Raw genomic sequence first — 48423 nt, 5'->3', positions numbered from 1 at the left:
CGATACGTACCGAAATGCCAAACATAAGCGCTCGCGAGCGCGTTACCGGCCATATCGCGGGCATCGGTGGTGACTGTGGCCTGGTAGATCACGTTGGTGTCCAGCGGTTCGGAGGGGCTCAGGGTGAGGATTTCGTTCGAGTAATTCAATGAACCGGCAACAGGCGGGTTCAGCACCAGCACCGTGCCGGTGAGCACCTCGCCGTCCATTTCCTCGGAGAAAGTGACGCTGATAGTCGTGTTGACCGACACCGTGGAATCGTTGTCCGCCGGAATCGTGCTCACGACGGTCGGGCGGGTGGTGTCTTTCTGCCCGCCGTTGTCAACTGGGTTTTCGCCACAGGAGGCGATTATGAAAGCCCAGGCTGTGCCGAGGGCTATGGCGGGAAAAGCGGCGATGTGTCTGTTGGAGGGCAATATTCTCATGCAGTCGTACGGCCTCGAACCATTAAACAGAGCAAAACTTGGGCCGGTTCAAAAGGTGTCACTGTCTACGGGGAGACCAAAACCGTGCGATTGCCGCCCACCGCGATTACTTTCCCGCCCCCGACTACGATATCCGTCAGATGCTGCGTGGTTCCGGACCCTGCTACCTGCCAGGAATCAGCATCGGTCGAGCTCAATAGCGTGCCTTCCCGCCCACAGATAACCAGTCGCGTCCGGGTCCAGGCGATGTCGTTAAGCTGCTCTACCTGACCCAAAGCGTGCATCTGCCAGGTAACCGCGTTGGGAGACGTGTACACGAAGCCTCGAAGATCGTTGGGGCCGACCTCGCTATTGCCGACCGTTGCATACTGTGATCCCGTCCAGACGATCCGGCTGATTACGGGGGCCACGGCGATCGGGTCAATGGTCGGTTTGGTCCAGGACACGCCATCGTCGGAGGTATAGACTATGTCCGACGCGGCCGCCAAATAACGGCGGCCGTCCCAGATTACCGCCCGAAGAGTCACGCTGTCGCCGACAAACTGCCGACCCCACGCTTGGCCGTCGTCCGAAACGAACACGGCTCCATCCTGGCCGCAGGCCAGAAAGAGGCCACCTCCGAAGACAATATCTTTGAGGACCACTTCCTGAAATTCCAGAACGCGGGACCAGTTGGTCCCGTCGGTGGATTGATAGATTTCGGTGGGTGCGCCCAGGCCGCCCAGCGCGGCATAGACTCCCTCGCCATAGGCCAGTCGGTCAAAGCTCACCGAGGCCCGGCTGTGACGCTCCGACCAGGTGATGCCATCGGCCGATTGCATAACCGTTCCGCGATCAGTCACCGCTACGAACTTACTGCCCGTCCAGACCGCTCCGGTTATCCCTGCGCCGGAAGTCACGATTTCGACGTCATCGGCGGACGATCCGGCTAACACGTATCCGCTCGAGCCTCCAACTATGAGGTTGCCGGCCAGGGACCCGGCGCAAGTGAGGGCGAAAGGCGCCGCGGTGGTTTGCGGAGTCCAGGTGAGGCCGTCCGGGGAGGAAAACAACAGACCATCGGGAAAGCCGAGATGGTATTCAGTCCCCTCGCCGACTGCAACAAGCTCGTAACCGGTCCAGAAAATGTCGTGAAGATACCAGGCGTCGAGGTTCGCCTTGACGAACCAGACATAGTCGTCATCGGAGCTGAGAACCTGGCACCGTGACGAGGGATCGGCGTTGGGGTCCACCGATATGGCAAAAAATGTCGAGTCAGCGACGGTCACCGCCGGGAACATGATAGCCGGGTCGAAGGTGGTGATCGCAGGTTCCCAGGAGAGGGCGTCGGTGCTGGCCAGTATAGTGCCCGACTCGCCGCAAACCACCCAGGTGCTGTCACGGCGAGCGACGTCGCGGAAGTCCGTTGGGGGATCCTGATGGTTCAGGACCCATTCGACACCATCATCAGACGTATAGATCGAACCGCCGGCGCCAACCGCTACTGCCAGCGTATCGCCGACAGCGATACCATACATGTGGGCCTGGTCTTCGATCCCCACATAGGTCCAATCCCTGGCGTTAGGCGATGTAATCAGCGTGCCGTTCATGCCGACAGCGACGTAAAGCGAGTCGAACCGGACAATGTCCTGGAGGCCGTCGTTGGGGCCGGATCCCCTCTGCTGCTGCCAGTGTCGGGCATCATCGCTCGTATAGATTAAGCCGCCGTCGCCCACTATCACCGCGAGACTATCCGTGGTTGCGATTCCCCGGATCGTGTTACCGATACCGAATTCGACCGTCCGCCACTCTGCCCCGATATCGGGCGGCCCCGGTGGGGTGGGACGGTCCTGGCAGCCCGCACTGAGAACAGCAAAGATCAGTGCTCCATTCAGAAACGCAACACGATTTGTCGAAACCATCGAAGACATCTCCAATTCCTCCAGCGAGAATATAACCCCCAAGACCGGAATCGCCAACCGGGCGATCCGTGTTTTTCTTTGCATCGGGCAGGCAATGCCATTAGTTATGGCCGTAGCCAGGCGTGACTTATGAAACCACATTCACGTTCGACATCGGCGCGCACCCACCGCCATACCGATTTTACAGTCGAGCCGACCGCCCGCGACGAGTCTTTTCTGTTTGAGCTGATCAAAAGTCCGGAGTTGCCCCCATTTCTTTTGATTTTGGATAACATCCAGGACCCGCACAATCTCGGGGCGTGTCTTCGCACCGCCGACGGCGCCGGCGTGCACGCCGTAATCATCCCCAAAGATCGTTCGGTGCACCTCACGTCCACGGTGCGAACTGTCGCGTGCGGGGCGGCCGAGCATGTGCCGGTGGTAGAGGTCACGAATCTTGCGCGGGTGATGGATCAGTTGAAGGAGGCGGGGATATGGCTGGTGGGGACATCGGACAAAGCCGCCCAATCACTGTATCAGATCGATCTGAAGGGTCCGCTGGCCCTGGTAATGGGTTCGGAGGGGAAAGGATTGCGGCGGCTCACGTCTGAGAAGTGCGACTTCCTCGTTTCCCTCCCCATGCACGGGACTGTGAGCAGCCTGAACGTATCGGTTGCCACCGGAATCTGCTTGTACGAGGCTGTTCGCCAGCGATCCGGACGGTCGACTTGAGCCGCGCGCAGCTCTGTCAGGCGTATTAGGAACGAATCCGCTCAAATGGCGTTTAGTGGGGCAATCGTTTTGAATTGGATGAGGACGACACATTGACACCCATGCTAATCGCCGGCACCGCCATTGTAAATCCGGCTCTGGTTTTCTATACGGTGGGGATAATAATCGAACAGCGCCGACACCGGGTGACGACACCGGTTCTGACTTTTTTGACACTTGGCGTGCTGTTTGACATAACCGCCACCGCCTGCATGATAATCGGTTCGACCAAGTCACCGTTCTCACTTCACGGGATTCTGGGGTATTCGTCGCTCATCGCGATGGCGGTCGAAACCGCCCTGGTGTGGCGGCACAGGCGCGGGCGGAGAGAGGCAGAAGTGCCGCGCGGACTGCATCTGTATACGCGGCTTGCTTACACTTGGTGGATATTCGCGTACATTACCGGCGCGATTCTGGTTATGGGACGGCGATAACAGGAGCGCGGAACCAACCGCCCGGTCTGGTGTTGAATGCGACAGATGTACCGCCGGCAGCGTGATTTTGAGCCGGTAGTGTGGCAAGGTGTCTTTCAGCAGAGTGTAGAAACAAGGCGGATAGCCTCAACAAATCACCGAATACAGAGGTTTTATGATGTTCAAGAATGTGTTGATGGTGGTGGCGCTGGTCGCTGTAGCAGCGGCGCCAAGTCAGGCCGAGCAATGGAAGGTAGACCCGGTGCACTCGGGAGTGCACTTCAAGGTCTCGCACATGGTCATCGCCAAGGTCAATGGCGAGTTTAAGGAGTTTGACGCCACGCTCGATTTCGACGGTGAAGACGTAAGCACCGCGTCTGTGCAGGCGACCGCCAAGACTGCATCGATTAGCACCGACAACGAACGACGCGACGGACATCTCAAGTCGCCCGATTTCTTTGATGCCGAGAAATACCCCGAGATCACCTTCAAGTCCAAAAAGGTAATCAAGGGCGAGGGAAACAAGTTTCAGTTGGTCGGCGATTTGACTATGCGCGGCGTGACCAAGGAAGTGACCTTCAATTGCGAATTCAACGGGACAGTGGATTTTGGGCAAGGGATCAAGGCCGGTTTCACGGCTACGACCACGATCAACCGCCAGGATTTCGGCGTCGCATGGAGCAAAACGCTGGACAGCGGCGGCCTGGTAGCGGGGAACGACGTAGAGATTACGCTCGAATTCGAGTTTGACAAAGTGGCGTAAACGCCGACTTAACGGGCCGACACGATCGGCCCGTTTTTGCATCCGGCAACAGGATTCTCAATTCCGTTTGACAGCCTGGGCGCATTGGCATATAATGGCGGTCTTGGCCGCGCGGCCCCAAGGTAGGTCCGCGCTGAGGTACGAACTGGTATTTATCCGGATTTGGAGGTCCGCCGGTGAAGGAATTCACTACTGATAACATTCGCAATCTTTGTCTGACCGGCCAGCGCGGCTGCGGTAAGACCAGCCTGGCCGATGCCCTCGCGTTTCATACCGGCGCTAACAACCGGATCGGCCGGGTAGACGACGGCAGTTCCTATTTCGACTACACCGAGTCCGAGGTTTCCCGAAAGTCGACAATCTCCGCCAAACTGATGGCGACCACATGGAAGAATCGCAAAGTCAATTTGCTTGACTGTCCGGGGCACGCCGATTTCGTGGGGGATTTGCTTTCAAGTGTGGCGGTGGCCGATGCCGCCGGAGTTCTCGTCGACGCTGTTGCCGGAGCCGAGGTCGGCACACAGCTGCAGTGGCGGATGATGCCGACCGGCCTGGCTCGGTTCTTTTTCGTCAACAAGATGGACAAGGAAAACGTGAAGTGGCTAGCCGCCGTTCAGTCTCTCCAGTCCGCTTTTGGCAATCGCGCGGTGCCGGTGCAGGTGCCGATTGGCGAGGCGGATTCCTTCAAGGGGATCATCGACCTGGTCCACATGAAAGCCTACACTTATTCAGGCGGCAAGCAGGCCGAAACCGAGATACCTGCCAATCTCAAGGGAGAGGCGGAGTCGCTGCGAGAAAAGTTGGTGGAGATGGCCGCTGAATCCGACGATGCGCTCCTCGAGAAGTTTTTTGAGGAGGGGACACTCGACGCCGCCCAAACCATCCAGGGGCTGCGTACAGGGGTGTTCAAGGGGACACTATTCCCGATCTTGTTCGGCTCAGCCGCCAAAGATATCGGTGTGGAAGCATTGCTGGATTTTGCGGTCGAATTCCTGCCTGCGCCCAATCAAGGTCGAAAGCCGGCCGCCTCGGCTCCGGGCTCCGGGCAAGCAGTCGATTTAAAAATCGACCCGGCCGGATCGTCTATCGCCTATGTGTTCAAAACAGTCACTGAGGGGCATCTCGGCGAGATGACCTGGTTCAAAATGTACTCCGGGACGATCAAGCCCGGATTGGAACTGCATAACCTGCATACAGGCGTTACCGAGCGGCTGGCGCAGCTCTACACTCTGCAGGGGAAGAACCGGATCGACGTTACCTCGCTGGCCGCGGGAGATATCGGCGTGGCGGTCAAGCTGCGGGACACGCGCAACGGCGATACGCTCTCGCTCAAGGACGGCCGCGTGAGCATCACGCCCGTGAGATACCCCAAGCCGGTAATGGACGTGGCCATGCGGCCCAGGAAGAAGGGGGACGAGGAGAAGATTGCATCCGGTCTGGCCAAGTTGCGAAGCGAAGATCCCACCTTTGAGCTGAAGGCCGATCCGGCTCTCAAGCAACAGGTGCTCTATGCGCAGGGATCGACCCACATAGAAGTTCTCATGGAAAAGCTCCAGAAGCGCTTTGGGGTAGAGGTCGAACTGACCAAGCCGAAGGTCCCATACCGGGAAACAGTCACCGCGAAAGCTGAAACGCAATACCGCCACAAGAAGCAGAGCGGCGGACGGGGGCAGTTCGGCGACGTGCATATTCGCATCGAACCGAATCTGCGCGGCGGCGGCTTTGAGTTTATCGACGAGATCAAGGGTGGCGTAATCCCGGGCAAGTTCATTCCCGCTGTCGAAAAGGGGATTGTCGAGGCGATGCAGGACGGGAATTTATGCGGGGCGCCGGTGGTTGACATCAAGGTGGCTCTGTTTTTCGGTTCGTATCATGAGGTTGATTCCTCGGATATGGCTTTTAAGATCGCCGGCCTGATGGCCTTCCGCGACGGGTTCATGAAAGCCAAACCGGTTATTCTCGAACCGATCTGCAATATCGAGGTGCTCGTACCGGATGAGTTTACCGGCGATGTGATGGGCGACCTCTCCTCGCGCCGCGGGAAGATTTCCGGCATGGAGCGCGAGGGCGCGTCACAGCGGATTCGTGCGTCGGTGCCCCAGGCGGAATTGTACCAGTACTCGGTCGACCTTCGTTCCATGACCCAGGGCCAGGGGTTCTACTCGATGGAGTTTGACCGGTATGAGCAGGTTCCCCACGAGATTGCTCAGAAGATTATCGCTGAGGCCCAGGCCGCCAGGCAGGCTGAGTCTTAGTCGGTACTCCGGATTATCCAGGCTAACTGGTTCCCTAAACGTGCTATCGGGTGACCCTACCTGACAGCTGTACTCCTGCAATTGCTGGTCAGTCGGCCATGGCAGGCCGGATAGCACCTGGCCGGTCCTTCACCAGTCCCCGTTCTCAAAGAAGAGCGATTTCGGCCGAAACTTGTTATTGACAGATGCTCAAATGAGCAGTAGTGTCAATCAGGCAGGCAAGGACTGGCTGAAAGGGCGCAGGATGACCAGAGCAGAACTTACACTGAAGCAGCGGCGGATTCTCGATTTTATCGAGCGGCTCATTACCGAGAAGGGGCATTCACCGACTATACGCGAGATCGGGGAGCGATTTGGGATTAGCTCCACCAACGGTGTTCGCACCCACCTCGCGGCCTTGATCCGAAAGGGGTATCTCAAGAAATCGGATTTCATCTCTCGAGGGCTTGAGCTGACTCGAAGTCTGGCGGCAGGCGCTGGGCGAGTGCCTCTGGTCGGTGCGGTGCCGGCGGGCCAGCCGATTGACGCGGCCGAAAATGTCGAGGGTGAGATCCTGCTGGATGTCTCATTTATGCCGAAAGGGGACACGTTCAGCCTGACAGTCAAGGGAGATTCGATGATCGACGCCGGTATTCACGATCGCGACGTGGTCATCGTGCGTAAACAGTCTGTCGCCCAGAAAGGGGACATTGTGGTGGCGGTAGTCAACGGCGAAGCTACGGTAAAGCGGTATTATCCCGAGGGCCAGCGAATCCGCCTTCAGCCGGAGAACGCCGCCTACGAGCCGATCTATGTCAGTCGCAAGTCGGGCGATTTCCGGATCGCCGGCAAGGTGGTGGGATTGCTGCGGAAAATGGCGTGAACCAAACATTGGTCAGGCCACGGTGGTGCTGAACTGGTGCTTGGCCGCGGAGCGCTCTTCGTGGATGACCCTGCGGTAGAACTCGCAGGTATGACAAGACGCGCCGGTGCAGACTTGTACTCGCGCCAGCCTGTTCGACTCCCTGACCATCCAGCAGGAGCGCCCGGCGGCGATGCCGCCGTTGGTGCCATCGAAAGCCATCGACGTAGACACCGGGCACTCACCCAGTGTGGCCGCCATCAGCCCGCCTCTTTCCCGTCCGCAGTTCTTGAACTCCCAGCAGTTTAGCTTGCGTTCCATGGCGGGCCTCAGAAGTCTCAGTTCTCGATTACTCGCAGCACCGGTGCGAACCGTGGATCCGTTTTGATCTGAGTGATCTGCGCTTCCGAAGCACACTTGAGGAACTTCTCGTAGTCCTTCTGGACTTCCTTGAATTCGCCCATTCCGAAGTGGCTGAGCATCAGGTACTGATGAATGACCGGGTTGTTCGGTTCGAGCGAACGCGCGTCTCGAAAGTGCTTCTCGGCCTTGTCGAAATTGCCCTGGTTGTAGCGGGCACGGCCCAAACCGATATACCCGTCCAGATTCCGTTTGTCGAGACGGGTCACCATGTCGAAATCGGCCAGGGCGGCGATGGCTTCATTACGGGCAAGATAGAGGCTGCCTCGCCCGAGGTAGGCCGGGACGCTCTTCGAGTTGGCCTTAAGAGCATCTTCATAAGCAGCCAGGGCCTGGCTGGGCTCATTATTCATCTGGAAGATCTCGGCTGCCCGCACGAAATCGTCATGGGCGGCGCCGTTGTTGCGAAGATGGCGATAGATCTCGCCGCGCTTGACATACGCCTTGCTATAGCTGGGATCAATAGCAATTGCCTGATTCAGGTCGTTAAGCCCGGAGCTCAAATCGCCCCGGTCAATGGCGCTTAGCGCCGACTGGTAATATTCCAGCTCAGCCCGCTGGCGCGGCTTGGTTTGGACCGACGAAGGTTCAAGTGTTACTTTAAGGGTATTGGTTTCGTCCGTCTTCAGGTCTATTATGCCGGTTGCGTCCTGGTAACCATCCCTGGAAACCGTGTATTTATGGATGCCGGGTTTGAGCTGCGAATAGGTGAGATTTCCGGCCCCGATTACGGATCCGTCAATGCTCAGCCGGGCATTATCCACGTTCGCGGCTAGTGTTAGCCTGGCGAAAGAAGCGGCGGGCGGCGGAGTCGGGCGAGAGACTGGGGCGCTGACTGCCGCCGGCCGAGGCGGCTGGTTTTCCACCGGTCTGGTCTCAGGCTCCGCTGTATGCGCCGTGAATCCGCCCCGAGGCGAGGCTTCAGAAGTTTGCTGTTCGGCCGGCACAATTGCCACGTGAGAGGTAGGCTTGAGCACGATGGTGGTTATGTTGTTGTCCGTGACGGTGGCGTAATCAGATGCGATTACCTGTTGCCCCACCACAAACTCAAGCTTGTAGCTGCCGGCATCCAGGCGGTCGGACTTAAACAGACCCTGGCCATTTATGTCGTATGAGTGACCTAGCTCGGGCAACTGTACCTTGCCGCCCGTCAGAATTGGCTGGCCGCTCTGGTCCAGTACGACCCCGACCAAACGTCCGGCGCCGATCTCTGCGCTCGAACTGAAAAGCATGCCAAGGGTGAAAACGACAATCGCTGCCAGGGAGCCGACCGTGACCATGATAGCCTTGTTTGAGAGCTTCTTCTTCCGCAACACGTACTCGCGGCCACTGATGACCAACTCGTCACCATCATGCAACTCCTGCTGCCCTGTGACCTGGATATACCCTTTAGCGAAATAGGCAATCCCGCGAGACCTCTTGGAGATCTTGGGAGAGTCTCCCATCAGTTCGAAGTCAGTCGTGATGGGGCGGCTGTCTTTGGCCCGTTTGGGAGGGATGATCGGCTCATTGTGGAAACCGGTGCCACGCGGACGGGCGGACGGATCGGCTTCCGAGCCATATCCCACAGTCGCCACACCGATCCCGCTTACGATTTTCTGTTTTTCTTCTTCCGACAGGTATCCTGACCGACTGGCCTCGGCGCGCATCCGACGGGAGATCTCCTGGACCTGTGCGTCGGACAGGCGCTCAAAGCCGCCGTTCGGCTCGCTGTTTCTGTCTCTGGCGGCTGGGACTTCCAGCGGACCGGTCTCGGCGAACATGTCGGCCTCATTCGGCCAGTCAGCCTGACCTGCCAGAACGTCGGTGTACTGGCGGTGCCGCGCTTTGGAATCCTGGACTGAAGAGGCCTCGGCATCCATCAGGTCCGCAGGCGTCTCTATGCCCAGGTTGTCGGCCCCGGAAGACTTGAATCCGCCCACGAGCTCGTGATCGTCGCCGTGTGCTTCCGTTACTACGAAGTCCAGGTTGTCATCTTCGACGTCGGCAGGCCGCTTCGAGTTGGCGGCCGGGTCTTGCCCGGTGGCGGAAGGGGCCTGGTCGGCGGGAGGGCTTGGTATCGTTTCCGGCGTGTCTTTTAGTGCCATAGATTTCTGCAAGTGTTAGGGTTTGGTACTTCAGTAGTATCGGAAAGGGTTGAGTGATTCTTGAATGGACAACAGGGGTTGTTCGTCAAATAGGATGACGGCCGGTCCGAGAGTAAGGCGTCCAAAATCTGGCTTGACAGCTACTCGTAGGGCCGTCTATATTGGCGCTCTGTAATGCTTAAGGAGATATGAGCTTCTTGTTTGCGTGCTCCCCGGAAGGAAGGGTCTGATGTTCAAGCTTGATAGTCGTCTGGCGTTTTTGGCCGCTGTCTTTGGCGCTCTGACCTTGATCATGAGTTGCAGCCAGACGGAAGACATTACCGCCTCCAAGTCCTTGACCAAAATCTGGTTAAGCCCCGAACGGCTGCCCGAGCCGCCACCGGGAATGATCTATGGAGTCTGGGTTTCGAAAGTTGCGTACCCGGAGATTAAGGAACGGGCGGAGGTGATCCCGCTCGGCCGGTTTTCGTATCTCACCAGCGACACGCTGGTTGCTTTTCTGGACGAGAATGGCAACGTTCGGGCCGACAGCAACCTGTTTCAGCTCGAAGGAGACCTCTTTGAGTTCGATTTCCTGTTTGTGACGGTTGAAGTCGACGGTTCCTATCCGTCGCTGCCCGGGCCGGTCATGTTGATGCAGTCCATCACGGGCAGAACGGATACTATCCGTATGTCCTTCCCTCAGCATGATTCCCTGTTTGAAGCCACCATCAGATGTAATTTCGAGACGCCGACTGATGACAATCGTGGCAACGACGGGTACGGCCTCTGGTTCTGCAACTACCAGCCGGTTCGCCTCGAAATCGAGGATACTCTCGACGTTTTGATAAAGTACGTGTGGGATACCATAGAGGTGGTTACCAACCAGGAGGGGCCGTCAGATCCGGAATACGAAACCCTGAACTTCGCCTCCCTGTATGCACCGTACGCGGATTCGGTCTGGTTTGAATTCGACACGATCCTTGTTGACTTCGGTCGTGACGTCTTGGCCCTGGGAATTGACTCTTTTATCCACTATGCAGCCAAGCAGAATGTGCATTATGATGTTGACTCGACTATCCCGAGGATTATCAAAGACTACGGGAACGACATAGATACTATATCTCCTGGCGACTACGATACGATCTCAGGAATCTTTCCGACGACGGTGAGGCGGTCGGTTTTCGTAGATGTGTTCGTCCAGGATTTGTACTCGATTCCTGACCTGAGCGACTATGGCTGGCGGTACAAGGGTTGGGTGGTAGCCGACCATATTCCCAAAGCCGCTGTTGGCGAGTTCACTCCACCCGCATGGGATTTCACCACCGGCGAGCTACTGATCCCCGGTTATCGGGGCGGCTTATTGACTACGGGCCCGTTTGTCGACGAGACCGACAATGATCTCTCCAATCCCTTTACGCTCGAAGTCAAATGGGTGGTGGATAGCGGCAGTTTCTATGACACCGTGCTAAAGCGGCCTCGATTCCCGGGCGAGGATTTCCTTGACGGTGCTGCCCTGAGCGCCGCTACCGGCGGAGTCATCACGACCCCGTACAACCTATTGCAGGATCTGAGTGCTAATACCGGTACGGTATTCGTAAGCATCGAGCCGATAAACCTGGTCCACGATTCGACCAACTTTCCGATTATCATTTTCGCGCGGAATCTGCCCAGTTCCTGGCCTGCATTTGAGCCGGTTTTTGGCACGTTCCTGAATGTTTGGTCGCTCCGGAGCCAGGCTGGATTGGCCACCGGCGCACAAGGGCTACCCAAGATTACAGCGAAGATCCAGAGACTTTAAGATCTGATATTCGCGAGCAAGAACCGGCCGGGGTTTCAGGAGAGACCCCCGCCTTTTGATTGATGTGCGGGAGTCGTTCCCCGTACACAACCACTTCCCCAACCTGCTTGTGATGCAACCGGTTGCGAACAGTATGGAATGCCGGGCCACGGGGTCCCGGACCGTTCCGGCTTCGGCATAGCACCGACAAGCCCCACGAAACATTCCGTTTGCCCCATAACCTGTTAGCCTCTATATTTGAAGTAGAATTTAAGGGTGCAGCTCCAGGGAGCCGGGCACCACAATTGCTCGTAACCTGGTCGCTTCCCTGGTTGTTGTAAAACTTAGGGAGTGGTGTGTGCTGGTACTCCAGCCACCTGACGTAAGAGTCGGGCATCCCCCCTCCACCACTCCCTATCTTTTTGTCTGGCCTTCAGAAAGTACTGCTCCAATAATTTTCTGGTGAATACTTCCGATATCTTTCGAGATGGAGTTTCTCAAAGGGCTTACCAGAACCGGTTCGAAACCCGGTATTATCGTACGCTTGAGCAATCTGATAATCCTCCAGGTGCTTTTCGTATTTGCGGCCCTGGCGCTGATCCTGTTCGTCCCTGACTCTGACCGCTCCGGCTCCGCTGAATTCCGACGCCGAGGACATGCTCTTTATGTTTCCGGGCAGGCAATCGCAGACGGAGTGAAGTACCAGAGCCTGTGGTCGGAAGGTTACTACACTGCGGGCGAACCGTACTCGATTTTGCACGATCGCCTGGCCGCGCACCCTGCCATCGAGCGCGCCGCTCTCGTCCGGGTCGGGGACTCGACCCGTCTGGACGTTCTCTACGTATATGCCGGTACGTCTGTCAGGGAGAGCAGCGATGACTCCGACGAGGACATTTCCGACTTTGTTGATCCGGTCGCACTGCGACACGTCGCCGAGCAAACCCAGTCGGGTCCGGCGCATCCGGCCGTCTCCACCAGTCATCTCGCGTATTATCATAAACTTCCTTCTGATTGGGAGTATGGCCCGTTAGTGTTGGTTGTAGCGGCCGAGCACGGCCTGGCGGTATCGTCGCGAGCTGGATTGCAGTACGCGGTGTTTGTTCTGTTTCTCTGCGCGGCGCTGATCTCGCTTCTGACTGTGAGCCTGCTGCTGCGAAAATTCAAGCGGCCGCTGGATCAGATAATCAGCGGACTCAGTGAAACCGCCGAAGGCAAAATGCACCATCTCGCCGAGCTTGAGAATGACCCCGAGCTGGGGAAGCTGGCCCGGGCCTACAATCAAATGACGCGTCGTCTCTGGGAAGATCGCCGCCAGTTGGACAGCTTTGTCAATCGCCTGGCCAGTACCAATGCCGACTTGAAGGAATCGCAGACGTTTCTATCTACCCTGGTGGACTGCTCCCCGCTGAGCGTGGTGGTAACGTCGCCCGACAGGAGAATTGTCCTCTTTAACAGAGCCGCAACAGCAGAGTTTGGCTACCGTGCGGAGGAGGTTATCGGACGGCCCTTCGATCTGCTGCTGGCTGAGAACTCCGACCACGCCGTGTTCTCACCCGAGGATCCAGGAAGTCGGGAGTTCGAGATAATCTGCCGTCGCAAGGACGGCGTGTTGTTCCCGGCCTTTGCCAATACGGGCGACGTGTGCACGGACGATGGCCGGCTCCTGGCCAGGCTGTACATCTGCCGTGATATCACGGACAGCCGTAATTTCCAGGAGATGATTATCCGCCTCGATAGGTACTACACCAAGGGCGAGATGGCCGGTGATATAGCCCACGAGATAAACAACTACCTGGCCGTTTTGCTGGGAAACGTGGAGTTGATGCCCATGTTGCTCAGCAGGGGAGACCACGAGAAGGTAAACAAGAAACTCGAGGTAATGAAGACCACACTCGAGAAGATCGCCCGCTTTGCCGACGGCCTTCTGGACAGCTCGCCTGATACGGTCAGGCTTGAACCTGCGTCGCTGAACCAGGCGGTTGAGAACGTCATTGCATTTCTTAAGCCGCAAAACAAGTTCGACGTGGTCGAAGTGGTCAAGGAACTTTCCACCGAGATCCCGATCATGCATATCGACACCGGGCAGGTCCAGCAGCTTCTGGTAAACCTGATCTACAATGCCGCCGAGGCGCTGGCCGAAACTGACGGGGAGAGGACCATCCGGGTCGCGACCGCTTTAGTCAGAAAAGACGGGGAGCAGGTGGCATCCATCACGGTTCGCGACAACGGCCCGGGTGTGGTGCCTAACAAAGTACCGCTGCTGTTCAAAACCAGATTCACGACCAAGAAACGGGGCCACGGAATTGGACTGATCACTTGTCGCAAGATTGTCGACAACCACGGCGGCAGTGTGGATTATCGATTCGATAATGGCGCTACTTTCACCGTCCATCTGCCTGTCAAAGTCAGGGCGGCGGGTGAATCGGAACTGACCGCTGACACCCTGACGGCGATATCGTAGCCAAGCTCGTTTTCGTTCCATCGCTCAAACATCGGTTTTAGTTGCCCATACGCGCAAGCGGCAGTACGTTTAGCGCACTATGTCGCCCACGGCCCAAGGCAGCACCGCACAGGACCAGCGTTATCTGACAACGCTGGCAGTGATTCTGGCGGTAGCGGTGTTCCTGATCACCTGGTTTTCCATTCGCAAGAGCCGCTCAGACAGCTTCGAGCTCCTGGCAGAACAGGGGCGGGCATTCACCGAATCACTTGCGCAAGCGTCGCAGAACGCCATCACCTCAGAGCTGTTCTACGATCATCTCGTGCGCCAGCGGTATTCCGATCTGGTGGTCACGCTCATGGATATGGACGTGGACAAGCTCTCCGATCGGGATTGGGCGTCCTTTGCGCTCACCCATGATCTCCTAGGAGCGTACCTCTATCGCCATGACAGCGGCCTGGTCGCCGGGGCCACCGTACGAGGGGTGCAGATGCGTCCTCCGGCACACGTGGAAGCGGAGGTCGACTCGCTGTTTGCCGACCCCGAAACCAGATTTGTTCTTTTGCTCGAAGAGGGCGACACGCCCGGCAAGTCGGTCCACTACTACCTTGAGCTGACCAGTCAGTTGAACCAGGTGGTAGTGTTTGCCAGTGATGCTCTGTTCTATACACGCGCTTTGAGCGAAACCGGGATTGGCCATCTGGCGCAGGCAATGGCGCGCGAGCGGGGGGTGGAGTATATCGTCTACCAGACCATTGACGAGATCGTGTTTTCATCGCGCAGGCTGGACGGGCTATCGGCGATCAGCGAGGATTCATTTCTCACGCAGGCGCTCGACGCCGACAGTATCGTTCAACGCGTCCATGAGCATCAGGGTAAGAAGATTCTGGAAATGGTGAGGCCGTTTTCGACCTCGCAGTATCCCGGGGGTCTGTTTCGAGTGGGGCTATCGCTGGATCGATACTACACGGTTAGTCGAGGGTTTGACCGCCAGACCATAATATTGTCGGGAGTGTTGGTCGTGCTGTTGCTGGTGGCTCTGGCGTATATCCGCGGCCGTCGCAAGCGCTACGAGATGATGGCTGACTACGAGCGCGAGGCCCAGCGTCGGGAACGCCTGTCGGAGATGGGCAACCTCGCTGCCGGTGTGGCCCATGAGATTCGCAACCCGCTCAACACCATTTCGATCGCCGCGCAGCGTCTCGCCCGGGAGTTCACACCCACCGCGAATCATGACCAGTATCAGGGGTTCACCTCCCAGATTCGAACGGAGACCAGTCGCCTCAACGACATCATTACACGGTTTCTGGCGTTGGCCCGCGATGAACAAAAGCAGCAAACAACTATTAGGCTCGATTTGCTTCTTGTCGAGATCGGTGAGCTGCTTAAGGTAGAGGGGGACAAGATCGGGCTGGCCGTGACGGTAACCTGCGAGTCGGGGATCGTATTAACGGCGAACCCTGACCGACTGAAAGAGGCGTTTCACAATCTGTTCAACAACACCAAAGAGGCGCTGGGCGGTCGACCGGGGAAGTTCATGATCGAGGCGGCCCGCGACGGTGATCGGATTCGTATCAGCGTCAGCGACACCGGTCCGGGCATACCGGAGGAACTGCGCGAAAGAGTGTTCGCGCCGTACTACACTTCCAAAGAGGGGGGCACCGGTCTCGGCCTTCCGACCGTGCAGCGGATAATCTCGGATCTCGGAGGGGAGATCGTTATCGACCCGAACTACACGTCCGGTACGAAATTCGTCATCATGATTTAGACTGCGAGTCTGCTGTCGGACAGAAAAAAGCGGCCCAGTTGCCTGAGCCGCTCATTTGAAAAGCAGATACTACTACAAGATCATCATCCCACCGGCTGAGGCTCGGGGGTCTTGACCTTTTGGGCCTGAGCCTTCAGCCATTCGGTGCTGACCGACTTGGGCCGCGTGATCGGCGTACCCAACGCCCGGTTAAGCACCTGCTGCGAAAGCATGCCCATCGCACGCGAGACCGAGAAGAGCACCGTATAGTACTCGAACTGGGTCAAGCCGTAGTGGTAGAGCAGCGCGCCGGAACCGGCGTCAACATTCGGCCACGGATCCTTCGCTTTGCCGGCTTTCAGGAGTACCTTCGGCACCACGTTGAAGACGCGGTCGACTGTTTGGAAGACCGGATCGTCCTTGAGGTACTTCTTGCCGAATTCGTTGAAGGCGGTGAAGCGCGGATCGGTCACACGAAGCACGGCGTGGCCGTAGCCCGGCACCACTTTGCCCGCGTTCAGGGTCTCCCAAGCGTAGTCTTCGAGTTGCTTCTCGGTGGGAGCGCCATCGAATTTCTCGATAGTCTGGAGAATCCAGGCCAGGCACTCCTGGTTGGCCAGTCCGTGCAGAGGGCCGGCCAGACCGTTCAGGCCTGCCGAGACCGCATAGAACGGGTCGGACAGCGCCGAGCCGACCGTGTGGCAGCTGAAGGCCGACACGTTGCCGCCCTCGTGGTCGCAGTGGAGCGTGAGGTAGAGGCGCATCATTTCGGCCGTCTCGCCCTTGTGCGGCTTGAGGCCAAGCATACGGGCATAGTCGGCGCCCATGTCGAGCTTCTTCGACGGCTCAATCAGGTCGCCCTTGAAGTACTTGATGCGGTACACGCCGGCAGCAATCGTGTGAATGGTGCCCAGAATGCGCATGGCATCGTCGAGAGTTGAAATCCAATAGTCGTTCTTGTGGACACCCTTGGTGTACTCGCGACGGAAGGCCGATTCATTCTCCATGGTCAGGATAGCCGTGTCAAGCATGGCCATGGGGTGGGAGGTCTTGGGCATGGCCTTGAGGACTCTCCAGACATACGCCGGAACTTCGCCGTTAGCCTTGAGTTCCTTCTGCAGGCCGGCCAGCTCTTCCTTGGTGGGGAATTCGCCGGTCATGAGGAGCCAGAAGATTTCCTCCGGCCAGCGTTCCTTGATCTTCATGATCGGTTTGCCGCGGATGATCAGACCCTGGTCCGGTTCGACAACCGAGGTATCGCAGACCATTCCTTTGACGCCGCGCATGCCGCCGATGGCCTGCGCGATGGTGACCTCCGAAATTTTGACATCGCCTGTTTCCTTTAGCAGCGCGGTGCGCTCCTGGCGGAGCTTCGGAATCATGTCAGCCAGTTTTTCTTTGAGGGTTTTAGCCATGTCGATCTCCTTTTATAGGCTTATTGCATTTGTGGACTACATGGATCATATTCATAGCCGATGTGAAATGTTTCACATGTTCTTCCAAAACTTAAACCGCGCCGCAGGGGTTGTCAAGCGATACCGCAAAGGTCCGGGATTTATTTGGTCTCGGGAAGCAGTTTGTCCGGGTTGAGCAGGTGGCCTGGATCAAAGACGACTTTGATTGTGGCCATGAGGTCGAGCGCCGGGCGGTTGAATTCGAGGGTCATCAGGTGCCGTTTGGCCAGGCCGATTCCGTGCTCGCCAGTCAGGGTGCCGCCCAGTTCGATAGTCTTCCGCATCAGCTTTTCGACCCATTTGTCGACTTCACGCCGATCGGCCTCGGAGTCAGTCGGGGCCAGAAAATTCACATGGAGATTACCGTCACCGGCATGGCCGAACGAGTTGATTCTGAGCCTGCTCTGACGGTTCATTTCGGCTACGAATCCGACCAAATCCGGGAAGCGGCTGTTCGGCACGGCCACGTCCTCGGATACCCGGAGCCCGGCCATCGCCTTGACCGCCTTGGAGATGTTCCGGCGGACCCGCCAGAGTTCCTCGGCCCGACCCGGGTCGGACTCGCTGCGAAGGTAGGAACAGTGGTTCTTTTCGCAAATCTGGCGGATTTGTAGGGCCTGGTCGGACGCGTCTTTGTCAGATGTCTCCAGCAGAAGGATCGCAGCCGCCCGGTCAAAACCCTCGGACTTTTCGTATTCCTTGGAGCAAGCGGCGGCATCGCCATCGAGGAACTCCATCACAGTGGGGACAATGCCCGCCGTGTTAATGTCACTAACTGTCTGCGCGCCCGATTTCGGGTCATCGAACGCTACAAGAATGGTCTCGCCTCGGCCGGGGAGGGGATTGAGAAGGAGCGCGAGATTCGTGATGATTCCAAGTGTGCCTTCTGATCCGACAATTATGTCGCCTAGTGAAAACCCGCGGCTTTGGTTGAAATAGCCGGTTTTGAGCATCGAACTGTCGGGCAATACCGCCTCCAAGCCGAGAACGTAGTCCCGCGTGACTCCGTAGCGCTTGCAGCGAAGGCCGCCCGCGTTCTCGGCCACATTGCCTCCCAGGGTGCATTCCTCGTAGCTGGCAGGGTCCGGCGGATACGTAAGGCCGTACTTTGCGGCGGCGTTTTGGAGTTCTTTCGTAATTACTCCGGGACCGCAGATAGCTATCTGTTGGTCGCGTAGAATGTCGAGCCTGCGAAGTTTCTCGGTAGAAACTAACAGCCCCTGAGGGGAGACCACACACCCGCCGGAAAGCCCGGTGCCCGCCCCTCGTGCGGTAATTGGAATATGCTCGGCTGCACAGAAACGGACTGCGGTGACGATGTCTTCGACCGATTCCGCCATGAGTAGAGCCGAAGGGACCGCTTCGTACTTTGTGGCATCGCGGAAGTACTTGGGATCGATATTCGTCCCCGCGAGCAGAGTCTCCGGTGCTTTCAGGAGGCCGCGCAGCCGTTCAGCCTGGGTCTGGTTCAATAGCGGCTCCTGTTTTGTCGGGTGTCTCGGATCAAGTGCCGGGGGTTGTTTTGCTTGTCGATGCCGGTTTGGACTCGGGAGACGCTGTCGACTTGTCGCTCGACGAGCTTGCCGTTGGCGAAGAGTCTTTCTTTTGGTCGGCCTTGTACTGGCTGCTCCGGTAGTCGGTGATATAGAAACCGCTGCCTTTGAACAGGAGGCCGGCGCCGCCCGTGATCAGGCGGCGCGTGTGGCCGTGGCATTTGGGGCAGACCGAAATCGGGTCATCGGCCATGGACTGGAACTCCTCGAATTCATGGCCGCAATCATGACAGCGATATTGGTAGGTCGGCATCGCGACTTTGTCTCCGCTCAGTCGTTCAAGTTACCCACAACAACCATCAGCGGCTGGCGGTTCGCACCCGGCCGACATCCGGACCGGCCTTTACGATCTCCGGCGGGCAGCCGTCGCGGAACTTCTTGAAGTTCTCGATAAACAGCGACGCCAACTGGATGTACTTTTCCTCGTAGGCCTGGGGATCTTCCCAGGTCTCTTTCGGATTGAGCACCTTGTCCGGTACTCCGTCGCAACTGATCGGGACCTCGAATCCGAAAAACGGGTCGGTCCGGTAGCGGACTTTTTGCAGGACGCCGCTCAGAGCGTTGTCGAGCAGGGTGCGGGTGTGATGGATACTCATGCGCTTTCCGATTCCGTACGGCCCGCCGGTCCAGCCGGTATTGACCAGCCAGCACTGGGCCTGGTGCTTGAGCATCTTATTCTTGAGCATTTCGGCGTATTTGTAAGGGTGGTGCACCATGAACGGAGCGCCGAAACAGGCGCTGAAAGTCTGCTCCGGCTCCTTACCCAGATCGATCTCAGTTCCGGCCACTTTGGAAGTATATCCTGAAATGAAGTGGTACATAGCCTGTTCAGGGGTCAGGCGCGCGATCGGCGGCATCACGCCGGATGCGTCACAGGTCAACATGACGATGTTCCTTGGGTGACCAGCCATCTTTTCAGGGACATGGTTGGCGATAAAGTCGAGCGGATAAGCGGCTCGAGTGTTCTCCGTAAGGCTCTCGTCGTCGAGGTCCAATCGCCGGGTTACTCGGTCGTAGATGACATTCTCGAGCACCGTCCCAAAGCGCTGCGTACAGGCGTAGATTTGGGGCTCGGCAGTCGGCGACAAGGCGATCACCTTGGCATAGCAGCCGTTCTCGAAATTGAACACCCCCTCGTCGCTCCAGCCGTGCTCGTCGTCGCCGATCAACCGACGGCGCGGATCGGCCGACAGCGTCGTCTTGCCCGTGCCGGACAGACCGAAGAACAGGGCGGTGTCGCCGTCCTGGCCGACATTGGCCGAGCAGTGCATGCTCAGAACGCCGTCGAGAGGCAGCAGGTAGTTGAGAATCGTGAAGACCGACTTCTTGATCTCGCCGCCGTAGCCTGAGCCGCCAATAAGGCAGAGACGCTGTTCGAAATTCAGCAGGATAAAGGTGGGGCTGAGGGTGCCGTCGACCTCAGGCAGGCCCTGGAACGAGGGCAGCGATATGACCGTGAACTCCGGCACGAAGCGGCGCATTTCCTCGTTCGTCTGGGGTTCGATAAACATGTTGCGCGCGAACAGCGAGTGCCACGCGTATTCGGTGATGACACGCACAGGCAGGCGGTAATTGGGATCGGCGCCCGCATAACAATCTCGCACAAACAGGTCGCGCCCCTGAAGATAGCCCTGCATTCGCTGAAACACGGAGTTGAACTTATCGATGTTGAACGGGCGGTTGTACTCGCCCCACCAGACATGCTCTTCGCTGCTGGGTTCGCGCACGACAAACTTGTCGTTGGCGGCACGGGCGGTGTGTTTGCCGGTGTTGACGACAACCGGTCCCTGGAAAGAGAGTCCGGCCTCGCCCCGAAAGATGATTTCCTCGTAGAGGGCCTCGGTGGGGAGGTTCCAGTACACCGTGTGGAGATTGCGAAAGCCGTAGTTGGACAGGCTGTACTCGGCCTTGAGCGCCTGGGCCTCGCGCAAGGCGGGGGTTTTGATGTCTATAATGTACTGACTCATTTCCAATCCCTTCTGAACTTCCGGTCGCCAATGTAAATCTCGTTGGGCGAGTCAGGATCGAGCGCCCACTTGATGCGCCGAATGCCCTCGGTAATCTCCTTGATTGTGCCGCAATAGCTGAGCCGCAGATGGCCCTCCATGCCGAACTCTACACCGGGTACAGTCACCACCAGCGCTTTATCCAGCAGGAATCGGGACAGTTTGACAGAGTCCTTTTCGTAGGCGCGGAAGTCGGGCAGGCAGTAGAATGTTCCGCCCGGTTTGATGGTCCGTATGCCGGTGAAAGCGTCGAGCTCACGCAGCATTACGTCGCGGGAGTTTTCCAGCGTCTGCCTCAGGCTCTCCACGCCTGACTGCACACCTTCGAGGGCGCCTGCGGCGGCGGCCTGGAGCACGATCGACGGGCACGACGTATTCTGCGCGGAGACGTTGATGAGTGTCGATGTCACTTTGGTATTAGCAATGGACCAGCCGATACGGAAACCGGTCATCGCGTACATCTTGGAGACGCCGTTGAGCACGATCAGGCGCGAGTTGTCGGAGTGATCCCTTGCGTAGTCGTAACAAGAAACCGGGCGGCGGCCGTCGAATATGAGCCGCTGGTAGATATCGTCCATGAGGAGATAAATCTGCTTCTTTTCGCAGAACTCGATAATCTCCCGGATGAAGTCCTCGGAGTAGACTTCGCCCGACGGGTTGTTGGGGCTGTTGATGATAATCGCCTTGGTGTATGATCCGACCGCTTCGGCGATGTCGGCCATCCTTGGATGAAAGCGGCCGTCCTCCGGCTGCACGATTACCGGCACGCCGTGAAGCATCTTGACGATTTCCGGGTAGCTGACCCAGTAGGGGGCGGGAATGATGACTTCGTCCTGCGGGTTAAGGATGGTCATCAGGATGTTGTAAACCGCCTGCTTGGCTCCGGCGTGAACGCAGACGTTTTCCGGCGCGACCACTCTGTGGTAGACGTCCTCGGTGTAGCGAATGATCGCTTTGATGAGCGACGGGATGCCCTCGGTGGGTGTGTACCTGATGTCGGCGGTTTTCAGTTTGGCGGACGCGGCCAGGATGGCGTCGAGCGGCACCTTGGTTTTCGGTTCGCCCGATCCAAGATGAATAACCGGTTCGCCCTTGTCGCGAAGCCGCCCGGCTTCTTCGTTGAGGCGAAGGGTCGGCGACTCCTTGACTTCTCTGGCCAGTTGACTGATACTCATGGCTCTATCCTCTCAGTAGTGTCGCAATAGCGGACACGTCAACAATGTCTTGAACGGAACACCCGCGCGACAGGTCGTTGGCCGGCTTGGCCAGGCCCTGTATGATCGGGCCGGTGGCGGTTGCCCCGGCGAGGCGCTGCACCAGCTTGTAGGCGATATTGCCCGCATCGAGGTCAGGGAATATAAGCACATTGGCCTCGCCGCCGAGCGGCGAATCGGGGGCCTTACGTTTGGCTACGTCGGGGACAATCGCCGCATCCACTTGAAACTCGCCGTCTATTTTCAGATTGGGAAAGTTCTTACGGACGAGTTCGAGAGCGGCCAGTACCTTATCGACATCCTCATGCCGGGCGGAGCCTTTGGTAGAGAACGACAGCATCGCCACGCGCGGCTCCTCGCCCGTGAGGTACTTCATAGTCTCGGCGGTGGAGACGGCTATCGAGGCCAGTTGTTCCGGATTGGGATTGGGGATGACCGCGCAGTCGCCGAAAGCGAATACTTTGTCCTTGACTCCGCGATACTCCGGAAGGGTCATCAGGAAGGAGCTCGACACCGCCTTGATCCCCGGTTTCAATCCGATCACCTGGATGGCTGCGCGGAGTACGTCGCCTGTGGTATTGACCGAGCCGGCCACCGATGCGGCCGCCTTATCATGGCGCACGAGCATCGCGCCGTAGTACAGCGGCTGGGCGATAGCCTCGCGAGCAGCATCCTTAGTGATATTCTTCGCTTTCCGCAGATCCATGAACTCATCGACATAACCTTTATAGTCGGCTGCCGCCGCTGGTTCCACGACCTCAACTCGATTCAGGTCGAGCCCGTGGTTGCCGGCCAGCTTCTCAATCTCTTTGCGGTTGCCGAGCAGGGTGACCGAGGCGATCTGCTCGGACGTGAGCACCCTGGCGGCATCGATCATGCGCGGCTCGGTCCCTTCGGGGAGCACCACTCGCCGATGCAATTTGCGGGCTTTTTCATGTATGGCAGCAACTACGCTCATGACATCTCCAAATACTGTAATATCGGCTAAACAAGTTGCTCGCGAAGTTCCGGATTGGACAGAAACGCCTGGATGAACGGATCGAGATCACCGTCCATGACGGCCTGCACGTTTGAGGTTTCGTGCAGGGTGCGATGGTCTTTGACAAGGTTGTAGGGATGAAAGACATATGAGCGGATCTGCGAACCCCACTCAATCTTCTTCTTGGCCTTCTCGAACTTCTCCATCTTCCTGGCTTCTTCCTCGCGGTGAAGCTGGTAGAGCCGTGCCTTCAGCACGGTAAAGGCGGCATCTTTGTTCTTGTACTGACTTCTCTCCGACTGGCAGGTTACGACAATCCCAGTCGGGATATGGGTGAGCCGGATAGCCGACGACGTCTTATTGACATGCTGGCCGCCTGCGCCGGAAGACCGGTACGTATCGACTCGCACGTCCTCGTCTTTGATTTCGATTTCCACGTTGTCTTTCACGACCGGGTAGACGTGAATCGAGGCGAACGACGTGTGCCGCCGGGCGTTGGCGTCGAACGGCGAAATCCGGACCAGCCGGTGCACCCCGGATTCAGCCTGCAGGAACCCGTAGGCGTAGTCGCCCTTGAACTCGAGAGTAGCCGATTTTAGTCCGGCCTCTTCGCCGGGTTGATAGTCAAGTAGTTCGACCTCGAAATTCCGCCGCTCCGCCCAGCGGTTGAACATCCGGAACAACATGTCGGCCCAGTCCTGAGATTCCGTGCCCCCCGCGCCGGGGTGGATTGTCAAAATGGCGTTCCGGTGGTCGTCCGGCCCGGAGAGCATGGCCGCCAGTTCGAGTTTCCCCAGCTCCTGTGAGAGTGTGGTCAGTGAACGATCGAGCTCAGCGACTTCGGGAGAGTCCGGATCGATAATCTCAAGCAGCTCCGCGGAATCGTCAAGCTCCCGCTGGAGGCTTTCAATCGACGCGATCCACTTCTTGTGGCTGGCGACTTCCTTGAGGGTCTCCTGAGCGGTCTGATTGTTGTCCCAGAAACCGGCCTCGACCGTCCGGGCTTCAAGCTCGGTCACTTTCTTCTGACGCTCGTCGAGGTCAAAGATACCTCGCTAGCTTGTCCACACGGTCTTTGAGTTGCGGTATAAGAGTTCTTAGTTCAGCAGTAACCACGGTTCGCACTCCGGGCCAAAATCAGGCCGAGAATATATGTTTTTTTCCGAAGGAGGTCAAAACTTATTCGACCTCTCCGCCCACAATTCGCGTGCGTATAAATATCTGTCCGATAAGCCGTTATTGGTCACGCCAAGTATTGACAGTCCGGTCAGCGTGTGTATTTTAGCGCGATGGCAACTCAGGTGCACACGCTGGTGGTGGGGCCGTTTGCGGCCAATTGCTACCTCCTCTGGGAAAGAGACACCGCGGAGGGTCTGATTATCGATCCGGGCGCCGAAGCCGATGAGATCGCCCAAGCGGTGGACGAGTTTCAGATCGCCCCCAAGGCTATCCTGCTGACCCACGGGCATGGCGACCATATCGCCGCGGTTGCCGAACTCAAGCAGCTTTACAACGTGCCAATGTACATTGGACGAGGCGAGGAAGAGCTCCTGGCCGACCCAAGCGCCAACATCTCAGCCTTTTTCGACCACCCCATAGTGGCGCCCAAGCCAGATTCTTCGGTCCGCGACGAACAACTGATCCGGGTAGCCGGAATCGAACTTCTGGTCCTGGCCACGCCGGGCCATACGCCGGCCGGGGTTTGCTACCTGGAGGAAGAGGCCGGCCGGTTGTTTAGTGGTGACACGCTGTTCGCAGGATCGATCGGCCGGACCGACCTGGCCGGCGGCGACTATGAGCAGTTGATAAGATCCATCGAGACTAAGATCATGCCCCTGCCTGACAATGTGACGGTGTATCCCGGCCACGGGCCGCAGACCACGGTGGGAACCGAGCGCGTCTCCAATCCGTTCCTTATCAAAGGCCGCTATGCGTGAACTCGACAATATCGTCCCTCTGAACAATCTTGGGCTTACCGACTACCACTGCCATTGCGATTACAGTATCGACGCGGTCGGCACCATCGACGAGTACTGTGAGGCGGCGCTCAAACGCGGGCTGGCCGAGCTGTGTTTCACCACTCACTGGGATACCGGGCCGCTGAGCGGAGATCGAATTCGAATCGACGGCCACGAGAAGCCGGCCGTGCCGGACAACCTGGCGCCGTATGTCGACGACGTCCTTCGAGCGCGCGAAAAGTACTACCAGCGTGGCCTCTGGGTGGTCCTGGGTCTCGAGTACGGTTGGTACCCCAACTGTCAGGAATCGGTAATAGCTCTGAAAGACAGGTACCATTTCGACTTTGTCTTGTGCGGGGTTCATGAATTGGACGGGCGCTGTTTCTCGTGCGAGGGGTGTTTCCCAAACTGCTTTCCGCACTACTCAGTCGAACAGATCGTGGACAAGTACGTGGGCGAGATTGTCGCGGCGGCAGAAACCGGTCTATTCAACTGTATCGCCCATCTCGATTATCTGCGGAAATACGGTCAGGGTTTCTACGGTCCGCGGCTGAACGAACTTTTGCTGGACCGCTTGATCAGCGTGGCGTTCCCGGTGCTCAGGTCTACCGGGACGGCGCTCGAAGTCAATACCTCGGCGATTCGCCGCAAGTTCGACGATTATTTCCCCCGGGCCGCGATCGTGAATGCGGCGCGAAAAGCCGGTATCGAAGTGCGCTACCTTGGATCCGATGCCCACGCTCCCGACCAGGTGGGGTACGATTTCGACGCGGCCGTAGCGCTGGTGTCGCCCTGGTTCGAGGCCTGGTGCGAAGATTGAGACGGTCACAGGCCGAGCGATTTGAACAGGAAGCTTCCCCGGTCTTTCTATAATCGGCCCACTCTGCAGGTGGCCCGCGAACTGCTTGGCAAGATCATCTCCTATCGTTCCCGACGGGGGATGCTTTCGGGGCGCATTGTCGAGGTCGAGGCGTATATCGGCGAGGACGACCCCGCCTGCCACGCGGCGCCCGGTCCGACCAAGCGCAACCAGATCATGTACGGCAAGGCGGGATTCAGTTACATCTACTTCATCTACGGCATGTACTACTGCTTCAACGTGGTAACCGAAAGAGCAGGCTTCCCGGCCGCGGTATTGGTGCGCGCTGCCGAGCCGCTTAATGGTATCCATATCATGAGAGAGCACTCGCCTCGTTCTCGACCCAGCGCTATCCTGAGCGGGCCGGGCAAGTTCTGTCGCTCATTCGGCTTGACCACACGGCAGTCAGGTGTCGATTTGACTGGTCCGGAGCTTTTTCTGTGCGATGATGGATCAGATGCCGGCGAGATCATCGTCACACGACGGATCGGTATCAATAAGGGGGATACGTTGCCGTATCGGTTTTTTGTCGCGGGATCGGAGGCGGTATCGGGCCCGCGCGAGTTGCGGCACTCCCCGATTCCAACAGGTAAGTTTTAGCTGTCCCCGCGGCAAGTTCCTGCGTATAAAGAACCTGACCTCTTTTGGGAGATACGGCAAGTTGTTCGAACAAGATCTGATTCATCGAGCTATTATATACGGGCCGGTCATTCTGTTCTCCCTGACTCTGCACGAATTCTTTCATGCCTGGACGGCGATGAAATTTGGTGACCCGACCGCGGCGCGCCTGGGGCGTTTGACACTCAATCCGCTGGCCCATCTGGACCTGATGGGTACGATAGTGATGGTGGCATCAGGTTTTCGTTTCGGCTGGGCCAAGCCGGTGCCGGTCAACCCGCTGAATCTTCGCAATCCCAGGGTCGCCGATATCTGGATTTCCGCCGCCGGGCCGCTCTCCAATCTCGCGCTTGCGCTTCTGTGCGGTTTGATATTTCGAGTGACCGACGCCCCCGAAGTGGTTCAACGTCTTCTCATGGCCGGGGTGGTTATCAACGTCACGCTGGCGTTTTTCAATATGATTCCGCTGTTCCCTCTCGACGGTTCCCACGTTCTCCGCAACCTCCTGCCACGCGAGATGGCAGCCGGGTATGAGCGTTTCGAGCAGTTCGCCCCATGGCTGCTCTTGATTGTCGTAGTCAGCGGCTTATTCTGGCGGGTGCTTGGACCGGTGGTGGGTGCCGTGGTAAGGTTCTTGCTCGGAATCTGAGAGGGAATGGCCACACAGATCATGATGCAGCCGCCACGGTGTCTCCCCGCGCTCAGCAGGTTAGGGGCTTGTTTATCCATTATCTGTCTCTTGGCCGGTTGTCAGACATCGAGAGATATGGTTGTCGGCGATGAGAAGGCCGAGACTGGCGTCGTGGCCGACGCTCTCTCGTTCAATGCCCGCCTCTGGCGTGAGGGTAAGCCGACCAGTTTCAAACTTGAGCTGTATGTGACCGACAGCGTGGTGGGACTATCGGGCCGAGGGTATCTCGGCAAGGGGGCCCTCAAGGGGTGGCTGACCGGTGATTCGATCAAGGTCTTTTTCCCAGGCACAAACGAGTATCTATACGAGTCACTCGATCAAGTCGCGCACAAGACAGATTGCCCGGTGACTGTGACCGGCCTGAATCTGTTGGGTCTGGCTACGACTCCGCCGGATTCTGCGGCACTGGCGAATCGGATACTCGTGACCACCGACAATCGCCGCCAGAACAGGCTGGAGTTCGACATAGGACCCACCGACACTTCCTGTGTCTGGCAGGTGAATCTGATATACGACCGCGAGAAATCAGGCTGGAGTGTTCGCGATTTCCGCTTCGTCAGCGGCGACGAGTTGGTTCTGAAAGCCACGCGGGAACGCTACCGCCAGGGAGTCCGAGTCCCGCGGAAGCGATTCGAGGTAGTTATCCCGCCTGACGCGACGCGAATAACCCCCTGAAAATCAATCGGTTAACTCAATTGACAAAAGCCTGGAAGTTGGCCATTTTATAAGTTTGTGGTTAGGTACGGACCGGTCGATGAACCTCTATTCGCGGACATTTTCGTTTCTCAAGCCGTTCTGGAAGCAGTTGGTGACAGCGTCGAGTTCTGCCGCCATGTACTCGCTCCTGACCGGGCTTATGCTCTGGATGATCGGCCCGCTGCTGATGACGCTTTTCCAGGTTGAGTCTGGTCCGCTGTTCGAGTCCGGACCGGTAGAAACGCAGCCCGCCCCCCTGACACTTACGGAGCCGGTCGCTCCCGGTCCGATCGCCCCCGAAATCGCCCAGGGCTGGATCTACCACCTGAAAGACGCCCTCAAGGGGTGGATCGATCAGGCAGTCCAGGGAGATTCGCACGCCTCGACCCTGGCCAACTTCTGCGTGCTCATCCTCATAGTCGCTCTGATCAAAAACATCTTCTACTACATCCAGGCCTACTACATGGTTTGGGTTCAGCAGTCGGTCATGCGAAGTTTTCGTGACCGGCTGTTCGCCAAGTACCAGCGGCTGTCGCTTGCCTATTTTCATTCCAGGCGCACCGGTCAGATCATTTCGCGGGTTACCAATGATGTCGCCGTGCTGAACGAATCGATTGACATCGGCTTCAACCAGTTCGTCTCCGATGCCGTTCTGACTCTGGTGCTGGCGATTTCGCTGGTGATTCTGAGCTGGGAATTGACCCTGATGGCCGCGGTGGTGCTGCCGGCGGTGTTCGGATTCATCTGGTTTATAGGCCGCAAGATGCGCAAGTATTCCGAGCGGGCGCAGCGCAAGATGGCCGATGTCAACTCGGTGCTCGAGGAAGCGATCAGCAACGTGCGCATTGTCAAGGCGTTCTCGATGGAAGATTTCGAATCGAAGAAGTTCTTTCGCACGACCTTCGATTACTTCCGTGCCCTGGTGCGTATGCGTCGTATCCGTCACCTGTCGTCGCCGATAAACGATCTGCTGGCCACGATCGCCGGAATAGTCATCCTCTACTTTGCGGGCACACGGATAGTCCAGGGTACGGGGGCGCTGGACGCCGGCGACTTTATTACTTTTGTGCTGGTCATGTTTGCCATGATCAAACCGGTGAAATCGCTCTCCCAGATTCACGTAAAAATACAGGAGGGGATGGCGGCATCGGAGAGGATTTTCGGCGTGCTCGATGCGCCGGAAGATGTCAGCGAGAAAGTCAATGCCCGAACCCTCGATCATTTCAGCGGTTCGATCCGTTACGACAATGTGTCCTTCTCCTACAAGGGTACGAGCGAAGTCCTGAGCGATGTTTCGCTCGAGGTCAGGCGGGGCGAGGTTATCGCCGTAGTGGGTCCGTCGGGTGCGGGCAAATCGACCCTGCTCGACCTGCTGCCGCGATTCTACGATCCGCAGAAAGGGGCTATCAGCATCGATCGTGTCGATATTCGCGACCTGTCGCTTAGATCACTTCGCGGCCTGATGGGCATTGTCACCCAGGAGACGTACCTTTTTAACGATACCGTGCACAGCAACATCGCTTATGGCCAAAACGGTATCGCGCCGGGAAAAGTCGAAGAGGCGGCGCGGATGGCCAACGCGCACGAGTTCATCTCGGCGCTGGAGCACGGCTATGATACGCTGGTCGGCAACCGGGGGGTGAAGCTCTCCGGGGGACAGCGGCAGCGGGTGGCAATCGCCCGCGCGCTTCTGCGTAATCCGCAGATATTGATATTCGACGAGGCAACATCGGCGCTGGACACCGAATCGGAAGCGCAGGTACAGGAGGCGATCGACCGGTTGATGGCCAGTCGCACAGTTCTGGTGATCGCGCACCGTTTATCCACGGTCAAGAATGCCGACCGCATCATAGTGCTGGACAAAGGGCGGATAGTCGAGTCCGGGACTCATGACGAGCTGATGTCCCGTGATGGTCTGTATAACCGGCTTTATCTGATGCAGTTCAGGGACTGGGGATGAACCTGCTCTTTCTCGATTCGGTCGACGCGCGGACTTTCGGGGGATACGAAAACTGGATTCTGCTAACGGCGCGCCACTTTCTGGAGCGCGGTCACCGGGCGACCGTGGTAGGGCGTCCAGGCGCCGAGTATCTCCGACGGGCCTCGTTACTCTCAGACAAAATCGAAGTGGTCGAGTTGCCAATTGCCGGGGATTTTAACCCAGCGACAATCGTCCGTATGAGGCGCCTTCTCCAGGATCGGCGGATCGATCTTCTGACGGTGAATTTCAACAAGGACGTCCGCCTCGGCGGGTTGGCCGCGCGCTGGTACGGTCGAACAAAAGTCTGCTGGCGAATGGGGCTTGACGTAACTCGCAATGGGTGGGCGCACCGATATTTGTCGCCCCGGCTTGTTGATGGCGTCATGGTATGCTCGCACGCCCTCAAACGACAGGTGACACGGCATGGCTATCTGTCTGATGCCATGGTGGAAGTGGTTCATATCGGTATCGAAGACCGAGTTTTTGAGAGACCGAACCCGCCCGCCGCTGCTGCGCTCAGACAGAAATATCGGCTGGATGCTGACAGCCTGGTCGCCGTAACGGTCGGACGATTCGTCGATCAGAAAGGACATATCTATCTGGTAGAGGCGGCCCCGGAGATTGTTAGACGGGTGCCTTCGGCGGTTTTTCTCTTGCTCGGCGATGGTCACCTCGAGACTTTGCTGCGCACGCGAATCGCTCAGCTTGGCTTGGATAACCGCTTTATATTCGGCGGCATGCTGGATAACATCGACGTTGAGCTAGCCGGCGCCGATTTAATGATCCACCCCGCCGTGGAAGAACCGGCGTCCTTTGCCATAGTCGAAGGTATGAGGGCCGGGTTGCCCACCGTGGCCAGCCGGGTGGGTGGTATTCCGGAAGAGCTGACAGACGGTAAAAGCGCACTCCTGGTGCCGCCGTGCGATTCGAGTCAATTAGCCGAGGCAGTAATCAAGATGCTCTTGTCGGCCGAATTGCGAGCTAAGTACAGTCAAGCGACTCAGCAGCGCTGGCGCGAGGAGTTCCGTCTTAGCACCATGATGCGCAAGGTGGAGACATACTTCGGAAAGTTGTTGGAACGGTAGGTTGCGCGGTGAGCTTGCTTAACTGGCTGGAACATCGTACCAAAGACGCCGTGTTCGGATTGTGCCGGCTATTCTTTCGCAAGGGGCGCACCCCGGCGCCGGCTATCGATGGTGCGCGCATATCCAAAGTACTGTTCCTCCGCCCTGAGAAAATCGGCGACATGGTGATCTCGCTGCCCGTGTTCGATGCTCTCCGAACGCGATACCCTCACATCCGCATATCCGTGCTGGCATCCCCGCGTAATGTAGCTCTCATAAGGAACGATTCGCGCTTCGAACGAATCTTCATATACAGAAAATGGCAATGGGAGGACTTTCGGCAACTGGCCGCAGTTCGCAGGGAGCATTTCGACTGTGTGATCGACATGATCGACAATGACTCGGTAACAGCGCTCTTTTTTTCGCAGCTTGCGGGCAAGCGGTCGGTGAGGATCGGAGTCGGCAAAACGCGCCACGCTATCTTCTATGACTACAACCATATTCACTCTGACGGAATCGGCGAGCATATAGTCGACAACACGTTGAAGCTGCTGGCGCCGTTCGGCATCAACGGGTCGACAGTGTCCGGTTTCGCGCCGCCGTTCATGACGGCTGAGGCGCGCGCTAAGGCCGAAGCCGCCGTGGCGATCGACCCGCCCGGAACGCTCAGATTCGGCTTTAACCTCTCAGCGGGCAAACCGAATCGCATCTGGCCGCGGGAAAAGGTCATCGCGCTCTGTCGTGCTTTGATCTCATGGAAAGCCGATAGCCGCATCGTCCTGATATCCATGCCTTCGGATCGAAGAAACGCCGAAGAAGTGGCGGCTGAGGCAGGTGATCGTGTGCGCCTTGCTCCCGCCGGCATGGGCCTGATCGAGGTGAGCGCCCTGATTGCGCGGCTTGATCTGCTGATCTCGCCGGATACGTCGCTGATTCATATCGCGCGCAGCTTTCAGATTCCGGTGGTCGGTCTTTACAATCGAGCAGCCAAGAATTTCCGTCGCTGGCAGCCATATCGCCAGCCGGACGGCGCGGTGGTCGGCGCCGATGATGACACTATCGCCGATATCAGCGTTGACCGAGTGTTCGAGCGGGTGAAACAGGTGCTCGCGCGAATGAAGGCGGGGCAAGAATGAAAAAGCTTTCGGTGGTGATAATCGCCCGCAATGAAGAGGCCAATATCTCGCGGTGTCTCGAGTCCGTGCAGTGGGCCGACGAGATCATTGTTGGCGATTCCGGCTCAGACGACCGAACTGTGCCTATCGCTCAAAGCTACAGCGCGAAGATTGTCACGTATGTCTGGCGCGGCTTTGGTCCGGCCAAACAGATAGTAACCGATCACGCCGAGGGTGAGTGGATTCTCTCTATCGACGCCGACGAGGAGGTCACTTCGGACCTGGCGGACGAAATCAGGGCGGCGATTGCCGACTCCGGAGGCATCGTGGGGTTCCGGCTGCCGCGGCGCACGCAGTTTCTTGGCCGATGGATCGCCCACGGCGGCTGGTATCCGGACCTGGTTTTACGCCTCTATCGTCGTGGCCGTGGTCGTTTCACCGACGCGCATGTCCATGAGGAGGTGCTGGTAGATGGTCCTACGGGATGCCTCGGACATGATCTGCTGCACTACAGCTATCCAAATCTCGATGTATATCTCGATAAGCTCAACAAGTACACGACACTCGCCGCAGAGGACGCGCTGCGAAGAGGTCAGACCGCCGGTCCGGCGCGGATCATTTTCAACCCGCTTGCCAAGTTCCTTAAACAGTATATACTGAGAGCCGGGTTTCTCGACGGTCGTGAGGGGCTGCTGTTGGCGGTGCTCTCGGCCGGTTATGTGATGACCAAATACGCGAAGCTCTGGGACCTGCGGCGAGGAAGGATTCGGAGTCGGAGTAAATCTGATGCCGGAGATTGATTTACAATCAGGCGATCGACTGCTGATCTGCCGCACCGATCGCCTCGGCGACCTGGTCCTTGCGTTGCCGTTTGTCGAAACGCTGAAGGCGCGCTACCCGGACTGCCCGGTTGACGTAATGGCGTCGCTGTATGCATCGCCCATCCTCGAAAACAACCCCGGCATCGATCGAATCGTGCGAGTCCAGAACGATCAACTCGTTTCCAGCCGCAACTACCGCAAGGAACTGGAGCAGCGGGTCAAGAAGGGAAACTACAAGGCGGCGGTACTGCTCTATCCGGAGCGGCAGATCAGTCGCCTGCTCTATCGCATGGGCGTACCGGTGCGGATTGGCACCGCAGGTCGGTTTCATTCGGTGTTTTTCACACATCGGCTGCTGCATAGCCGCAAGTCGAACAAGAAGCACGAAGCGGAATACAATCTCGACTTCCTGGAGTATTTCCGTCCAGGGCGGACGATCACTCATCCTACGGTCTACCCGACCGCCAAGGAATTGAAGAATGCGCGGCGGATACTCGAGATGCGGGGAATAGACACGCCGTTCATGGTCATTCATCCGGGCTCGGGCGGCTCAGCCGAACGCTGGCCGATGCGCCGTTTCCTCGAGCTATACGCCGCCCTGAACCGGAGAGGGCACACGGTTGTTATCACAGGATCGGACAGCGAGGGAAAAGCGGTACGGGAGTTGGCTGTTGAGATGGGCATCGCGATCAAAGAGTTGACCGGTCAAACCGATCTTAGGACCTTAGCGGCCGTTCTCTCGCTGGCGTCGACAGTGATTGCGAATTCCACCGGGCCGCTCCACCTGGCTGTAGCGGTGGGTACTCGGGTGGTGGGGCTTTATCCCGGTCGGCAAATCATGTCGCCGGTGCGCTGGGGGCCGATCGGCGAGGGGCATCGGGTGATGCAGCCGGAATCCGATCCCTGCCGCTGCCCCGCCGGCCAGTGCCGCTGCATGGAGACGATTACAGCCGAGCAGGTAGCTGAGGCTGCTGGAGCAGTTTATGACGGTGCCGTCAGAAAGTAAACCTCAGGTCAAGTACAACCTGGCGCAGTTTATCATACAGGTCGAGGCGCTCAACGCCAATATCGACGTAGCCCTGTTGCGCCGGGCATACGAGGTTTCGGACACGGCTCACGCCGGCCAGCGGCGCTCCTCGGGCGAGCCGTTTATCGAGCACTGTCACGAGGTGGCGCTCTTCCTGGCGGAACTGCACATGGACTCGACCACTCTTGCCGCCGGGCTGCTTCATGATGTGGTCGAGGACACGCCATGCACTCTCGAGCAGGTTCGCGAGGAGTTCGGCGACGAGGTGGCCGACCTGGTCGACGGTGTCTCCAAGATCAGTGCGGTCGAGTTCAACTCGATCGAGGAGCAGCAGGCCGAATACTTTCGCAAGATGCTCCTGAGCATGGCCAAGGATATCCGCGTGATCATCATCAAACTGGCCGACCGCATGCACAACATGCGCACGCTCGAAGCGCTGCCGCTCGCCAAGCGGAAACGGATCGCCCAGGAGACACACGACGTTTACGGCCCGCTGGCGCACCGTCTCGGCATCTATAAGGCCAAAACCGAGCTGGAGGATCTTGCGCTCAAGCACCTGCAGCCGGAGATTTACGCGGAGCTGGCCAAGGCCGTGAAGGAGAAGAAGGAAGAGCGCGAGGCCTACATCGAGGAGATAACCAAGCCAATAAAGGAAGCGCTCGCCAGGGACGGCATCAAAGCGGATGTCTACGGGCGAGCCAAACACCTCGACTCCATCTATCACAAGATCGTCAAACGCGGCGTACCATTCGATCAAATCTACGATTTACTTGCTATCCGTGTGATCGTGCAAAACGAGCGCGAATGCTACCACACCATGGGTATTCTCCACGCCATGTGGAAGCCGGTGGCGGGACGGTTTCATGACTACATTGCTAATCCCAAACCGAATGGGTACCGCTCGCTTCACACGACCGTTTTCGGCCCACGCAATAAGACAGTCGAAATCCAGATTCGCACGCGCAAGATGCACGAGTTCGCCGAAAACGGAATCGCCGCCCACTGGCTGTACAAAGAGGGGCGACAGTATCTCAGCCGCGACGACAAACAGATGATCTGGCTGCGCGGCGTGCTCGAATGGCAAAAAGACGACCTGCTCAATCCGACCGAGTTTATGGAATATCTCAAAATGGATCTCTACTCGGAGGACATCTTCGTCTATACGCCCAAAGGGAAGTTGGTTCACTTGCCGCGGGGCGCTACGCCGCTCGACTTTGCGTTCCAGATTCATACCGAGATCGGTTTCCATTGCGCCGGAGCGAAAATCAACGGCCGTCTTCAGCCGCTGTCAACCAAGCTGCAATCGGGTGACATGGTTGATATAATAACCAATCCGACCCACACGCCGTCACACGACTGGCTCAAACTGGTCAAGACGTCGTCGGCACGCTCGCGTATCCGTCGATGGCTGAACCAGGCGAAGTTCGAGCAGTCGGTGGCGCTCGGAAGAGAGATACTCGAGCGCCGTTTGAAAGAGATGCGGTTGGCGATGCCGAACGATGCCCAGCTTCAGGAATACGCAGAGCATCTCGATCAGAAGTCCGCCGAAACCATGCTCGCTGCGATCGGCAGCGGGGCGCTGGCACCACGGCTGGTCATCAACCTGATTCATCCCGAGGACATCCCCGAGGCGCCGCCGGGAATTGTCGGTCGGCTGGTCGAGCGTATCCGCGGCACCAAGGGTGTGCGGGTTCAGGGGATGGCCAACATGATGTTCCGTTTCGCGGGCTGCTGTCAGCCGGTGCCGGGCGAGGACATCGTCGGTTTCATCACGCGAGGTCGCGGCGTGACTATCCATCATGCCAGTTGCAAGCTGGCAATCGACCTGGCCAACCAGGCGCCGGAGCGGAAAATCGCTGTTAGTTGGGACGCCGGCATGGACCAGTCATTCGTGGTGCAGCTCGATGTGGTCGTTGAGGACCGCAAAGGGATGCTGCACGATATCACCGAGGCTATTGCCGATTCCAATACCAACGTGCGCGGCGCGGAGATCTATTCACTCGACACGACCGCGCAGGGAAAGTTTCTGATCGAGGTATCAAGCCTGTCACATCTCAATCGGATTATCGACAAGATGAAGAAGGTAAAGGGTGTGATCCAGGTGCAACGTTCCCGTCGCTACGACCCGGGGGAGTAGGGGGCATGGTGACCCACCGTTGTTCTTGTGGGCGGCAGACCTCCCGGTCTGCCCCATCCATCTCGTTGACCGAAGCCGCGGACTCGCCATGGCGTCGAGAGGTTTCGACACCCTCGCGGGTTGCACTAAGCAGTGGTTGTCGAAACCGCCCGAAGCGGGCCGGTTTCGACCTACAACTGTCTCGATGGACGGGCAGAAGAAGTCGTCTGCCGCGAACGAAATGCCGTAACGGCTCCTCTGCGGGCGGGGCTCGTCTTGTCTTACAACCCTTGACATCGCTATCTTGAATGCTGATTTTTGGCGCGTGTGTGCCCTTGTCCACGAGTTTCGAGCTCAAGCTCAATGTCTAAGGAGGATACGATGAGCAAAACTGCTACCGCTCTGTTCCTGACAGTGCTTACCCTCGCAGGCAGCGCTCTGGCTGCTCCCGGCGACACCCTTAAGTCAATCCCAGCGCCGTATATGTGCCCGCAGGGACTTGCCTACGACGGCAAGTACCTCTGGTGTGTGGATCGGCGGAGTGATCAGATCTACGCTGTCAGCCGCACCGACGGCGCCATTCAGGATTCGATCTCAACCCCCGGCTACGTGCCGCGCGGACTGGCGTTCGACGGCAGACTGCTGTGGGTAGCCGACGCTGAGGAAGAGCGTCTATTCGCGATCAATCCGTCCAGTAAGATAGTTGAGCGAACAATTCCGAGTCCAATCTCCGAACCCACGGGTCTGGCGTGGGACGGCAAGCGCTTGTGGATCAGCGGCGACGGGTACAACAAGATTGATCTTATCAGTATCGACGACGGCACTACGATTGTATCTATCCCGTCACCGACGTCGCACACGACAAGTCTGTCTTATGATGGCGCGTACCTTTGGGTAGCGGACCGGTTTGCGGATCGGATCTACATGGTCGCGCCGGTGCGCGGGGACGTGGTCATGAGTTATCCGTCGCCGGGGCCGTACCCGTGCGGGTTGGCCTGGGACGGCAAGAACCTGTGGGCAGTGGACTATCAGACTGATCGGATATACCAGTTGGTTCGCGATGATGACACACCCTATGCGCGCACCAAAGTCAAAAAGCAGAAGGTCGATTTCCTGCACCAGGTACGAAGCTTCGGGCCGGATACTCTGAAAACACTCGATGTCTACATGGCGCTCCCAGAGAGTTTTGCGAACCAGGATCTTCTCAGCACTGTTGAGTTTTCACCGACAGTTACCGACGTGCTCACTGATAAGTGGGGACAGAAGGTGGCACATTTCCGGTTTGACGATCTCGGCCCGGATCAGTTCACCGAGCTGCGCATGACAGTCTCGGCTAACATGTACGAGACGAGATTCTTTGTGTTCCCGGAGAAGGTCGGTCGCCTTGACGAAATTCCCAAGGCCATCCGCGATGAATACTTAGTGGATGACACCAAATTCGATATCGGCAGCAACACTATCCGCCAGGCCGTACAGGACGCCGTGGGAGTGGAGACGAACCCGTACTGGATCGCACGCCGCATCCAGCAGTATTGTGTCGACAAGCTCGAATACGAGCGGGTCGGCGGATGGAATGTCGCTCCGGCAGTGCTCGAGCGGGGCAACGGTTCATGTTCGGAATACACTTTTGTATACATCGCCATGTGTCGCGCGGCCGGGCTTCCGGCGCGATATGCCGGTGCGATTGTCGTACGCAACGATGACGCCTCCTATGATGACGTGTTTCATCGCTGGGTGGAGGTCTACCTGCCGGGGTACGGCTGGGTGCCGGTGGACCCGTCGCGGGGCGACAGCAAATGGCCGGCGGATGTAGCCGGTTCATTTGGTTTTGTTGCAAACAACTGTTTGGTGACGACTGTCGGCGGGGGCGGCTCGGAGTACATGGACTGGGGTTACAACGGCAACGAGCGGTGGACGTCGAAAGGGAAGTGCAAGGTAGTGGTCGAGAACATCGGCGAGTGGACGCCGGTGGAGTAGTGACGCGAACTTGAGGAGTGACGGTGGGGCGGGATCGCTTCGCGGTGCCCCACCGCCTGCGGTGGGTGAGGATTGAGCGGTAACATTACGCGCACCAAACAGGATCATCGTGCCGCTCGCACCGTCGTCTCCTCCCAATCTGCTCCCACCCCAAGGGGTGGGGCACCAGACTAAAGAGGTGGTTGTGTTTATAATCGGCAGGGTTCCACCCCTGCCGCTCGGTGTCTCTACAGGCTCGGAGGCCTGCCGACCGATGAAGTGATGTGTCGGGATGGCAAGCATCCCGCCCTACAGCTGGAATTCCAGACGCACGCGAGTTTAAGATTGTCCAAGGGGGCAGACGAGGACGTCTGCCGCCCACAAATAGCCGGCTTACTGCGTTCCCAATCCCAGCGTCCGCCATCGGCGGACTGGGGCACCAGATCCCCGTCCTAACTTTTCACCATCGGATGCGAATTTGCGCTCACCCCAGCCGGTACTGCCACGCGAATATCATGTGCGAGATTGATTGATGGGCGGGCGTCCTCCAGACCGAAGCCCTGTCCGGCCAGAGTGCGGCGGTAGACCTCGGTGTGCAGGTCGGTGAACCCCTCGGAGAACTCGACTTCCTTGCCGTCGATTGAGATAGAGCGATAAGTCGTATGCTCTTTGGCCTTGACTTCGTCCGGCAACATGCTGCGATCAATCGACAAGAACCACCGCACGCGCGCCCGCTGAAGCTCCAGATATCCTGCTACCGAGGTCGCCTGAGAAACGTGCAGCTCGTTCTTCTCCACCGGGCCGAAAAGCCAAATCAGCAGATCAAAGAAGTGAATGCCGATATTAGTCGCCAGTCCGCCGGAACGATCGACATGACCTTTCCACGAGACGAGATACCACGGCCCGCGTGAAGTGATATATGTTAGTTGCACCTCATGCTTATCCGACGGCCGCTCTTTCTGAATCCTTTCGCGCAGCGCAATCAGCGCGGGATGGACTCGTAGCTGCAACACAGTATTGATCTTCCGCCCGCTCTCTTGCTCGAGTTCGGCGAGGGCGTCGATATTCCACGGATTCAGCACCAGCGGCTTTTCGCAGATGGCGTCGGCGCCGACCCGAAGCGCAAACCGGCAGTGGGCGTCGTGCAAGTAGTTAGGCGAGCAGATTGAAACATAGTGAATGCGCTGTGAGTCATCGAGGCGGCGGAGCTTTTCGATATGCCGATCGAACCGCTCGAACTCGGTAAAGAACGCTACATCGTTGAAATACCGGTCGAGAATGCCGACCGAGTCGGCCGGGTCGACCGCCGCCACCAAGTTGTGGCCGGTCTCTTTGATAGCCTTCAGATGGCGCGGGGCGACATAGCCGCCGACCCCGGTAATCGCGAAATTCTTCGCCATGCGGTATCTCTGTCCTCTCACAGGTTGGTTTTCGCCGGGCCGTAATATATGAGTCGGCCAATCGGAAGCCAAACGATAATCCGGTCGTCTATTCTACCCGCAGCGCCTCGATTGCGTCGACACGGGCGGCGCGCGCTTCCGGATACGCCCCGGCGGCAATACTTACCACCAGGCCGAACCCAAGCGCGAGCAGCACCAGCCACCTGGGGAGGGCGAACAATTCGATTTCGTCGAACCCTTCCCGCGCCATGAAATAGCGGGCCACTGCCGACGATACCCGGCTGACCGCCCAGCCAAGAGCTATTCCGGCAAGCGAACCGATGAGGCCGATAAGGGCAGACTCAAAGAGGAACAGCGTGCGGATATCACCCTCGGCCGCGCCTAAAGATTTCAGCACGCCAATCTCGCGCCGCCGCTCCATAATCGACACAACCATGGTGTTGACAATGCCGAGCGAGGCGGTAACCAGCGCAATCATCCCCACCAGGGCGAGCGCCATGTCGAAGTAGATGAAGAACTTCTGGATTTCCTCGAATTCCTCGGCGTAGCTAAACGATCGGAAACCGCGAGCCTCAACCGAATCCTTGATCGGCTTGAACGGCAGATGGGGATCGAGCTGCAGGGTCACGCGCGGGTAGGTCTGATATCCGGGGTCGCCCGCTTCATTGAAGAACCCGCCGCCGCTGAGCGCAGCATACAATTCGGTCGGGTCGTTGGACATCCCTTCCGACGAAAACCGCCCGGCGGTAGCGACCGGCACGAGAATCGGTTCGAGCCGACTTTGCCCTTCGCCGGTCTTCAGCACGCCGACAATAGTAAGCGTGTCGGTGATCGTGGTCGGATGATTGAAGATCCCGTCGCTGAACCGGACTACCGCCTGATTGAGTTCATTGCGGACGATCCGCTTCGGGAATTCGACACGCCGCACTGAGTCGATCCAGCCTTTGACGAATACCCGATCGGCAAGGTCTGACGATCCCCGAAGCACGTGCACCAACCCGGAATCGAGGCGAATCCGCTGAACCGATACGACCAATTGTTGCCCGATGATTGATTCGGCTGAATCGATTCCGGCCTCACGAAGAAACATCGTTGTCACCACGGCCTCACGGGCCGAATCCGACTCAAACAACCGCCCGGCCTCCAAACGGGTGAACATCTTAGTAGTCGTAGCGCTATGAGGGACCGCCTGCGCCTGAATCTTCAGGGCGGTGTCGGCGGTCGCCGCCGTTACCTCGTAGGCGTTGTACGGATACGCCAGATCGACTCCGGGCAGTCCGGCCAGCCAGGTTACTACCGAGTCGTTGAGCGGCGACGGTTTGGTGGTATCGGACGATTCCCCGTTGGTCCTGGGGTAGACGTACATCGTGCTGAACAGTCCGAGCTGATTGAACTGTTCGGTAACATACTTCTGATTGCCTGCGCCGAACGAGAGCATGGCGACAAACGCGCCGATCGCGATCATCACGCCGGAGTTGGTCAGAAACGAGCGCAGCTTCATCCGCCAGAGGTTACCTAGCGGGATACTGACCTTGTCGTAGAAAGTCATGCTATCGGCTCTCCGGCCATTCGTCCATAGACCAGGCGGACCGTCCGATGGGCATACTGCGCCGCAAGTTCGGTGTCGTGCGTGACCATGAGCACTGTGATGCCATGCCGATTCAAATCAGCAAGAATCGCCGCGATCTGTCGGCTGTGCTCGTAGTCGAGATTGCCGGTCGGCTCGTCGGCAAACAGCATCTCCGGGCTCTTCACCAGTGCCCGGGCGATCGCGACACGCTGTTGTTCGCCGCCGGATAGGCCGGCCGGTCTGTGATCGAGCCGGTCACACAGGTCGAGCCGCTCAAGGGTTTGGCGCGCCAGGCGGGCGCGCTCCGCGCGAGCCGTCTGATTGAAATAAAGCGCCAGTTCCACATTCTGGAGGGCCGTACGGTGGGCCACCAGGTTAAATGACTGGAAGATCATCCCGACTCGGTTGGCGCGATAGGCGGCCAGCTCCCGGCGCGAAAGATCACCCAGCCTGCGGCCGCCGATTTCGATATGCCCGGAAGTGGGGGTGTCAAGACCGGCGAGCATGGCCAGTAAAGTCGATTTGCCCGACCCCGATGCCCCATCAGTGCCAGGAACTCGCCTTCGTCCACGGACAGACTCACGTGGTCGATCGCCCGTACCTCTTGCGGACCCCGCCTGAAGTAGCGGCAGAGATTTGTGGTCTTAAGGAGCGGGGTTTCCATCGTGGTTTTGCTGGTCCTCGAGTGTCCGTTCTTGTTAACTACGTAATATCGCGCGAGAGGTTCAAGCAAAACTGCGATTCCGAAAGCACGAATCCGTTTGACCGGTGCTCGGCCGCCGCGTATCATGGCCGGGAGAAGTACTAAGCAATGACGGCGAGGAACAGATGAAAGAGACGGTGTTGCGGCTGCTGCCGGAGATAAACGAGATAACCGACCACAAATTACGTGAGCAGGTCATCGCGTGCTGGAGCGAGGCGATCCAATTCCGTGGCTGGACCGAAGAACTGCTGCGGAACATGCCATTTACACTGCTGGCCGAAAACGTGCAGATCACGTTTATCAGTCATGTGCGGGCGGTGTGCGCGATGTGTATCGCCTGCGACAAGGTTTTGAGTGACTTCCACGACGCCAAACGCACGCCGGTCAATCGTGATCATCTCGTTGCCGGGGCGCTACTGGCCGATGTCGGTAAGCTGCTCGAGTTCGAAATTGTCGACGGCAAGCCGGTGAAATCCAACTATGGTATGCATATCCGGCATCCGTTCTCGGGAGTTGGGCTCGCTTTCAAACACGGACTACCATCCGAGGTGATGCATATTATCGCCACGCACTCCAAAGAGGGAACAGGCGAGAAACGCAGCCCGGAGAGCATTATCTTCCATCACGCTGATTTTATTGATTTCGAGCTGGTGAAATAGCATGGCGCAGAACCTCATCGAAAAGATTGTCCAGCGGTTCGCGGTTGGTCTCGAACCGGGGCAGGAGGTTCATGCGGGAGACTTCGTGTCAATTCGCCCGGCCCATGTTATGACTCATGACAACACCGGCGCGGTCATTCCGAAGTTCACATCTATCGGCGCCACGAAGATCCTCGATCCACGTCAGCCGGTGTTCACGCTCGACCACAACGTGCAGGACCGGAGCGAGGCGAATCTCAAGAAATATGCCGCGATCGAGGCGTTCGCCAAACAGCACGGAATCGACTTCTATCCGGCGGGGCGCGGTATCGGACACCAGATTATGTGCGAGGAAGGATACGCCTGGCCGCAGACATTGGCGGTGGCCTCGGACTCGCACTCCAACATGTACGGTGGATTGGGATGTCTCGGCACTCCAATCGTTCGCACCGATGCCGCCGCGATTTGGGCCACTGGTCGCACCTGGTGGCAGGTGCCGCCGGTGGCCAGGGTGGAGCTGAACGGGCGGCTCCGCGCCGGCTCGACCGGCAAGGATGTCATCATCACGCTGTGCGGCGCTTTCAATAAAGACGAGGTCCTGAACCATGCAGTCGAGTTTTGCGGCGATGGGGTCGCGCATTTGTCAGTTGACTATCGGCTCGCAATTGCCAATATGACCACCGAATGGGGGGCGTTGGTCGGCCTGTTCCCAACCGACAAGGTCACGCTGGATTGGCTGCGGAGGCGATCAGAGTTTGTGCGAAGGCGCGGGCCGACCGGGCAGCCGTCCGAGGCGGGCGCGACAGACGGATCAAGCACCAGATTGAACGACAAGAGGATAGATGGATTATCTAAGAATATACTTTATGCCGATCCGGACGCCTTCTACGCTAAACAGCTAAAGCTCGACCTGTCCACGGTGTCGCCGCACGTATCCGGCCCGCATAACGTCAAGACGTACACGTCGATTCCGGAGATTCGCAAGCGCCATGTCAAAATCCAGAAGGCGTACCTCGTCTCCTGCGTGAACAGCCGTGTCGAAGACATCGCCGCTGCCGCGAAAGTGATCAAGGGGAAGCGAGTCGCTGACGGTGTTGAATTCTACATCTCGGCGGCGTCGAGTGAGGTGCAGGCCGAATCAACCCGCCGTGGCGACTGGCAGTCGCTGACCGATGCCGGCGCGAGAGAGCTTCCGCCCGGCTGCGGGCCGTGTATCGGTTTGGGAGTCGGCCTTCTGCAGGACGGCGAAGTGGGGATCTCGGCGACCAATCGCAATTTCAAAGGCCGGATGGGTTCGCGCGACGCACAGGCTTATCTTGGTTCGCCCGAGGTAGTGGCCGCGTCGGCGGTGGCCGGGTATATCGACGGCCCGGACGTCGGCGACGTACCCGAGGTGAAGGCGTCGACAACCGTTGCATCGCGGCCCTCCACACGACCTACCGTATCCGTACTGAAAGACTTCCCAAATGAAATCGCGGGCGAATTGATCTTTTGCCATCAAGATAATCTCAATACCGATGGTATCTATCCCGGCAAGTACACCTATATCGATGACTTCACCCCGCAGCAGCAGGCGCAGGTAGTCATGGAGAACTACGATCCGGAGTTCGGTACGATTGTCAACAAAGGTGATATCCTGGTCGGCGGGTTTAATTTTGGCACCGGCAGCTCGCGCGAGCAGGCGGCTACGGCGTTGAAATATCGCGGCATCAGGCTGGTGCTGGCCGGCTCGCTGAATCAGACGTACCAACGCAACGCACTCAACAACGGTTTTCTCGCGCTCGAAACACCTGGTCTGTGCCGTGACCTGAAGCAGCGGTTCGGTACGGACGCTCTTACTGTGCGGACAGGTATAACGGCAAAGATCCGTTTCGATACGGCGACTCTCGAAGCGGGCGGCAAGACGTACGCGATTGATCCGGTGGGTGTCGCCGCACAGGAGTTGGTGATTGAGGGCGGGCTGGAAAATTGGGTAAAGAAGAAACTGTAAGGCGGATCCGTTTCGCCTGGCCGCTGTGGCGTAGTCTCGACAATGTGCGAAACGTCACCTTGAGCTTGTCGAAGGGTGACATCAAGGGTGCGAGTTATGCTTCGACAGGCTCAGCATGACATAGCAGGGCAGAGGCCCGACGGTCCCGGCAATGCGCATGGAAACGGCAGAACCGCCAAGGGTTCTGCCCTACGCTATTTGTGAGGTAAGAAGTACATGGCGAGTCACAAGAAGATCGACAGGAACTGCGTGCACCTCGCGGGAGAGTTTTTTGTTGCTGCGGAACTCTGCAAGAGGGGTTACAACGTGGCGCTGACAATGGGGAATGCCAAAGCGATTGACATTCTGGCAGAGAAACGGGGAGGAGCTGCCCTGGTTCAGGTGAAGAGTGTGCAGCGCAAGACCGGTTGGCCAATCATGAAGGACAAGATAGAGAAGAATGTGGTCTACGTACTGGTCTGCTTGAACGAACCCGGGGAACCGCCGTCGTACTCCATCATGACCGAGCACGAAGCAAGGGAAAGCACGAAGCAGTACCCCACGCGAGGAGTCATTTGCCATGCCACGGCAATGAAACTGGGTCATCGTGAGGCATGGCACAAGGTAGAAGAGGCTTTAAGGCACTCGCCCAGATAGAGAGCATCATTAGATTGAAACGAACGTGGCACCCATGGCGATCCTACAAGAAACCGGATTCCCGTGGTCATGCTTCGACAGGCTCAGCATGTCTTTGAGATGGCAGAACCACAACAGCCGCTCGCTTCCGCGCGCGGCGCCTGGGTTCTGCCCTACAAGGAAACAACTTCTGAAAGCAACACATGCCAGACAAGTCAATCTCCCGCCAGATCGCTGAGTTCGCGGTCGGGCTCGGCTACAATGACCTGACACCTGAAGCGATTCATGAGGTCAAGCGGTATCTCTATGATTCGCTTGGATGTGCCTATGGTGGGTATCACACCAAGGACGTGGGCATCCTCCGCGGGATTTACACAGATATGGGCGGGAAGCCTCAGGCGACCCTGTTCGGTTTCGGCGACAAGCTGCCCGCAGCCAACGCCGCACTGGTCAACTCGCTGATGATCCGCGCACTTGATTACAACGACATCTACTGGAAAGAAGACCCGTCGCACCCGTCGGATATAATACCGGCGGCGCTCTCGGTGGGCGAAATGGTGGGCGCCTCGATGAAAGAAGTCATCGTTGGAATCGTCCTCGCCTATGAGTTTGAAATGCGGCTGTGCGAGTTTGCCGTTCCCGGCGTGCGCGAGCGCAAGTGGCACCATGCCACACTGACACAGTTCGTCTCGCCGATTGTCGCGGGGAAGATGCTTGGCTTGACTGTCGATCAGATGGTCCACGCGATCGGTATCAGCGGCTGCCATAATCACACGATCGGCTGTCCGACAGCCGGGAAACTCACCATGATGAAGAATACGGTCGATCCGATGGCGGTCCAGGCGGGCGTGGTGGCCGCGCTGATGGCGCGGCGCGGATATACCGGCACCGAGGCGGTGTTCGAGGGGAAAGAGGGGCTGATGGATGTATTCGGTCCGAAATGGGAAAAGGATAATCTGCTGGGCGGGCTGGGCACGAAATTCAAAATCCTCGAATGCTCGATGAAGGGCTTTCCGACCGAGGCGCTCACCCACACGCACCTGACCTGCATGTTGAAAGTGATCCGCGAGAACGATATCAAGCCGGAGCAGATTGAAACAGCGACAGTGACCACTATCGCCCGCGCTTGTGATATCCTGTTTGATCCGCACAAATATCGCCCCGAATCTCGCGAGACTGCCGATCATTCGTTGCCGTACTGTCTCGCGGCCGCGATTGTCGATCGCCAGATCAGCACGGCGTCGTTCTCGGAGGAGAAACTCAAAGACCCGCGCATTTGGGCGGTGATCGACAAGATCAAGGGCGAGGCATCTATGGAATTCGAGAAGATGTTCCCCGCCAAACAGCCGTCGAAAGTGGTCGTGCGCACCGAAGACGGTCGCGAGTACTCCGCTTATCTCGAATATCCGAAAGGTGATCCCCGCGAGCCTATGACCGAGGAGGACCTTGATATCAAGTTCGCGGGCCTGGCCGAGAAGTTACTGAGCGCCGAGCGGCGGCAGAATGTCAAAGACACGATCTTCAATTGCGAGAAACTCTCCGCTCCGGAGTTCATGCAGGCGACAGTAGTGTGAGGGGGTAGCAGAAAGCACTCGGAATTGTCACTGCGAGCGGACATGCGCCGCGTCCTGGCGGTCGCATCGTAGCGCGGCAATCTCAACATGTTATGTAGGTGCAGGTTGAGGTCGCCACGGCTCCTCCCGCCCCGTATGAGTCGGGCGGGACGAGCCTCGCGATGACACGGATAGGCTGTAGCGATAAGCATGGAATCAGCAGTAACGGGCCGGGTCGGATAGTGAGCTGACGCCGTGCGGGAGCGTCAGTTCTTGCGCGTTTTGTCTTGACAATCACACTTGAGTAAGCCAGTTTTCTGTTGCGAGTTTCAAGGCGTTAATTCATCCCGGGATGCGACAGGTAGTGCGACAAACTACCCAAGCCGCACCGGAAATGGGAGGATAACATGTCTGAGAAGTGGCGGCGATTCCGATTCCGAAGTGTCAGGAGATTGCGTCGTCCGTCGGACGATCTTAGCGCCTTCCCCTGGCATATCGGCGTGGTTCCCAGGCCGACCGGTCCCGACGACGATTCGGTTGGGGCCTCCGTGTGGAGAACGGCTGTATTTGTGGTGCACGGTATCGGCACACAGACGGTCGCGGAAACTGCCGCGGCGCTGAGATCGGGCACTGACGATCTGCTGGAGCGTCTTGATCGCAACGCCCGCTTTGACGGTCCGTCGCTGCCGCCGCCGTACATCCGCGACGGCTACTGGGCCAATTACGACGACGTCAGAACTACTTTCGAGAAGGAACTGCGCCCGTACAACGAGCCCACGAAGCTCTTCTTTGAGACCCTCTGGAAGCAGCGGCTTTTTTCGGCGCTTGGGACAGTCGGGTGGCTTATCGGTCAGCAACTCCGCCTTCTTTGGGCGGCGCTCACTCTTCGAGTCAAGCCGTGGGCCGGGTTGGTCTATGTGTTGATGCAACTGCCGCTGCTGTTCAGTTGGTTTTTCGCATGGCTGCGGCATCCGCGAGTCGTGTCCGGTTATCTGACCGATGTCCGCCTTTACATGCGCCCGAAAGGGGTAACCGAGGGGGCGATAGTTCAGCGCATCGATCAAGTGGTGCGAACCCGCTTCATGCAGCTTCTCGGGCTCAGTCCCGATTTCGAGCCGCTGCAGGACCACGAGAAACTCGATGTCGCCGGGGAGAGGTACGCATTCGAGAAGGTCGTCTGGGTCGCGCACAGCTTGGGCACGGTGATAAGCTACAACGTGCTTGCTGATCTTTTCAGGCGCGCGGAGGAAATTGACCGGCTCCCGGCGGGACCGGACAACGATACTCGAAAAAAAGGTGTCGCTCTATTTCGCAATGGTCTCGTGCGATTCGTGACCCTCGGCAGTCCACTTGATAAAGTTGCCACGCTCTATCCTCATCGGTTGACACCGTGGACCGCCGCGGCATACGCTCATGCGACCACGCACGCAGCGCCGTGGTGGGTCAACTGCTACCATGTGCTCGACCCGGTCTCGGGTTCGCTCGATGCGCGTCGCATATGCCGGGTCGTTGAGCCGGCCAATTTCCATATCAGGCTCGCCCATCTTCCAGTGCTGGCGCACCTCGCGTACTGGCGCGATGTCAAGAGCCTGTGGTTCGCGCTCGACCCGATATATCCGAGTGTGTTCCGCAAGGAACAGCCGCCTAAACCGATGGTGTCGTGGCAGCTGACACTTCTGGCATTCGCGGCTTATCTGATTTGGACAGTCTTGCTTGCCGCGGTAATTGTTGCCGGGGTGATCTGGCTTGTCGCGTCGTGGACGGGCGCTTTGGCGAGGAAGGTATCAGCGAAGTAAGGGGAGGGAGTACTCCCAAAAGACGCCACTATTCTGCTTCGGACCAACGGCGTCAGGTCACCGCCCGACCCTGTCCCGTGAAACGGGATTCGACCGGGATCAACACCTGACACAAGTTTGATCTAGTGCCATAGCAACTATTAGTTGCTAAGAATATTCAACAAGTGCATATTGGTTCCTCAAGGAGGAACTGGTATGGCCCGTCCGGTAGAGATCAGGTTGCGTCGACTGCGGCCGCAGGAACGACAC

General features: G+C 58.0%; 39 protein-coding genes. 25 read left to right on the top strand and 14 right to left on the bottom strand.

Going from position 1 to position 48423, the window contains the following annotated elements; translation table 11 throughout:
• On the bottom strand, positions 1-416 hold a 416-nt coding region (locus AB1772_06545), incomplete at its 3' end, for an Ig-like domain-containing protein (protein MEW5796004.1).
• A 74-nt stretch (positions 417-490) separates the two neighbouring features.
• Positions 491-2410 (bottom strand): hypothetical protein, encoded by a 1920-nt coding sequence (locus AB1772_06540; GenBank protein ID MEW5796003.1) that lies wholly within the window; start codon positions 2408-2410, stop codon positions 491-493.
• A gap of 45 nt (positions 2411-2455) precedes the next feature.
• Between AB1772_06540 and rlmB the strand changes: the two genes are divergently transcribed.
• The 5 genes from rlmB to lexA all read left to right on the top strand — a co-directional run bounded on the left by rlmB (position 2456) and on the right by lexA (position 7369).
• Positions 2456-3037, top strand: a complete 582-nt coding sequence (rlmB, locus tag AB1772_06535; protein MEW5796002.1) for a 23S rRNA (guanosine(2251)-2'-O)-methyltransferase RlmB — start codon at positions 2456-2458, stop codon at positions 3035-3037.
• A 92-nt stretch (positions 3038-3129) separates the two neighbouring features.
• Positions 3130-3510, top strand: coding sequence for a hypothetical protein (locus tag AB1772_06530; protein MEW5796001.1), 381 nt, complete (start codon positions 3130-3132; stop codon positions 3508-3510).
• A 154-nt stretch (positions 3511-3664) separates the two neighbouring features.
• Complete coding sequence (locus AB1772_06525; protein MEW5796000.1) at positions 3665-4252, top strand: YceI family protein; 588 nt, start codon at positions 3665-3667, stop codon at positions 4250-4252.
• A 176-nt stretch (positions 4253-4428) separates the two neighbouring features.
• On the top strand, positions 4429-6507 hold the full coding sequence (fusA, locus tag AB1772_06520) for an elongation factor G (GenBank protein MEW5795999.1): 2079 nt from the start codon (positions 4429-4431) through the stop codon (positions 6505-6507).
• 244 nt (positions 6508-6751) lie between these two features.
• Positions 6752-7369 carry a transcriptional repressor LexA gene (lexA, locus tag AB1772_06515; protein ID MEW5795998.1) on the top strand — a complete coding sequence of 206 codons (618 nt, stop codon included), beginning with the start codon at positions 6752-6754 and terminating at the stop codon, positions 7367-7369.
• A 12-nt stretch (positions 7370-7381) separates the two neighbouring features.
• Here the strand turns inward: lexA and AB1772_06510 are convergent, their stop codons facing one another.
• Positions 7382-7669, bottom strand: a complete 288-nt coding sequence (locus tag AB1772_06510) for a two-CW domain-containing protein (protein ID MEW5795997.1) — start codon at positions 7667-7669, stop codon at positions 7382-7384.
• 17 nt (positions 7670-7686) lie between these two features.
• Positions 7687-9855, bottom strand: coding sequence for a tetratricopeptide repeat protein (locus AB1772_06505; GenBank protein ID MEW5795996.1), 2169 nt, complete (start codon positions 9853-9855; stop codon positions 7687-7689).
• Positions 9856-10084: 229 nt separating this feature from the next.
• On the opposite strand from AB1772_06505, the gene AB1772_06500 reads away from it, so the two are divergent.
• From AB1772_06500 to AB1772_06490, 3 genes are all read left to right on the top strand, one after another.
• Positions 10085-11635: a hypothetical protein gene (locus AB1772_06500; protein MEW5795995.1), complete on the top strand. Its 1551-nt coding sequence runs from the start codon at positions 10085-10087 to the stop codon at positions 11633-11635.
• 466 nt (positions 11636-12101) lie between these two features.
• A complete protein-coding gene (locus tag AB1772_06495; protein MEW5795994.1) occupies positions 12102-14075 on the top strand; it encodes an ATP-binding protein in 1974 nt (657 codons plus the stop codon).
• A 79-nt stretch (positions 14076-14154) separates the two neighbouring features.
• The gene (locus AB1772_06490) at positions 14155-15822 is read left to right on the top strand and encodes a HAMP domain-containing sensor histidine kinase (protein ID MEW5795993.1); all 1668 of its coding nucleotides are present in this window, start codon (positions 14155-14157) and stop codon (positions 15820-15822) included.
• Positions 15823-15905: 83 nt separating this feature from the next.
• Here the strand turns inward: AB1772_06490 and AB1772_06485 are convergent, their stop codons facing one another.
• The 7 genes from AB1772_06485 to prfB all read right to left on the bottom strand — a co-directional run bounded on the left by AB1772_06485 (position 15906) and on the right by prfB (position 24096).
• Positions 15906-17216 (bottom strand): citrate (Si)-synthase, encoded by a 1311-nt coding sequence (locus AB1772_06485; protein MEW5795992.1) that lies wholly within the window; start codon positions 17214-17216, stop codon positions 15906-15908.
• 140 nt (positions 17217-17356) lie between these two features.
• Positions 17357-18727, bottom strand: coding sequence for an FAD-linked oxidase C-terminal domain-containing protein (locus AB1772_06480; GenBank protein ID MEW5795991.1), 1371 nt, complete (start codon positions 18725-18727; stop codon positions 17357-17359).
• A 31-nt stretch (positions 18728-18758) separates the two neighbouring features.
• Positions 18759-19061: an FmdB family zinc ribbon protein gene (locus AB1772_06475; GenBank protein ID MEW5795990.1), complete on the bottom strand. Its 303-nt coding sequence runs from the start codon at positions 19059-19061 to the stop codon at positions 18759-18761.
• 46 nt (positions 19062-19107) lie between these two features.
• Complete coding sequence (gene pckA / locus AB1772_06470; GenBank protein MEW5795989.1) at positions 19108-20775, bottom strand: phosphoenolpyruvate carboxykinase (ATP); 1668 nt, start codon at positions 20773-20775, stop codon at positions 19108-19110.
• Positions 20772-21989 carry an aminotransferase class I/II-fold pyridoxal phosphate-dependent enzyme gene (locus AB1772_06465; protein MEW5795988.1) on the bottom strand — a complete coding sequence of 406 codons (1218 nt, stop codon included), beginning with the start codon at positions 21987-21989 and terminating at the stop codon, positions 20772-20774. The genes pckA and AB1772_06465 overlap by 4 nt, the downstream gene beginning before the upstream one ends.
• A 4-nt stretch (positions 21990-21993) precedes the next feature.
• Entirely contained in the window at positions 21994-22986 is a 993-nt protein-coding gene (gene pta, locus AB1772_06460) for a phosphate acetyltransferase (protein MEW5795987.1), read from the bottom strand.
• 26 nt (positions 22987-23012) lie between these two features.
• A protein-coding gene (gene prfB / locus AB1772_06455; GenBank protein ID MEW5795986.1) for a peptide chain release factor 2 occupies positions 23013-24096 on the bottom strand; the annotation gives its coding sequence in 2 pieces (ribosomal slippage) (positions 23013-24062 and positions 24064-24096; 1083 coding nt in all).
• A 200-nt stretch (positions 24097-24296) separates the two neighbouring features.
• Here prfB and AB1772_06450 point away from each other — a divergent pair.
• The 12 genes from AB1772_06450 to AB1772_06395 all read left to right on the top strand — a co-directional run bounded on the left by AB1772_06450 (position 24297) and on the right by AB1772_06395 (position 37930).
• Positions 24297-24944 carry an MBL fold metallo-hydrolase gene (locus AB1772_06450; protein MEW5795985.1) on the top strand — a complete coding sequence of 216 codons (648 nt, stop codon included), beginning with the start codon at positions 24297-24299 and terminating at the stop codon, positions 24942-24944.
• A complete protein-coding gene (locus AB1772_06445; protein ID MEW5795984.1) occupies positions 24937-25785 on the top strand; it encodes a histidinol-phosphatase HisJ family protein in 849 nt (282 codons plus the stop codon). Before AB1772_06450 ends, AB1772_06445 begins: the two co-directional genes overlap by 8 nt.
• A 21-nt stretch (positions 25786-25806) precedes the next feature.
• Positions 25807-26424 (top strand): DNA-3-methyladenine glycosylase, encoded by a 618-nt coding sequence (locus AB1772_06440; protein MEW5795983.1) that lies wholly within the window; start codon positions 25807-25809, stop codon positions 26422-26424.
• A 61-nt stretch (positions 26425-26485) separates the two neighbouring features.
• Positions 26486-27091, top strand: coding sequence for a site-2 protease family protein (locus AB1772_06435; GenBank protein MEW5795982.1), 606 nt, complete (start codon positions 26486-26488; stop codon positions 27089-27091).
• A gap of 117 nt (positions 27092-27208) precedes the next feature.
• Entirely contained in the window at positions 27209-27808 is a 600-nt protein-coding gene (locus AB1772_06430; protein ID MEW5795981.1) for a hypothetical protein, read from the top strand.
• 79 nt (positions 27809-27887) lie between these two features.
• A complete protein-coding gene (locus tag AB1772_06425; GenBank protein ID MEW5795980.1) occupies positions 27888-29789 on the top strand; it encodes an ABC transporter ATP-binding protein in 1902 nt (633 codons plus the stop codon).
• On the top strand, positions 29786-30895 hold the full coding sequence (locus AB1772_06420) for a glycosyltransferase family 4 protein (protein ID MEW5795979.1): 1110 nt from the start codon (positions 29786-29788) through the stop codon (positions 30893-30895). Before AB1772_06425 ends, AB1772_06420 begins: the two co-directional genes overlap by 4 nt.
• A gap of 8 nt (positions 30896-30903) precedes the next feature.
• A complete protein-coding gene (locus AB1772_06415; GenBank protein ID MEW5795978.1) occupies positions 30904-32010 on the top strand; it encodes a glycosyltransferase family 9 protein in 1107 nt (368 codons plus the stop codon).
• A complete protein-coding gene (locus AB1772_06410; GenBank protein MEW5795977.1) occupies positions 32007-32789 on the top strand; it encodes a glycosyltransferase family 2 protein in 783 nt (260 codons plus the stop codon). Before AB1772_06415 ends, AB1772_06410 begins: the two co-directional genes overlap by 4 nt.
• Complete coding sequence (locus tag AB1772_06405; protein ID MEW5795976.1) at positions 32776-33816, top strand: glycosyltransferase family 9 protein; 1041 nt, start codon at positions 32776-32778, stop codon at positions 33814-33816. Before AB1772_06410 ends, AB1772_06405 begins: the two co-directional genes overlap by 14 nt.
• Positions 33794-35974, top strand: a complete 2181-nt coding sequence (locus AB1772_06400) for a bifunctional (p)ppGpp synthetase/guanosine-3',5'-bis(diphosphate) 3'-pyrophosphohydrolase (protein MEW5795975.1) — start codon at positions 33794-33796, stop codon at positions 35972-35974. Before AB1772_06405 ends, AB1772_06400 begins: the two co-directional genes overlap by 23 nt.
• Positions 35975-36334: 360 nt before the next feature.
• The gene (locus AB1772_06395; GenBank protein ID MEW5795974.1) at positions 36335-37930 is read left to right on the top strand and encodes a transglutaminase domain-containing protein; all 1596 of its coding nucleotides are present in this window, start codon (positions 36335-36337) and stop codon (positions 37928-37930) included.
• A gap of 431 nt (positions 37931-38361) precedes the next feature.
• Here AB1772_06395 and AB1772_06390 read toward each other — a convergent pair whose 3' ends face one another.
• The 3 genes from AB1772_06390 to AB1772_06380 all read right to left on the bottom strand — a co-directional run bounded on the left by AB1772_06390 (position 38362) and on the right by AB1772_06380 (position 41385).
• Complete coding sequence (locus AB1772_06390) at positions 38362-39309, bottom strand: Gfo/Idh/MocA family oxidoreductase (protein MEW5795973.1); 948 nt, start codon at positions 39307-39309, stop codon at positions 38362-38364.
• 88 nt (positions 39310-39397) lie between these two features.
• Complete coding sequence (locus AB1772_06385) at positions 39398-40858, bottom strand: ABC transporter permease (GenBank protein MEW5795972.1); 1461 nt, start codon at positions 40856-40858, stop codon at positions 39398-39400.
• Complete coding sequence (locus AB1772_06380; protein MEW5795971.1) at positions 40855-41385, bottom strand: ATP-binding cassette domain-containing protein; 531 nt, start codon at positions 41383-41385, stop codon at positions 40855-40857. Before AB1772_06380 ends, AB1772_06385 begins: the two co-directional genes overlap by 4 nt.
• Positions 41386-41647: 262 nt before the next feature.
• Between AB1772_06380 and AB1772_06375 the strand changes: the two genes are divergently transcribed.
• The 5 genes from AB1772_06375 to AB1772_06355 all read left to right on the top strand — a co-directional run bounded on the left by AB1772_06375 (position 41648) and on the right by AB1772_06355 (position 48174).
• Positions 41648-42241 carry a hypothetical protein gene (locus AB1772_06375; protein ID MEW5795970.1) on the top strand — a complete coding sequence of 198 codons (594 nt, stop codon included), beginning with the start codon at positions 41648-41650 and terminating at the stop codon, positions 42239-42241.
• Position 42242: 1 nt separating this feature from the next.
• Complete coding sequence (lysF, locus tag AB1772_06370; protein ID MEW5795969.1) at positions 42243-44210, top strand: homoaconitase; 1968 nt, start codon at positions 42243-42245, stop codon at positions 44208-44210.
• 216 nt (positions 44211-44426) lie between these two features.
• On the top strand, positions 44427-44846 hold the full coding sequence (locus AB1772_06365) for a hypothetical protein (protein ID MEW5795968.1): 420 nt from the start codon (positions 44427-44429) through the stop codon (positions 44844-44846).
• 182 nt (positions 44847-45028) lie between these two features.
• Entirely contained in the window at positions 45029-46399 is a 1371-nt protein-coding gene (locus tag AB1772_06360) for an MmgE/PrpD family protein (protein MEW5795967.1), read from the top strand.
• 386 nt (positions 46400-46785) lie between these two features.
• Complete coding sequence (locus AB1772_06355) at positions 46786-48174, top strand: hypothetical protein (GenBank protein MEW5795966.1); 1389 nt, start codon at positions 46786-46788, stop codon at positions 48172-48174.
• Positions 48175-48423: the final 249 nt, after the last annotated feature.

The organism is Candidatus Zixiibacteriota bacterium, from assembly GCA_040752815.1.
In the GTDB taxonomy this organism is placed as follows: Bacteria; Zixibacteria; MSB-5A5; order GN15; family FEB-12; genus JAGGTI01.
This window is presented reverse-complemented; position numbering and strand designations above follow the sequence as displayed.

What these genes read in the sequence shown, in the direction of transcription:
- AB1772_06540 (MEW5796003.1), bottom strand. Translation starts at nt 2,410, where the DNA reads ATGCAAAGAAAAACACGGATCGCCCGGTTGGCGATTCCGGTCTTGGGG.
- rlmB (MEW5796002.1), top strand. Translation starts at nt 2,456, where the DNA reads ATGAAACCACATTCACGTTCGACATCGGCGCGCACCCACCGCCATACC.
- AB1772_06525 (MEW5796000.1), top strand. Translation starts at nt 3,665, where the DNA reads ATGATGTTCAAGAATGTGTTGATGGTGGTGGCGCTGGTCGCTGTAGCA.
- lexA (MEW5795998.1), top strand. Translation starts at nt 6,752, where the DNA reads ATGACCAGAGCAGAACTTACACTGAAGCAGCGGCGGATTCTCGATTTT.
- AB1772_06510 (MEW5795997.1), bottom strand. Translation starts at nt 7,669, where the DNA reads ATGGAACGCAAGCTAAACTGCTGGGAGTTCAAGAACTGCGGACGGGAA.
- AB1772_06505 (MEW5795996.1), bottom strand. Translation starts at nt 9,855, where the DNA reads ATGGCACTAAAAGACACGCCGGAAACGATACCAAGCCCTCCCGCCGAC.
- AB1772_06500 (MEW5795995.1), top strand. Translation starts at nt 10,085, where the DNA reads ATGTTCAAGCTTGATAGTCGTCTGGCGTTTTTGGCCGCTGTCTTTGGC.
- AB1772_06495 (MEW5795994.1), top strand. Translation starts at nt 12,102, where the DNA reads ATGGAGTTTCTCAAAGGGCTTACCAGAACCGGTTCGAAACCCGGTATT.
- AB1772_06490 (MEW5795993.1), top strand. Translation starts at nt 14,155, where the DNA reads ATGTCGCCCACGGCCCAAGGCAGCACCGCACAGGACCAGCGTTATCTG.
- AB1772_06485 (MEW5795992.1), bottom strand. Translation starts at nt 17,216, where the DNA reads ATGGCTAAAACCCTCAAAGAAAAACTGGCTGACATGATTCCGAAGCTC.
- AB1772_06475 (MEW5795990.1), bottom strand. Translation starts at nt 19,061, where the DNA reads ATGCCGACCTACCAATATCGCTGTCATGATTGCGGCCATGAATTCGAG.
- pckA (MEW5795989.1), bottom strand. Translation starts at nt 20,775, where the DNA reads ATGAGTCAGTACATTATAGACATCAAAACCCCCGCCTTGCGCGAGGCC.
- AB1772_06465 (MEW5795988.1), bottom strand. Translation starts at nt 21,989, where the DNA reads ATGAGTATCAGTCAACTGGCCAGAGAAGTCAAGGAGTCGCCGACCCTT.
- pta (MEW5795987.1), bottom strand. Translation starts at nt 22,986, where the DNA reads ATGAGCGTAGTTGCTGCCATACATGAAAAAGCCCGCAAATTGCATCGG.
- AB1772_06450 (MEW5795985.1), top strand. Translation starts at nt 24,297, where the DNA reads ATGGCAACTCAGGTGCACACGCTGGTGGTGGGGCCGTTTGCGGCCAAT.
- AB1772_06445 (MEW5795984.1), top strand. Translation starts at nt 24,937, where the DNA reads ATGCGTGAACTCGACAATATCGTCCCTCTGAACAATCTTGGGCTTACC.
- AB1772_06430 (MEW5795981.1), top strand. Translation starts at nt 27,209, where the DNA reads ATGGTTGTCGGCGATGAGAAGGCCGAGACTGGCGTCGTGGCCGACGCT.
- AB1772_06425 (MEW5795980.1), top strand. Translation starts at nt 27,888, where the DNA reads ATGAACCTCTATTCGCGGACATTTTCGTTTCTCAAGCCGTTCTGGAAG.
- AB1772_06420 (MEW5795979.1), top strand. Translation starts at nt 29,786, where the DNA reads ATGAACCTGCTCTTTCTCGATTCGGTCGACGCGCGGACTTTCGGGGGA.
- AB1772_06410 (MEW5795977.1), top strand. Translation starts at nt 32,007, where the DNA reads ATGAAAAAGCTTTCGGTGGTGATAATCGCCCGCAATGAAGAGGCCAAT.
- AB1772_06405 (MEW5795976.1), top strand. Translation starts at nt 32,776, where the DNA reads ATGCCGGAGATTGATTTACAATCAGGCGATCGACTGCTGATCTGCCGC.
- AB1772_06400 (MEW5795975.1), top strand. Translation starts at nt 33,794, where the DNA reads ATGACGGTGCCGTCAGAAAGTAAACCTCAGGTCAAGTACAACCTGGCG.
- AB1772_06395 (MEW5795974.1), top strand. Translation starts at nt 36,335, where the DNA reads ATGAGCAAAACTGCTACCGCTCTGTTCCTGACAGTGCTTACCCTCGCA.
- AB1772_06390 (MEW5795973.1), bottom strand. Translation starts at nt 39,309, where the DNA reads ATGGCGAAGAATTTCGCGATTACCGGGGTCGGCGGCTATGTCGCCCCG.
- AB1772_06385 (MEW5795972.1), bottom strand. Translation starts at nt 40,858, where the DNA reads ATGACTTTCTACGACAAGGTCAGTATCCCGCTAGGTAACCTCTGGCGG.
- AB1772_06380 (MEW5795971.1), bottom strand. Translation starts at nt 41,385, where the DNA reads ATGCTCGCCGGTCTTGACACCCCCACTTCCGGGCATATCGAAATCGGC.
- lysF (MEW5795969.1), top strand. Translation starts at nt 42,243, where the DNA reads ATGGCGCAGAACCTCATCGAAAAGATTGTCCAGCGGTTCGCGGTTGGT.
- AB1772_06365 (MEW5795968.1), top strand. Translation starts at nt 44,427, where the DNA reads ATGGCGAGTCACAAGAAGATCGACAGGAACTGCGTGCACCTCGCGGGA.
- AB1772_06360 (MEW5795967.1), top strand. Translation starts at nt 45,029, where the DNA reads ATGCCAGACAAGTCAATCTCCCGCCAGATCGCTGAGTTCGCGGTCGGG.
- AB1772_06355 (MEW5795966.1), top strand. Translation starts at nt 46,786, where the DNA reads ATGTCTGAGAAGTGGCGGCGATTCCGATTCCGAAGTGTCAGGAGATTG.